Source organism: Rathayibacter agropyri, from assembly GCF_013249015.1.
Lineage (GTDB): Bacteria > Actinomycetota > Actinomycetes > Actinomycetales > Microbacteriaceae > Rathayibacter > Rathayibacter agropyri.
Map to the genome: position 1 here is coordinate 1 of NZ_JABRPL010000003.1, position 55490 is coordinate 55490.

The window sequence follows — 55490 nt, forward strand, 5'->3', positions numbered from 1 at the left end:
GTTGAGTTCTCAAGAATCGGACACACCCCGCCTCCACACCACAAAGGCACTTCACAACGAGAGTGATCGAAAAATATATTGCCTGTCTCAAGTATTGCTACTTGCGACTTATTTAGTAAGTCGGCGATACTAGAGAAGTTCTTCTCTGTATCACCGTGGCAACTTGTGCCGTGGCAACTTGTATAACCTAGCACATCCGCAGACCGTGTCAAATCCGGCCTCTTCGCGATGCCGTCACGCTCGTAAGCGCTCCGGCGTTTCCCGCATCAGGACCGTGGTCCTGCGCCGGGCGGCGAAGATGCTGGATCTGAGGGATCCTGCGAAGGCTTTACATCCGTGCGGTAAACCGACCCCGAAGGCCTGTCTTACCGAGTGGATGGTCCCTATTGAGGCCGGGACGTGGGAGCTGCTGCTCTTTCCGTTTCCCTGCGGCCTTTGTGGCGACTCGGGATAAGTTACGCAGCAATGGCGCTGCTGTCAAACGGTGGCCGAAAATGGCGCATCCCGGGCGTGTCGTGACAAGCGTCGGGCCCGGCCCAGGAGTTGCGGCGGCCCAACGAAGCTGGAACGCAAGCGAGGAGCGTGCGGCCCGGATTCGTCGGTACCGCCCGCTCCTCGACGGGGCGACCAGGATCTACACCCCGATGCCCACCTGCTCCGGCGAGACGTCCGCACCCGGTGCGGACGGCTGGAGCGCCTCGGCGACCCGCTGAGCGAGCGAGGTGTCGACGTTCGCCCAGTACTGGAGCACGCGCTCACGCAACTCGGCCCGAGTGACCTTCGACACGTGCCCGGCGATGTTCGAGACGAGGCGGGCCCGCGCATCATCGTCCAGCACCTCGCGGTAGAGGGTTCCCGCCTGGCCGAAGTCGTCGTCCTCCGGGTGCAGGGTTGCCGCGGCGCGCGTCAGCTCGCCGTCGGCCTCCCAGCCGGTTGACTCCGCGGCACGGGCGGGATCGGCGTGAGCCCCACCCTGCGTGTTGGGCGCGTAGACCGGGACTTCCGACTTCTGAAAGTCGAACCGCATCGGGCCGTCCTTCGAGTACGAGTGCACCGCCGATTTCGGAGCGTTGACCGGCAGCTGCGCATGATTCGTCCCCACGCGGTAACGGTGGGCATCGGCATAGCTAAAGATGCGCGCGAGCAGCATCTTGTCGGGGCTGGCCGCGATCCCGGGCACGAAGTTCGACGGGGCGAAGGCCGCCTGCTCGATTTGCGCGAAGTAGTTCTCGGGGTTGCGGTCGAGCCTCATCGTGCCGACCTCGATCAGCGGGTAGTCGGAGTGAGGCCAGACCTTGGTGAGGTCAAACGGGTTGAAGCGGTAGCTCTTCGCGTCGTCGTACGGCATGACCTGCACCGAGAGTGTCCACGACGGGAAGTCGCCGCGATCGATCGCGGAGGACAGGTCGCGGATGTGGAAATCGGCGTCCTCTCCTGCGATCTGGTCGGCCTGCTCCTGGCTCAGGATCTCAATGCCCTGATCGGTCTTGAAGTGGTACTTGACCCAGAAGCGCTCGCCGGCCGCGTTGATCCACTGGTAGGTGTGCGAGCCGAAGCCGTCCATGTGCCGCCAGGAGGCCGGAAGCCCGCGGTCGCCCATCAGCCAGGTGACCTGGTGTGCCGACTCGGGCGAGAGGGTCCAGAAGTCCCACTGCATGTCGTGGTCGCGGAGGTGGCTGCCGGCCAGACGCTTCTGCGAGCGGATGAAGTCGGGGAACTTGATGCCGTCGCGGAGGAAGAACACCGGGGTGTTGTTACCGACGAGGTCGTAATTGCCCTCGCTCGTGTAGAACTTCAGCGCGAATCCGCGAGGGTCGCGCCAGGTGTCGGGCGAACCCTGCTCACCGGCAACGGTTGAGAAGCGCGCGAGCATCTCGGTCTCGACTCCCGGCTGGAAGAGCGCGGCCCGGGTGTAGGCGCTGACGTCGCCGGTGGTGGTGAAGCGGCCGAAGGCTCCGCCGCCCTTGGCGTGGACGACCCGCTCCGGGATGCGCTCACGGTTGAACTGGGCGAGCTTCTCGACGAGGTAGTGGTCGTGGAGCGCGAGGGGCCCGTCGGCTCCGACACTCAGCGAGTGCTCGTCGCTGGCGACCGGTGCTCCGGAGTTCGTGGTGGTAAATCGTTCCTCGGTCATGTTCCTCCTATCGGCGAGCGGCCCGGTGGGCCTCCCGCGTCGGTGTTGAGCGGATATCTGTCAGTGCACCGCAAGAACCTGGCAATCGGGACAGGTGCCCCAGAAAGTGACATCCGCGGTGTCGATGGCGAAGCCGCTCGCCATCGACGGGTGCAGGCACGGGGCCTCACCGACGAGGCAGTCGACGTCGGCGATGGCTCCGCAGCCGCGGCAGACAACATGGTGGTGATTGTCGCCGACCCGCAGCTCGAAGCGTCGGGGGTGACCCTCCGGCTCGATCCGGCGAGCGAGTCCGGCGTCGGTGAAGGCCGCGAGGACCCCATACACCGCCTGCGATGACGAGTCGGGGAGGCTCTCGCGCACCCGGGTGAGGAGCCCCTCGACTCCGGAGTGCGGATGCTCCTCGAGCGCGAGGATCACCGCTCGCCGGGTGGCCGTGGCCTTGAGACCCGACGCCCGGAGCCGATCATCGACTGTGGTCATGAGGGCGACGGTAGCGTCGTTGTCTTGACCAAGTCACAACACACGGCGGTCGACGCGATCTGGCGGGTGAATGGCACGATCCGTGCCCCTCCCGGCGAAGGGAGGCGGATCCCCCGGGTCGTGCGACTGTCACGCGACCGGACCCTCAGCCAGCACGACCGGTGCCGAGTGTGCAGCACCCGAGGCGTCGATCCAGGACACGACCACGGATTCGCCGGGTTCACGCGCGGCGAGCGTCGCGGAGAGAGCGTCGGCGGAGGCGATCGCCGTGCCGTCGACTGCCGTGACGGTGTCGCCAGCAGCGAGTCCCGCCGCCGCGGCCGGACCTTTCGTGACGACTCCCGCGATCAGGGCGCCGGAGGCGGCGACGGCCGCCCGCCCCTGCCGCACCGAGGTATTCGACGACAGGGACACTCCGAGGAAGGCGGGGTAGCCGATCTGCACGGTCGCCGTCTCGGCACCCGCCTCAATGGTGGCGACGATATCGAGCGCGGTTGAAATCGGAATAGCGAAGCCGGTGATGTCGGCCGTGCCACTCGAGGCTGCGGTGTCGATCCCGACCACCCGGCCTGCCGAATCGACCAGCGGGCCACCGGAGTCGCCCGCGACGATATCGGCGTCGATCTGGATCAGGCCGGTGAGAGTCTCGCCCGAGGCCCCCGACTCGGAACTCGTGGTGATCTGCTGGTTGAGAGCGGTCACGGATCCGGCGGCGGCGGTGAGGTTACCGGCTCCCCCAGCGTTGCCCACCGCGGTCACCGCATCCCCCACCGCGGCGCCGTCGGTGTTGAGGCGTGCAGGAGTGAGGTCGGAGGCATTCTCGAGCTGGAGGACGGCGACATCATGCGTTGCATCGGTGCCGACGACGCGGGCGGAGTAGCTGCGCCCGGAGGACTCGACGGTCACCGTGACGGTTGTAGCCCCCGCGACGACGTGGTTGTTCGTGAGGATCATGCCGTCCGAGGTGAGGATCACGCCGGTGCCGGCGGAGCGGGCGTTCTGGTAGGTGAGATCGGAGGTGATCGTCACGACTCCGGCGGTCTGCGCGGTGCTTGCAGGGACGGCCTCCGTCGCGGTGGAGGAGCCGTAGCCACCCGAGTCGTAGCCACCCGAGTGGATCGACCCGCCAGGGTACGGCGAGATCGTGATGTCGCCGCGCGAGCCGCCGGGGTGGACCGTGGCGGTCGTGCTGGAGGAGGCGGAGGCGGCAGGTTCGACGCGACCGGCGTACGAGACGCCGCCCGCTGCGACTCCGATGAGCACCGCGAGGCCCGCGCCGCCTGCGATCAGCGCATGACGGCGACGGCGACGGTCGTCGGCGTGTAACGCCCGGCGCTCCTCGGCGGCGTCTGCCTGCGCCGCAGTGGGGTCGGCGAGTTCGCGCTCGTTGGGTTCGTGTCGCTCGTTCATGATGTCGTCCTCGTGACCGGGGTCGCCCCGGACGGCGACCGGACCCTATTCCACGGCCGCAGTCCCCGCGCAAGCTGGGCGCTGCTTATGTGTCTCCCAAGACCGTCTGCTCGATAGTTGTGGCGACAACTAAAGATGGCTACCGTGAGAGCGTGACCTTTTCCTCCCCCGACCTGCTCGCTCCGGATACCGCAATGGGGGCCGTGACTCTCCGCGTCGCCGACCTTGACGGGCTGATCGCCTACTACCGCGACGCCGTGACACTCGATCTCCTGGCGCACGACGGCTCCGTTGCGGTGCTCGGTCGCGGCGGCGTGCCCATCGTGATCCTCCAGCACGCTCCCGAACTGACGCACGCCTCGCCGCAGAGCGCGGGGCTGTTCCACACGGCGATCCTCTTCGAGTCGGAGGCGGCGCTCGCGGCAGCCGTGCACAGCGTCGCCACCCGCCACCCGGGCTCGTTCACCGGCAGCTCCGACCACCTGGTCAGCAAGGCCTTCTACTTCGACGACCCCGAACACAACGGCGTCGAGCTCTACTGGGACCGCGACCGCACGCAGTGGTCGTGGACGCACGGGCGGATCGAGATGGGCACCCTGTTCCTGGACCCGAACCGGTTCCTGCAGGAGCACCTGACCGAGGAAGCGATGGTGCAGCCCCGGCTGGGCGGCGCCTCCATCGGGCACGTGCACCTGAGCGTCGGCGACGTCGCCACCGCGAAAGAGTTCTACGTCGACCGTCTCGGCTTCGAGACGACAATCGCGTACGGCACGCAGGCGCTGTTCGTCTCGGCGGGCGGGTATCACCACCACATGGCGATGAATACCTGGAACTCGGCCGGGGCCGGGCGGCGAAAGCGCGCTCTCGGGCTTGGGCAGGTGGAAATCGTCGTCCCTGGCGCCGATGACCTCGGGGCACTCGGCGAGCGACTCGCGAGCTCGAGAGTCGCCACCCGCGACGACGGCCGCGCGCTCGCCTTCGAGGACCCGTGGTCGAACACCCTTCGCGTGACGACACCCTGACCCGCTGCTACCGCCACCTCTGCTCCCGCCGCGAAATGTCGCGACATCGGGTCATTCGGACGAGATGCGACGCCTCGGCGGCCGATGTCGTCCGGGCGTGGGGATCTCGCGAGATGCGGCGGGGCAGCGCGGAGTGCCGCGGGTACGATGATCGCGCGGAAGACCGCACTCCCCCGAGACTCCGGAGAACACGGTGCCTACGATCGTCGTTGAAGTCATGCCCAAAGCCGAACTGCTCGATCCGCAGGGGAAGGCAGTGGCCGGTGCGCTCGCGCGGCTGGGCCACTCCGCTCTGCAGGGGGTGCGGGTGGGCAAGCGCTTCGAGATCACGGTCGACGAGGTCACCGACGAGGTGCGCGCCGCGGTGCAGCAGGTCGCCGACGACATGCTGTCGAACTCGGTCATTGAGGACGTCGTTGGCATCCACTACCCGGCACAGGACGCGCGATGAGGATCGGCGTCATCACGTTTCCCGGCTCGCTCGATGATCGCGACGCCCAGCGCGCCGTCCGGTTCGCCGGCGCGGAGCCGGTGGCTCTGTGGCACGGCGACCACGACCTCGACGGTGTCGACGCGATTGTGCTGCCCGGCGGATTCTCGTACGGCGACTACCTGCGCTGCGGCGCCATCGCCTCCCACTCCCCGATCATGCGCGAGGTGATCGACGCGGCGAACGCCGGAACGCCCGTGCTCGGCATCTGCAACGGTTTCCAAATGCTGACCGAGGCGCATCTGCTGCCCGGCGGCCTGATCCGCAACGACGTCGGCTCATTCGTCTGCCACGACCAGCGCCTGCTCGTTGCGAGCACCGCGACCGCCTGGACCAACGGCTTCGAACCCGGCCAGGAAATCACGATCCCGCTGAAGAACGGCGAGGGCGGATACATCGCGTCGGCCGAGACACTGCTCGAGCTCGAGGCGGAGGGACGGGTCGTCGTCCGCTACCTTGGGCAGAATCCCAATGGCTCGATGAATGACATCGCCGGCATCAGCAACGCCCGCGGCAACGTGGTGGGCCTGATGCCGCATCCGGAGCACGCGGTCGAGCCCGGCTTTGGCCCCGACACTACGGCCGCCATGCGCTCAGGAGTCGATGGGCTGGCATTCTTCACCTCCGCGGTGCGCGCGCTGGTCGCCTCCGCCTGACGCAGGACTGCCCGCTGGAGGCGGGTGGAGACGGCCAGGTGGACGGGACTCAGCGGTCGCGGTCCGCGAGGTAGCTTCGCGCCATGGCATGCAGAGCCAGGACGGACGCGGCATGGGCCGCGGGAGTGAAGGAAGTGAAGGCGTTGCGCGCGGCAGCGGCCGCCTCGCGGACCAGGGCGCGGTCGCTGCACAGCCCTTCGAGATAGGTGGCGAAAGCGGCGGGCTCCACCGGCGCGAGAAGTCCCGGGCCGTTGAGTCCCTCCTCAAGGTCGGGGTCGACGTACACGACGCCGCGGCCTTCCCGCAGCGCCTCGACGATGATCATCGGCTGATTGTCGAATCCGAACGAGGTGAGGACGACCAGGTCGGACTCCCGGATGACATTCCCGACCTGGCTGTTCTCGACGAACCCACGAAAGGTGATCGCCGTCGATCCTGCCGCGAGCCGGACGGCGCGTGCGAGCGAGGGTCCGGTCCCGATGACCTCGACCCGGATCGCCTCGCGGTTCCGCTCCAGGATGAGCAGGCACGCCTCGATGAAAGGCAGAAGGCGCTTCTCCGGCGCGCACCGGCCGATCCAGAGCAGGCGCAGCGGGGCCCCGCCTTCTGCACCGGCCTCTGCCTGACTGTGCTCGGGGTCGGCGGCGGCCTGTACCCGAGGCAGCACGGTGTTGGGCAGCACCTCGACCCTCGGCACGCCCGCCCGCCGAAGAGCCTCGGCCTGGTGACGGGAGGGCGAGATCACGAGATCGGCGCGAGCAGCAGTGCTCCGGGTGACGTCCCGCAGAAGGTCGCCGAGGCGGTCGCGTCCGGCCCGCCCTTGTCGCGGTCGGCGACCGGTCACGACGGCGAAGTAGGTCGCTGCGAACGGGGCCAGCAAATGCCCGACAAGGCCGGGCACGCCGCGCCAAAAGAACGTGTGCACCGTGGCGATCGACGGGATCGAGAGTTGTGCGGCGACATCGATCGCGGCGACGGCCAGGCCGAAGTCGGAGTGCACGTGGACCGCGCCGACGCCCTCGTCGCGGAAGAGCGCCTCCAGCATCGAACGAGTGCGCTTGGTGTTGCGAATCACCGGCAGACTGACGATCGGGAGCCTCGGCGCCGGCACCAGGCGCACATCGATGCCGTCGAGCGGAAGCGTCGTAGACGAGTCCGGGACGACCAGCACGACAGAAATGCCCGCCTGCACGAGACTCCTGCACTCCGCGACCATCGCCGTCTGCGCACCGCCTGTGTAGTCGAGTGCATAGTCGCAGACGACCGCGACTGTCGCTCGGGCCACCTGCGATCGGGGTCCCCCATTGGCCGGGTCCGCCCCGTGCACGGCCCTCGCGGCGAGCTGCGACTTTCTCACGACCATCGGGCTGACGCTAGCACGTGCCCTATCGCCTCCTTTCGGGAGGCGCGTCATCCGCCGAGGAGGCGCAAGAGGCGCGGCCGGCAACCGCTGAGCGTGGCGACTCCGAGCAGGTCCACGGTCGCATGTCGATCACCGCCGCGGTCTTGACCCCGAGATGCGGAGGGAATCGGTAGGGGTTACCTCCACTTTGAGGTGGGGCGGAACGCCGACCTCGGGACGAGACCGTTGGATTGTGCACGTGCACGCGAGCGATGGCGCTCAGGCCGCTACGAGCTTCGCCAGGTAGGTCGCGGATGTGAGGGACAGGCGCGGTTCCGCCTGTCGGAAGGCGTAGATGGCGGCGACCTGCTTCCGCGGCTCGATTCCTCGCTGTGCGAGCAGACCGCGGCCCCACTCGACCGCGGAGGCGACGGCCACCGAGGTGGTCACGGCCCCGTCGCCGAAGATGGCCACGAGCCGCTCGGCCGGATCGGTGTGGTCACCCAGGAGAAGCCTGAGGAGAGATGCCATGGTGTGTTTCCTTTCTCTCGTCGTGAGGTGCGTGACCCAGAAGCCTGGGCGCTCTGACATCGTCGCCCATCGATCGCAGAGCCGCCATCGAACGGACGTACCTTCGTCGAGCCGTGGCATGGTCCAGGAGAACGAGAGGGCGCATTGGACGTGCGCGGAGACAACAATCGCGCCTTTCTCAGCTTTGTACAAAGTTCCTGACTAGAGTGACGGCCGACCAGGGGCGTGTTCCGTGCGCTCCGGGTGAGCCCGGGGAGTTGCAGACATGCGAGATGGCATCATCCGGGTGAGAGTAGTCGGTGACGAGATCGTCGTAGCGGGTTTGCAACGCGTGTTCTCCGCCGAGGAGGACCTCGTGCTCGTCGAGCACGCTGGCGGATCATGGGACGTGTGCGACGCAGACGTCGTGGTCGTCTCGATCGACGAACCAAGCGCAGAGCCCGTAGTGCAGAAGCTCGCCGAGAACGAGTCCTGCTCGATCCTCGTCCTCTCCGCACTCGATGACGACGCCTTTGCGGCACAAGTGCTCGCTGCGGGGGCCAGCGGCTACATCCTCCGCGAGTCCGGCGCCACTGCGGTCGTCAACGCCGTGAGGGCGGTCGCGACGGGGAGCGTCCTTGTCTCGCGGCGACTCGCCCGACGGAGCACGTTCGCGATCCCCATCAGCGAGGAGCCCGACGACCGTCCAGTCGCCGGGAGGTTCACAGAGACGTTGGCGGTGCTGAGCGACCGAGAGCGCGACGTCGTCCGCCTCGTAGCGGACGGCCGCTCAAACGGGGAGATCGCTCAGGCGCTGCACCTCTCCGAGTCGACGGTGAAGACGCACCTCTCGAACTCCTCTGCCAAGCTCAAGATCTCCGGCCGCGTCGCCCTTGCCCTGCTGATCAACGACGTGACTCGGGGGCCCCAAGCCGCGGCTAGTCAGTAGCCGCGCTGGGTCCGTCGCTCCTGGATGGCCTCGAGGCGCCGCCCCGACTGGCGACGCGCCATCGCGCCTAGGGCGCGCGGTGCGAGAAGCATTCCGAGCACTCCCCAGGCGAGCGGCACGACGATCGCCAGGGCAAGCTTTCCGCCGTCGATAACGAACGCGGGCAGAAGCACTGCGCGGGCGAGCTCACGGCCCTTTCAGCACCTCGGGCTCGTTAGCCATCGACACCGTCGGGATCGACGCGGTGATGACGGAGCCGTCGGAGCGACGGGTGCCCTCGATATCGGAGGTGGTGGGGGCGCCGTGCAGGCGGCGGCCCTGATGGGTGAGCGGCACACGGACGGGGTTGCCCGCCTCAACGTGCACGCGCTCGTCGCGCACCGTGATCGACGCGGAATCGCCGGTCTCGACGGTCAGCACCACCTCGGTCTGCGCAACCTCGATCCGCAGGCGGGTGCCGTGCAGGGTGATCCTGAAGGTGAGGCGCTCCCAGCCGTCCGGGAGGCGGGGGTCGAGCGTGATCCGTCCGCCGTGATCGCGCATACCGCCGAAGCCGTAGACGAGGGCGCTCCAGACGCCGCCGGTGGAGGCGACGTGGATGCCGTCGGCGGTGTTGCGGTGCAGGTCGGCGAGGTCGACGAACAGGGACGACAGGAAGTAGTGGCGGGCGAGGTCGCTGTAGCCGACCTCGGCAGCGATGATCGACTGCACGACGGCGGAGAGAGTCGAGTCTCCGGTCGTGAGCGCGTCGTAATACTCGAAGTCGGCACGCTTCTGCTCGGCGGTGAACTCGTTGCCCTGCAGCAGGAGCGCGAGCACCACATCCGCCTGCTTGAGCACCTGGAAGCGGTAGATCACCAGCGGATGGAAGTGCAGCAACAGGGGCCGCTTGCTCGCCGGGGTGTTCTCGAGGTCCCACAGCTCCTTCTCGAGAAAGGCCGCGTCCTGCGGGTGAATGCCCGCGCGGGAGTCGAAGGGAATGTGCATCCGGTCGGCAGCACGAGCCCACTCGATCACCTCGCCCTCGTCGAGCGCGAGGCGGTTGGCCATCCGCTCGTAGGCTGCGGGCTCGACCGCCTTAAGCAGCTCGACCGCGCGGGCCGCCGAGCGCAGGTTCGCCCGAGCCATCACGTTCGTATACAGGTTGTCGTTCACGACGGTGGTGTACTCATCCGGCCCGGTGACGCCGTGGATGTGGAAGTGGTCATCGCCGTTGCTGCGCCAAAAGCCCAGGTCGGCCCACATCCGCGCGGTTTCAACGAGGATGTCGATCGCTCCGCGGGCGAGGAAGTCGTCGTCACCGGTGGCTCCCACGTACTGCATGAGCGCGTAGGAGATATCCGCGTCGATGTGGTACTGCGCGGTTCCGGCGGCGTAGTAGGCAGATGACTCCTGGCCATTGATGGTGCGCCAGGGGAAGAGCGCGCCACGCTGGTTGAGTTCGGCAGCGCGGGCGCGGGCCGGCTCGAGCATGTTCTGGCGGAAGCGCAGGGTGTTGCGGGCGACGAGCGGCGCGGTGTAGCTCAGGAACGGGAGGACATAGACCTCGGTGTCCCAGAAATAGTGGCCGCCGTAGCCGGAGCCGGAGACGCCCTTGGCCGCGACTCCGCCGCCGTCGGTGCGCGCCGTGGACTGCGCGAGCTGGAAGAGGTTCCACCGGATCGCCTGCTGGATGGCGGGCTGCGCGTCGAGCTGCACGTCGGAGCGGGCCCAGTAGTCGTCGAGCCACTCGCGCTGCTTCGTGAACTGCTCCTCGGCGGAGGTCTCCCGCGCGCGGTCGAGCGTGCGATCGCAGCGGTCGGCGAGCTCGCGAACGGGCACCCCGCGCGACGTGTGGTACGTGAGGGTCTTGATCAGGCGGACCGGGCGGCCGACCTTGGCCTGCACGCGGTAGACGTGCTTGGCGAGGTCGTCGTCGATCTGGGAGGTCTGGTCCCACTCGTTCTCGGTCTCGAGCTGGTGCTCGGCGCCGCACGCGATCGTCATCTCGGAGTTGGTGGTGCGGTAGCCGAGGAGGTACCGGGTGCCGATGACGCGCTTGAGGCGCGGCTGGAGCACGCGATCCTCGAACGACTCCGCCTTCCGCGGGTCGAATCCGGCCGCCTCGCTGCCCGACGGGGCGTGATATTCGTCGACGCCGTCCTGACGGTTGAGGATCTGGCTCGAAATGAGCAGCGAGGCGTCGGCATCGAGCATCTCGACCTCGTAATCGAGGATCGCGAGGTGGCGATCGGTGAAGGAGACGAGGCGGCGCGAGCGGATGAGCACGCGCTTGCCGGAGGGGGTGCGCCACTCCAATTCGCGGATCAGCACGCCGTTCGCGAAGTCAAGGCGGCGGGAGTAGGCGAGGACATCGGCCTCACTCAGGACGAAGGGCTCGTCATCGACGTAGAGGCGGATGATCTTGGCGTCGGGCACGTTGACGATCGTCTGGCCGACGCGGGCGAAGCCGAACGCCTCCTCCGCGTGCCGGATGGCCCAGGTCTCGTGGAAGCCGTTGATGAAGGTGCCGTACGCGTAGCCGTCACGGCCCTCCTCCACATTGCCGCGCAGGCCGAGGTAGCCGTTACCGACCGCGAAGAGCGTCTCGGTGCGGCCCTGTAGCTCTGAGGCGAACTCGGTCTCGACGAGGGCCCACTCGTCGATCGGGAAACGATTGCGGTCGAGTGGGTCGGAGGTGATGGGGTTCATGCTGCGTCCTCGGGAGCGGGAGCGGTGGGGAGAAAGGGGAGGAGCTCGGCCAGGTCATCGACGACCACGTCCGCTCCGTGCTCGAGGAGAGTGTCGGCGCCGACTCCGCGGTCAACCCCGACGACGAGGCCGAAGCCGCCCGCACGGCCGGCGGCGACTCCAGAGTGCGCGTCCTCGAGGACCGCGCAGGCCGACGCCTCGAGCCCGAGAAGCTCGGCGGCGTAGAGGTAGGTGTCGGGCGCGGGCTTGCCGGCGATCGAGCGCTCGGCGGCGAGGAGTCCGTCGACCACGACCTCAAAGCGGTCGCGCAGGCCAGCGGCGTCGAGCACAGGCACGCCGTTGCGGGAGGAGGTGACCACCGCGACCTGCACACCGGCGGCGATGGCGGCATCGACGAAGCGGAGCGACCCCGGGTACGGGGCGACGCCGGTCTCGGCGAGTGTGCTGGTGAAGGCGGCGTTCTTGCGGTTGCCGAGGCCGCAGACGGTCTCGAGCGACGGATCGTCGGCGGGGGTGCCCTCGGGGAGGGTGATGCCGCGGGAGTCGAGGAACGCCCGGACCCCGTCATAGCGCGGGCGACCGTCGATGTAGCGGAAGTAGTCGGCGTCGGTGTAGCCCTCGGCGATGCCGCGCGAGGAGAGGTAGTCGGTGAACAGCCGCGACCAGGCCTGCATGTGTACGTCGGCGGTCGGAGTCAACACGCCGTCGAGGTCGAAGAGGAGGGCGCGGATCCCGCCGAGCGCGGAGGCATCGGGGAGCGTCGGGGATGCAGTCACGGCGGGAGGACCTCTGATCGGGGGCAGGCGTTCGGCGGTTCCGCCGATGACGGTCATCCGCCGCTGACTTGCAGTATCGTATACGCCCCTCGGTCGCGGTGTGGAACCGTTTACACGTCTGTCATCCTCGCGCCGTCGGCGGTGTCGATCCGCGCCTGACGGAGACGCTGCGCCAGCGCAACCGAGGGATCGTCCGGGAGCGCCCCGTGTGCTCGTCGCGCGTTCGCAACCGAGGTCAGGATTCGCGAGAGGCCCTCCAGGAGGAGGTTCAGCGCGTCTGGACCTCGATAACGAACACGAGGCCGTCCGAGCGGGTCAGGCCCTCGCGAGTTTCTCAACGGTGCGGAGGTTTCGCGTCGTGGTGGACGAGCGATAGGCCGCGCGGGCAAGGACCTTCGCGGCGGGAGTGTCGGTAGAGGAACCGCGCGGGCAGCGCCAGTAGAGAACGCCGACACCGCGCACGAGAAGCTCGACCGCCGGATCGGGCACGCCGATCGCGGCCTGCGCCGCATCGAGGGCCTGCTCGTCGGAGCCGAAGACGACATACGGGTGCGCCTCGTCGTCGGTCCGGGGGAACGGGTAGGCGGCGGCGACCGCGGCGAGCGCTTCCTGCGTGACGAGGACGATCCACGCGTCGTAGCCGAACCGCTCGGCGAGGGCCGCCTCCAGCGCGGGCTTGAGCTCAATGACGGGGCGGTCGGAGTCGAATGCCGCGTTGCCGCTCGCGAGGACCGTCCGCACCCGCTCCACTCCGATCCCGGCAACCGCATCGGCGAGGTCGGCACTGCGCACGGTGCGGCCGTTGACGTTCACTCCGCGGAGGAGGGCGAGGTACCGGGTCATGCGGCCGACGGTAGCGTGACGGGATGGCGCGCGGAAGCGGACGACGACGGCCCAGACCCACCCTCGAGGAGGCACTCCTCCTCTCGAGCGAGCGCGGCCCGGGCGCGAGGACACGGGCGGAGGTGGTCCCTCCCTCCGGACGTCACCTCGTGCTACCCAGCGAGTCGGGGACGGTGCTCGATGTGGACGTCGAGGCGCTGGTGACGCTCGCCGCCCGCGAGGACCTGCTGATCGCGCTGGAGCGACGGGTGGGCGAGTACGCCGTGGCCGCAACTCCGGTGCTCTCGTGGTGGTCGGCGACTGCGTCGGTGCCCGGCGAGGAGGAGGAGCGGCGGCTCGACGCGCTCGCCCTGGAGGCGGTCTCGCTCGGGCAGGGGCCGGCGGCGGATGTGGACTCGACGCTGCGCGAGCTGGCACGCACCGACGATCTGGAGGCGCTCGGCTCGGCGCTCGCGCTGCTGGCGCGGCTCCCGGATCCGCCGGCGGCGTTCGAGGACGCGGACGGGTTCCTGCGGGTGATTGCGCCGGAGTCGCCGTTCGAACGTCGGCTTCAGGTGCTCCGTGAGACCGGGGCGAGCGCGGGGCGGCTGCTCGTGCTGCTGCGGGACTGCGCTTTCACGGCAACCCTGCCGCGGCGGCGGGCGGCGATCGCCGCGATGAGCACGCGAGTGCAGGGCGAGGCGGTAGGCGTGGACGCGCTCGCAGAGGCGGTGGACGCGGCGCTGGAGAAACGGTGGACGGTGCTGTAACAGCGCCGGTCAGCACGCACGACTGGAGCAACCACGCTCCCAGCGCCCGGCTTCCGATGGTGAATAGACACGCTCGTAGCGCCCGGCGTCCGCCGGAATAGGCTGAACAGATGTCACTCACCGGGCTCGACCTCCGCCGCTTCCCCGCCGCTCTGACCGCTGACGGCGGCCCCGACTCCGCCACTGCTGCGTGGGCCACCGCGATCAACGCGGCCTTTCACGAGAAGGAGTTCACCCCCGAGAAGCTACTGGACTGGACCGAGCACATGGTCGCCGACGAGCGCGTGCTGACCGCGGTGCTCGACTCCGCCTCACCAGAGGGGCTGGACGGCGCAAGCGTGCCCGTCGGCACATACGCCGCGTTCCCCGGGTCTCTCCAGGTGGGGCGGGGTCGTGAGCTCGACGCGCACCTGGTCTCGCAGGTCACCGTGCGGCCGACCCACCGGCGCCGCGGCATCCTGCGCGCCATGATGACGGAGGACCTGCGCCTGGCGTGCGAGGCGGGCATCCCGGTAGCCGTTCTGACGGCCACCGAGGCATCGATTTACCGCCGGTTCGGCTTCGGCCGCTCGGCCTTCACGCGCTCCATCCGCGTCGACACCGGGCCGCGCTTTGGACTGTGGTCAGAGCCGACGGGGCGCGTCGAGGTCGTCGCAACGAGCTGGCTGCAGCCGCGCATCCCGGCGGTGTTCTCGGCGTTCCAGGCGTCGACACCCGGATCGGTGACCCGCCAGTCCCGTTACGAGGCCGACTCCGTGGGCACCGCCTCCGGCGAGAACACCCCGGGTTTGGACGTCCGCTCCGCCGTGCACCTCGATGACGACGGCACGATCGACGGATTCGTCACGTATCGGGCGGTCGGGGACGAGTTCGACCGCACGCTGGAGGTAGTCGACCTCGTCGCTCCCTCCCCCGACGCCTACCTCGCGCTCTGGGGCTATCTGGGCGCCGTCGACCTCGCGTCGACAGTGACCTGGGACATGGCGCCGGTTGACGACCCACTGACCTGGGCACTGCGCGATGCGCGTGTGGTGCAGGTGCGGCACGTGGGCGACCTGATCTGGTTGCGGATCCTCGACGTCGCTGCCGCGTTCTCGGCACGGCCGTGGACCGCCGAGGACTCGATCGTGGTGGACGTGGCCGACGGGTTGGGACTCGTGGACGGGCGGTACCGGATCACCGCGACCGACGGCTCCGGCCGGGTGGAGCGCACGGAGGACGACGCCGATCTGGCGCTGGACGTCGCGGACCTGGGCTCGCTGCTGCTGGGCTCGGTGCGGCCGTCGATCCTGGCACGCGCCGGATCGGTGCGGATCGTGGGCGGGCAGGAGCGGGTGGACCGGTTCTTCGCGCCGGTGGCGACGCCGTACTGCATCTCGTTCTTCTAGGCCGCGCCCTTGGGGACGGGGGCGTGCGATCTGCAGGACCGACGTGCCATCTGCAGGAACGGCGTGCCCAGTGCAGGAGATCCGCGCATCCCGCCGCGCAACATCCTGGCTGAGGCCCGGATCCCCTGCACATCGCACGTCGGGCGGAGCGACTGCCAGGCTCCTCCGGGCGTCCGCGCATCCCGCGTCGGTCATGCTGGAGGCCCCGACACCGCCAGGAGGCCCACGTGGGTGCATCCGTGATCATCGACGTCATCGTCGTGCTGAGCCTGGTCGGCGCGCTCATCGACGGCCTGTGCCGTGGTTTCCTCCGCACCGTCGGCGGACTCGCCGGGATCGTCGCGGGCGCGATCGCCGCCTCCTTCGCGGTGCCCGCCGTCTCAGCCTGGGCGGCCGGAAGCGAGTGGCGCCTGCTCGCCGTGGTCGGCACCGCGGTGCTGCTGCTCGGCGTCGGCTACGCCATCGGAGCGTCGCTCGGCGCAGTCATCGGCCGCGGTGCCGACCGGGTCAAGCTCGGTGTCCTCGACCGCCTCGCAGGAGGAGTCGCGGGAGTCGCGATCAGCGGCCTGGTCTGGATCGCGGTCACCTCGGCCGTCTCGCTCCTCGGCGTCCCGCTCCTCACCACGTCGATCGCAGAATCCAGCGTCGTCCGCGCCATCGGCGACCTCACCCCGTCGCCAGTCCGCACCTTCCTCGCGCAGGTGCAGTCCGCCGTCGTCGGCGAGGGCACGTCCTGGGTGGTCGAGGCCCTCGACGCTCCGACCGTGCCGCCGACCATCCCCGCCGTCGCGACAAACGACTCGGAGGTGGCCGCCGCCGCCCGCTCGGTCGTGCGCGTTTCGGGCACGGCCTGGGCCTGCGACGTCGGAGTGACTGGCAGCGGCTTCGTCGCCTCCGATGACCGAGTCATCACCAACGCGCACGTCGTGGCCGGAGTCGCGCAGCCGGTGGTGGAGGCCACCGGCGAGGCTCCGCGCACGGGTCGCGTGGTGTACATCGATACGGCGGCCGATCTCGCGGTGGTCGCGGTCGACGGCCTCGACGCGGCTCCCCTCGCGCTCGACGACGCGGTCGCCGCCGGCGACGACGCGGTCGTGGCGGGTTATCCGTTCGGCGGGCCGCTCACGCTCGGGGCGGCGCAGGTCTCGTCCGACTCGACGGTCTCGCTGATGGTCGACGGCGCGCCCACCTCCCGCGAGGTGCTGACGCTAGCGGCCGTCGTCAACCAGGGCAACTCCGGAGGGCCGCTGCTCTCGCTGGACGGCACTGTCTCCGGTGTCGTCTTCGGCAAGGCGGCATCGGTCGGCAACGTGGGTTACGCGATCCCCCTCTCGGTGCTCTCGCCGGTCGTGGCGCAGGCGCCGTCGCTGACGGACAGCGTGGATGCGGGAGTCTGCCGCTCGAGGTGAGGCGCGAGGCGCAGCGAGCGTCAGAGTAGTGGGCCCCTGACAGGCACGAGGGTGAGGTCGTCGACCTGGACGGTGTTGCGCGGCGCCGAGGCGAGGTAGTCGGCGACCCGCGGATCGAAGGAGTAGCGCCTCGATCGCGACGGCGACGATGCCGGCCGAAGACGGATCGGTCGTGACCCGGTCGCCGATGGAAGGGACATCGACGCCGGAGGACATGCCCTGGGCCAGAACGAGGCCGCCGTCGATCCCGCGCTCGTTCGGCACTGCCCGATTCTCGGTGCCCCCTCCCTCCCCCGAGCCGGGATCGGGCGGCCGGTAGGATCGACGCGCATCCCGTCCCCCTCCCCTGGAGCCTCCAGCACATGGCAGACAGCCGCACCGCCGTTCCCGACACCACTGCGAACGCGGAGGCGACGCCCGAGCGGGAGCAGCCGTACGCGGCCCTCGGGCTCAAGCCCGACGAGTACGCCCGCATCCGCGAGATCCTCGGCCGGCGCCCGACCAGCGGCGAACTGGCCATGTACTCGGTGATGTGGAGCGAGCACTGCTCCTACAAGTCGTCGAAGATGTACCTCCGCCAGTTCGGGCAGAAAGTCTCGCCCGCCATGAAGAAGAACCTTATGGTCGGCATGGGTGAGAACGCCGGAGTGGTCGACATCGGCGAGGGCTGGGCGGTCACCTTCAAGATCGAGAGCCACAACCACCCGAGCTACATCGAGCCGTTCCAGGGCGCGGCAACCGGAGTGGGCGGCATCGTCCGCGACATCATCTCGATGGGGGCGCGCCCCGTCGCGATCATGGACGCGCTGCGCTTCGGACGCGTAGACGACCCCGACACCGCCCGCGTTGTGCACGGCGTGGTCGCCGGCATCTCCTTCTACGGCAACTGCCTCGGCCTGCCGAACATCGGCGGTGAAACGTACTTCGACTCCGTGTACCAGGGCAACCCGCTCGTCAACGCACTCGCGGTCGGAGTGCTGCGGCACGAGGACCTGCACCTCGCGAACGCCCGCGGCGTGGGCAACAAGGTCGTGCTCTTCGGGGCGCGCACGGGAGGCGACGGCATCGGCGGCGCGTCGATCCTCGCCTCCGACACCTTCGACGCCGAAGGACCGACCAAGCGCCCCGCGGTGCAGGTCGGCGACCCATTCGCCGAGAAGGTACTCATCGAGTGCTGTCTCGAACTGTTCCGCAAGGACCTCGTCGAGGGCATCCAGGACCTCGGCGCCGCGGGCATCTCGTGCGCCACGTCCGAGCTGGCGTCCAACGGCGATGGGGGCATGTTCATCTCGCTCGACTCCGTGCTGCTGCGTGATCCCTCGCTCACGGCGGAGGAGATCCTGATGTCGGAGTCGCAGGAGCGGATGATGGCCGTCGTGCGGCCAGACAAGCTCGACGCCTTCCTCGAGGTCGTCGGCAAATGGGATGTTGAGACCAGCGTGCTGGGCGAGGTTACCGACTCCGGCCGTCTCATCATCGACTGGCACGGCGAGGAGATCGTCAACGTCGATCCGCGCACGGTCGCCGTGGACGGGCCGGTCTATGAGCGACCGATCGCCTACCCCGCGTGGCTTGACGCACTGCAGGCGGACTCCTCCTCCCGCCTGCCACGCTCGACCGGCGGCGACGCCCTCCGCGCCGAGACCCTCGCCCTGCTCGGCTCCGCGAACCTGGCCGACAAGGGGTGGATCACCTCGCAGTACGACCGGTACGTGCTGGGCAACACGGCGCTCAGCTACCCCGACGACGGGGGCATGGTCCGCGTCGACGAGGAGTCGGGGCTGGGCTTCGCGGTCGCGACCGACGCCAACGGCCGCTGGTGCCAGCTCGACCCGGCGCAGGGCGCTCGCCTCGCGCTGGCGGAGGCGTTCCGCAACGTCGCCGTTACCGGAGCGACGCCGGTCGCCGTCTCGGACTGCCTCAACTTCGGCAGCCCGGAGAATCCCGAGGTGATGTGGCAGTTCCGCGAGGCCGTCGGCGCGCTCGCGGACGCGTGCCTCGAGCTGGAGATCCCGGTCACCGGCGGCAATGTCTCGTTCTACAACCAGACCGGCGACGTGCCGATCTTCCCGACCCCGGTGGTGGGCGTGCTCGGCGTGATCGACGACGTCGCCCGCCGCATCCCCTCCGGCTGGCAGGACGAGGGCGACAACCTCTACCTCCTCGGCACGACCCGCGACGAGCTCGACGGCTCCGCGTGGGCGGGCACGGTGCACCAGCACCTGGGCGGGTTGCCCCCGCAGCTCGACCTCGCGGCAGAGCGCTCACTGGCCGAATTGATCGCAGCGGGCGCGAAGGAGTCGCTGATCGCCTCCGCTCACGACCTCGCCGACGGCGGCCTTGTGGTGGCGCTGGCCGAGTCGGCTCTGCGCTTCGGCGTGGGCGCGCGCATGTGGCTCGACGAGCTGATGGAGCGTGACGGCGTCGATGCGACCGCCGCGCTGTTCTCGGAGTCGACAGGCCGCGTGCTGGTGTCGGTGCCGCGCGAGGACGACGTGAAATTCCGCGGGCTGTGCGAGGGCCGGGGCTACCCCGTGCTGCGGATCGGCGTGACCGACGCGGCGACCCCGGCGGTCGAGGTGCAGGGGCTGTTCACGCTGCCGCTCGAGGAACTTCGCGCCGTGAACGGCGCCGTGCTGCCGCGCCACTTCGGCTGAACGCTCTCTCGGGCGCGCGCCCGGCCCACGCTCCCGCCACTATCCAAAAGTTGTCGCACTCGACGCCGAGTGCGACAACTATTGCGCTCTCGCGACGTCGTCCCGCGCTCGCGACGTCCGGGCGTCCGCGAGAATCCAGAAGTTGTCGCACTCGGCAGCCAGTGCGACAACTATTGCGTTCTGGCGTGAGGCGGTCTCGGCCGTGCTCCTCGCCGTGGTCGGCTGGCGCGGCGCCGCGTGCCGTCAGCGGGTCTGCGCGGGCAGGTCGTCCGGCTCCGCGTTGTCGAGCACGCGGCCGTTCTGATCGCCCACGCTCAGCACCGTCGACGGGCTCAGGTTCAGGGTGTCGCCGCCGAAAAGGCTGGTGATGCTCACCCCGTCGCGGCGCACCGAGTTCAGGGCGTCGAGGTAGTCCGAACTCACGCAGAAACGGTCGGCGATCCGCTGGCTGATATCGCCCGCGGCCACGACGTACGCGGCGGGGGTTCCGTCGGAGGCAGTCCGCACCGTTCCGGTCGCGCCCACCCGAGACCCGCGATCGCGCACCACCTCGAGGGCCACTCCGTCGAGGGTGTCCTCACCGAGGGTCCTGATCGCGCACTCGCCCGTGTCGCTCGCAACGGGCGCAGGAGTAATCGAGACGCTCGGCACGGGCCGAGGCGACCCGGCGCCCCCAGCGGTCGTTGCGCCGGATGCTCCTCCCGCTGGCCCCGCGGCGGGACCGTCCGATGGGGCGATCGCCTCCGCTCCCCCGGGCGCGGGGGCCGTGCAACCTGCGAGCAGGAGCGCCGCGGAGAGGGCGATCACGAGGCGCTGCGTCGTCCGGACCATGCCGCGACTCTAGCCGGGGACGCGATCCCCGGGCGCACGGCACCCCGGTTGATCGCCGCCGTCGAGCGTTCGCGAGACTCCAAAAGTTGTCGCACTCGGCGCCGAGTGCGACAACTTTTGGAGTGTCGCCGGCGGGCACGAAGAACCAGAGACAGGCCTCAGGCGTCGGCGACTGAAATCGCCAGCACGATCGCCGTCAGCGTCGTCCGCAGCCGCTCGAGCGCCGCCGACTCCGACTCGTCCTCGAGCATCGACTGCTTCACCGCGTCGTCGTAGCTCGCGACCAGCAGCCGCACTGCCGTCGTCGGCTCGAGCGAGAACTCCCGCCGCACCTGCCGCAGCGCCCCGTGCACGATCTGCACGAGGGAGGCGTCGAAGCCGGCCCGGAAGTCGCGGTACTGCGGCGCGATGCGCGGGTCGCGCAGGGCCAGCAGCTCGAACTCCGACTCCACCACGCACCACCGGCGGCTGTCGGTCACCGGTCCCTGGAGGAAGTCGAGGATGACCACCGCGAGGGTCTCGGCGCTGAGCGGTTCATCCGACTCGACTACCCGCGGGATGGTACGACCCATCTGCTCGACGAGGCCGGTGATCCTGGCACCGTTCTCCCGCTCCATCAGGGCGAAGAACAGCTCCTCCTTCGAGGAGAAGTTGGAGTAGAAGGCGCCGCGCGAGAAGCCCGCGCGCTCGCAGATCTGCTCGACGGAGGCGGAGTGCACACCGGTCTCGGCGAAGACGTCGTACGCGGCGTCGAGCAGGCGCTCGCGCGTGCGCCCGCGTCGGGAGGTGTCGGGAGCAGTGGCGTCACTCGCAGTCATCGTGTACACCTCCTGGATTGTCAACGCCCTCAACGACCATCACTGTACGCGATACGTTCCTGTATCGAATACGGTGTCGTATCGGATACGCTCGTGTATCGAAGCCAGAACCATCGTGGCACCCCAGGTACAGAGACGTATCGCTTCCCACCCACCGTCAGGAGACCGCGTGTCGTCGCTGCTCTACCGTCTCGGTCGTCGCGTGTACCGCGCCCACCGCCTCGTCGCCGTCCTCTGGCTGCTCATCGTCGTGGCCGGCGGAGGAGGAGCGCTGCTGCTCAACCAGGGCACCGACAACACGTTCTCGATCCCGGGCACGCAGTCGCAGACCGCGCTCGATCAGCTCGAGCGCACATTCCCGCAGGTGAGCGGCACGTCGGCCCGCTATGTGGTCATCGCCCCCGACGGAGGCAGCGTGCAGGACGCCGACGTGAAAGGGCCCGTCAGCGAGGCGGTCACCGCGCTCAGCGACGTCAACGAGGTCGCCGCGGTGACCGATCCCTACTCCAACAGCGTCTCGGGCACGATCTCTGAGGCGGGCAACGCTCTGGTCATCACCACCCAAATGGACGGTTCGGCCACGACGACGAGCACCGCCAGCCGCGATGCTCTCACAGCCGAGGCGACGACCCTCCAGGACGCCCTGCCCGCCGGCTCGATGGTCTCGCTCGGCGGCGACCTCTTCGCGCAGAACCTCCCCGGCGTCACGATCACCGAGGCGATCGGTCTCGTCGTGGCCCTGGTGGTTCTCGTGCTCACCTTCGGCTCGTTCGCCGCCGCGGGCATGCCGCTGATGACCGCGCTGCTCGGCGTCGCGCTCTCGATGTCGGCAATCTTCATCGCCACCCGCTTCGCCTCGATCTCGTCGACCACGCCCCTCCTGGCGCTAATGCTGGGACTTGCGGTGGGGATCGACTACGCCCTGTTCATCATCAGCCGCCACCAGGACCAGCTGCGGCAGGGCATGGACCCGGAGGAGTCGACCGCACGCGCGACGGCGACCGCCGGCTCCGCGGTGGTCTTCGCCGGCCTGACCGTCATCATCGCCCTCGTCGGCCTGTCGGTCGCGGGCATCCCGTTCCTGACAACGATGGGCATCGCGGCGGCGGGCGGAGTCGCCATCGCCGTCATCATCGCTCTCACGCTCACCCCCGCGCTGCTGGGCTTCGCGGGCGGGCGCCTCCGGCCGAAGGATCGCCGCGCGAAGAAGCGGGCAGCGAAGGCCGCTCACATCGACCCGAAGGCGCCCGAAGACACGGCAGCACCCTCCCTCGGCGGCCACGCCGACGTTCCCCACGGCTTCTTCCGCAGCTGGGTCCGGGTCGTCACCCGCTTCCCGATCGTCACGATCATCGCGGTGATCGGCGTGCTCGGCGTCGCCAGCATCCCCGCGCTCAGCCTGCGGCTCGCCCTGCCCGACGCCGGCTACCAGGCCGAGGGCACACCCGCGCGCACCACCTACGACCTCCTCGCCGAGAATTTCGGAGCCGGCTACAACGGCCCGCTCATCGTCACCGGCACGATCATCGGCTCAACCGATCCGCTCGGCCTCATGAACGACCTCAAGGGCGAAATCGAGAAGCTCGACGGAGTCGCCTCGGTGCCGCTCGCGACACCCAACGAGACCGCGGATACCGGCATCATCCAGGTGATCCCCGAGGGCGGCCCTGACTCCGAGGCGACCAAGGCGCTGGTCGCCGAGATCCGCGACAAGCACGACGACTTCCAGCGCCAGTACGGCGTCGACCTCGCCGTGACCGGCCAAACCGCGGTCGGCATCGACATCTCGGACACGCTCGCCAAGGCGCTCCTGCCGTTCGGCCTGCTGGTCGTCGGCCTGTCGCTGGTGCTGCTGACAATGGTGTTCCGCTCCCTCTGGGTGCCGATTAAGGCGACGCTCGGCTACCTGCTCTCGGTCGGCGCCTCCTTCGGCGCCGTGGCAGCGGTGTTCGAATGGGGCTGGTTCTCCCACGCGCTGCACGTGGATAAGACCGGCCCGATCATCAGCTTCATGCCGATCATCCTGATGGGCGTGCTCTTCGGCCTGGCGATGGACTACGAGGTGTTCTTGGTCTCGCGGATGCGCGAGGACTACGTGCACGGTCGGCCCGCGCGGGCCGCCGTCGAGTCGGGCTTCGTCGGCTCGGCCAAGGTCGTGACGGCCGCGGCGATCATCATGTTCTCCGTCTTCGCCGCCTTCGTGCCGGAGGGGGACACCAACATCAAGCCGATCGCGCTCGGCCTGGCCGTCGGCGTCTTCGTCGACGCATTCATCGTGCGGATGACGCTGGTGCCGGCCGTGCTGCACCTGCTCGGCGACCGCGCGTGGCACATGCCGCGCTGGCTCGACCGCATCCTCCCCTCCTTCGACGTGGAGGGCGAGGGGCTGACGAAAGAGCTCGCGCTTGCCGACTGGCCGGAGCCGGGGGCGACGGATGCGATCGCCGCCGAGGGCCTGTGCCTCGACGGCCCCGACGGACCCGTCTACCGCGACGTGTCGCTGCGGGTCGCGGCCGGATCCTCCCTCGTCGTGCACGGCCCGCACCGCTCGGGCCGCACCGCGCTGCTCCTGAGCATCGCCGGCCGCCTCGCCCCCGACTCCGGGCGCCTGAAGGTCGCGGGCCTGGTGGTGCCGATCCGCTCGGCCGCCGTGCGAGGCAAGGTCGGGCTGGTGCGCCTAGCCGGAGTCGCCGACCCGGTCGCCGAGGTGCGTTCGGCCCTCGAGTCAGCCCCGCCGATCCTGGTGCTCGATGACCTCGACACGGTCACCGACCCGCTGCTGCGCGAGGCGATCCGGGCCGAGCTCGACGCCGCCCGTGCCGCCGACGACGCCTTCACCGTGGTCGCCTCCTCCGTCGACGCGGCTGCGCTCGATGACGTCCTCCCCACCGACCGCGGCACGCTCGCGGTCTCCCCCGCGGCCGAGCGCCGCGCGATCGCAAAGGTCCTCTGACAGATGGCTCGCTTCTCCCTCGAACGCCCACGCGGAGTCACGAAGGTGTCCTGGGTGACCCTTCTCGGGATCGTCCTCGTCCCCCTCGTGATCGGCGGCCTCCTCGTCTGGGCGCTGTGGAACCCGACCGAGCGCCTCAACCGAATCACGGCCGCCGTGGTCAACGAGGACACACCCGTCGAGATCAACGGGCAGACCGTTCCGCTCGGGCGCCAGCTCGCCTCCGGTCTCGTTACGGGCGGCACCAACTCGGCGACCGACTCCTCGGCCGCGACGCCCACTCCCGGCACCACGCCGGCGCCGAACGTCTCTGGCTCGGACTCGTCCAGCAACTTCACCTGGGTCCTCACCGACAAGGACGACGCTGCAAAGGGCCTGGCCGACGGCAGCTATGCGACCGTCGTGACCATCCCCTCCTCCTTCTCCGCCGCCGCCACCTCGTACTCGGGCGACGCCGCGAAAGCGACGAAGGCGACCATCGATATCGCCACCAGCGAGAAGGCCAAGCTCGTCGACGACGCGATCTCGGCAACCGTCACCAGCACCGCCACCTCACTGCTGAACACCCAGCTCACCACCGCGTATCTCGAGAACGTCTACGTCGGCTTCACCACCCTGCACGACCAGATCGGCCAGGCGGCGGAGGGCGCCGGGACCCTCGCCGACGGCGCAGACCAGCTCAGCACAGGAGCCTCCTCCCTCGCCGACGGCACGGGCAGCCTCGCGACCGGCGTCGGCGAACTCGCGACAGGTGCCTTGTCGCTGTCGAACGGAGTCGCACAGCTCGGCACCGGCGCCTCCTCCCTCGCCGACGGCGTCGGGAAGCTGGGTACTGGCGCCTCCGACCTCTCGGGCGCAGTCGCGCAACTCGCGACGGGCGCCCGCAATTCCGCGACCGGAGCGGCGACACTGCAGGGCGGCGCGTCCTCCCTGGCCGACGGCCTCGACCGGCTACGGGGCGGAGTGGAGAAGACCGGCGAGGGGACACAGCAGGTCGCGGCTCTGAGCGCGAGTGCCGCCACCGCCACCGCGCAGACGCTGGCCGGCCTTTCGACTGTGCTCGAGTCGTGCACCACCGAGCAGTGCATCGCGGCCAAGGCCGTCCTCGCTTCGGCGAGCGGACCTACTGGCGCGGTCACCCTCACCCAGGAGACAGCGGGCGCGGTGGCCGGGATCGACGTGGGCATCCGCACCGGTGGCGGCGGGCAACCCTCGCTGATCGACGCCGTCGGGCAGTCCGCCACAGGTGCCCGCTCCCTCGCCGACGGTATCGGCCAGCTCTCCGGCGGTCTGACGCAGCTGGCCGGCGGGGCCGACGCGGCTGCCGGCGGCGCCGCTCAGCTCGCCACCGGAGCGACCAGCGCGGCGCAGGGAGCCCGCGACCTCGCGACCGGCGCGACCACGGCGGCGGGCGGGGCGGCCCAGCTCGCGACGGGCGCCTCCTCCGCTGCCGACGGAGCCACCCAGCTTGCAGACGGCGCTACCGGTGTCTCCGACGGCGCCGTGCAGCTCACCGACGGCACTCGCTCGCTCGCCACCGGACTCGACGCGGCCGTCGCCCAGCTGCCGACCTACACCGACTCCGAGTCGACGAACCTCGCCGACGTCGTCGCGGACCCGGTGGAGAACGCGAGCAGTACGAATGACCTCTTTGGAGCCGCCAGTGTTCCGTTCTTCGCGACCATCGCCCTCTGGCTCGGTGCCCTCGCGACGTTCCTCGTGCTCGCTGCGTTCTCGCACCGCGCGCTCTCCTCGACCCGCTCCTCCGCGGCGCTGGCCCTCTCCTCCTCCGTGCCCGCTCTCGTGATCGGAGTCGTGCAGGGCCTCGCGGTCGCGATCGTGATGAGCAACGTCGCAGGTCTAGAGCCCGGCCGCTGGGTCGGCTTCGCCCTGCTCTCGATGCTGGCGGGCGCCTCGTTCGCCGCCGTCAACCAGGGCCTCGTGGCGCTGCTCGGAGGCGTAGGCCGGTTCCTCTCGATGGTCGCCGCGGTGATCGCGCTCGGCGCGGGCATCATCTCGACCGTGCCGGGTCTGTTTACCGACGTGCTCGGCTTCCTGCCGCTGTCCGCCGCGCAGAACGCCCTCTCGGGAGTAGTCGAAGGTACGGAGGGAACGGCCGGCGCGGTCGTCGGACTCGTGGTCTGGCTGCTGTTCGGCCTGCTGCTGACCGTCGTCGCCATTGCTCGGCGGCGGGTCACCTCCGTCCGCGCCCTGCGACGCACCGCCGAGGCGTAGGTCGCTCGGGTGACGGCTCGAGGGCCGTCACCCGGCATCTGTCGGATGGATTCTCACAAAAGTCCCCCGAGCTAGGGACGGATCGTGCGAGGATCGCGCCGCCTCTGCGCCTGCCGGCCTACCCCCGCACGGCGGGGGATAGCCTGACGCGGTGCAGTCGGAACCAGTGGTGATCCGGACCGGGCGTGTGTACGGCCCTTCGGTCCTTCTCCGGCTGCGCGCGCTCCTGTTTCGGCTGGTCGGAGCCGGCCTCGCCGCCGTGCTCATCCCCTTCGCGATTCTCGCCGATCAACGCGGCGTCCTCGACGAATCGATCCTCGCCCTGATCTTCCTCGCCGTGACCGCGGCGGTCGGCCTCGCCTCGGCCGTGTCGCTCTTCGTCCTCACACCGACCCGCGTGGTGACCACCGAGACTCAGGTCGTTCTGATGCGCGGACACCGGCGGCGCGAGCAGTGGCCCCGCCGGTCGGTCCGCTTCATGGAATCACGTGACGGAGACGGCTTCGTCGCTTGGTGCCGCGGCGACGGGGTCGACGTCCGCTGTGCGCACTACCGCCCGAGGGATTTGGCCACCCTGCTCGCCGACCTCGGTGCTGTCGCCCGCATCCGCGACGCCGTCGCCCCCGCTGACGCGACAGGCGCGCACGCGGTGCTCTTCCGCCCGCTTCTCGCTCCGCTGCGCCGGCGGGCTCTCGTGCTTGTCATCGTCGCCACCGAGGCGTTCGCCGCGGGAATCCTGGCGGTTGCCCTCGCCGACGCTCCCTCTGGCGAGAGACACCAGATCGTCGCGGGTTCCGTGGTCGCAGCCCTCTCACTGCCGCTCGGTCTGATCGCTGCGCGCCTGGCGCTTCGACCCGGACTCCCGAGGACGATCATCGTCTCCGAGTCGGCGATCCAGATCGATGGCCTGGTCTTCCCGCTCGACGCACTGCGCTCTGTGGTCGCGAGCAGTCCGACCGCGCGGAGCGGTCTGCGTCTGACACTCACCGAGATGAGCGGCCGAGTCACCCGGGTGCCGCTCGGGCTACGCCTGCCCGTGCTACGGCCGGATGAGTTCTTTCCCGAGTATCCCCTGCTGCTCGGCGTGCTCCGCGAGCGCACCGCGCTGCTGCCAGGGCTGCTCCGCATCGAGGGCTGAGCGGCGCCAGGAAGTCTTCGACGGGATGTGCAGACCTTCCGCGATGTGCAGACCTTCCTCTCTGGCAACCTCGACGATCCTTGGCGGTGAGGCCCACCAATGACGATATCGAGCACACCACCTTTAGAGACCGCAGACGGCAAGACCGTCTTCGTCGTGTATCTGTCGGCGAGGCTCATCTCGATCGCGGGGGCGGCAGCGACCACCGTTGTCGTCCCCGTCCTCGTGTACGCCTCTACAGGCTCAGCAGTTCTGACTGGACTCACCTCGGGCATTGGTGGTGCCAGCTACTTCGCTTTCGGAATACCGGTCGGTCACTTCGTGGATCGATGGCCTCGGGGGCCGGTGCTCGTCCTGTGCACCCTCCTGCGTGGTCTTGCTCTAGGAGGCATGGCCGCTAGCGCGCTCCTTGGCGGCTTCACCCTGCCCGTCCTCCTGACGGTCCTCGCAGTAACGAATGTCTTGTTCGTCGCAACCGATGCGGCACATGCGGGTGCGCTACGGGCGCTCGTGGGAGCGGACAGTCTTCAGCGCGCGAATGCGTCCGTCGCGGGGTCGTCCGCAATAGTGGAAATAGCGGCACCTCTTGCCGCTGGCGTCGTCCTCCATGCGACGAGTGCGACACATGTTTTCTTCGTCGAAGCCGTCGCGCTACTGTTTTCGGCGATTCTCCTCAGGGCCATTTGCCGCCGCCTCGATGCGGCCGACGTGGTATCGAGGTCGAAGCCGACCTGGTCAGCGGCCCTGTCGGGCTTCGTTTTTATCTGGCGATCTCTCCCGGTCAGACGCATCACTACCGCGGCTTTCTTCTTCGCCCTCACCGAGGGCCTTGTTCTCGGGCAACTCGTCGTGCTGTTCACTAGTCGCTACGGAGAAGAAGAAAGCACGGCCCTCGTGGCCCAGGCGTACGCGGCGATCGCCATCGGATCCGCGGTCGGGTCCTGGCTCCTCACGAGAATTCCGTTTGCGAGGCGCCCTCTTCTCGTGACGTCGGCCAGCTTCCTCTGTGCCGCGATAGCACTAGCGGGAATGCTTCGCGCTCAGTCGCCCACGGTAACACTGGCGGTCGTGGGGCTCTGGGCTGTCCCCTTCATCGTGGTCTTCGTCGGCTCCGCAGCCCTGCGTCAAAGCATTGCGGCCGACAACATTCAGGGCCGGGTCGCTGTTGCAGGAAGACTTCTCACGCTGGGGGCAGGAATTCCCCTCGGAAATGCGCTAGGCGGACTGATCTCCGAGGTCACCTCCGTCGACACGACCTACCTGGCCGCCGCCCTCCTGTCGCTGTGTGTCAGCGCTGCATTCGGCCTATCGAGCGCAAGGAACTCCCTCGTCAGGAGCGTCGGCACCGACTAAGGTTCCGCGCGAGATCTCTGCACCGCCACCGTGGGGCTAGGGAGCACCGCCGCGATCCTCTCGCCCACCACACTTTCGTGACGCTAAAGACACGAGAGCACACAGGTGGCCGCGGGTCAGTCCTCGATACCGCTCGCGATGCGCTCGTGATGGTGGATGACCTCGGCAACGATGAACCCCAGGAACTTCTCGGCGAAGGCGGGATCGAGGTGCGACTCCTCGGCGAGCGCCCGGAGTCGCGCAATCTGGCGCGCCTCGCGATCCAGGTCGGCGGCAGGCAACCCGTGAGCTGCCTTGAGCCGTCCGACCTTCTGGGTGAACTTGAAGCGCTCTGCAAGCAGGTGGATCAGCGCAGCGTCAATGTTGTCGATACTTTGGCGAATCTGCACCAGTTCGGCTTGTACCAGGGTCTCTTCTTGCGACGGGTCCTCATTCATGGTGCGACCCTAACGGAGCGTGGTTTGTCCGTCACTGAGGAGATGCCGGACGACGGCCCCCACCCGGTCTCGGGGAGGGGCCGTCGTCCGGCATCTGGTCAGTCGACCAGGTTGATCTGCACGGGAATGTTGCCCCGCGTGGCGTTCGAGTAGGGGCAGAGTTGGTGCGCCGCGTCGGCGACGTTCTGCGCCTCCTCGGCGCTCGCCTTCGGCACGTAGACGTCGAGCTCGACCGAGAGGCCGAACCCGCCGGAGTCGTTCTTGCCGATCGAGACACTGGCCGAGACGGCCGCATCGGTCGTGTCGATCTTCAGCTGCCTGCCGGCTCCATGCAGCGCGCTGAGGAAGCAGGCCGAGTAGCCGGCAGCGAAGAGCTGCTCGGGGTTGGTCCCCTCCCCGGAGCCGCCGAGTTCTTCGGGGGCGCGGGTATCGAGGTCGAGACGGTCGTCCTCCGTGCGGACGTGGCCGTCGCGTCCTCCACCGGAGGCGTGGGCGATGGCGGTGTAGAGAGCATCCATCCGTCCATCCCATCACTCCGCCGCCGTGAGCGAGGTGAACGCCGCATGCTCGCATGGTGCCGGACCGAAGATCCGCTGCGAAGCGGGGGCGGAGGAGCGTCAAGCCCCTCCCCTCCCGTGCTGCGCGGGTGTGCGCTGGAGGCAAACCCCGGCGTGAGCCGGAGAACGGAGACACACATGCGAGCACTTACCTGGCAGGGCATCGAGAAGGTCTCGGTCGAGACCGTCCCCGACCCCCGCATCCAGCAGCCGACCGATGCGATCATCCGGATCACCTCGACGGCGATCTGCGGCTCCGATCTGCACCTGTACCGACTCCTCGGCCCATACCTCGACAAGGGCGACGTGCTGGGGCACGAGCCAATGGGCATCGTGGAGGAGGTCGGCGCAGGCGTCACGACGCTCCGGGTCGGTGACCGAGTCGTCGTTCCCTTCACCATTGCGTGCGGTGAGTGCTTCATGTGCCGCCGTGGCCTGCAGTCGCAGTGCGAGACGACGCAGGTGACCGAGTACGGGTCAGGAGCCGCGCTGTTCGGCTACACCAAGATGTACGGTCAGGTCCCCGGCGGACAGGCCGAGTTCCTGCGGGTCCCGCTAGCCGACTACAACACGGTCGTCGTTGGATCCGACCTGCCCGATGAGCGCTACCTGTTCCTCAGCGACATCGTGCCGACCGCGTGGCAGGGCGTGGACTACGCGGAAGTGCCCGACGGCGGCTCGCTCGTCGTCTTCGGACTCGGCCCGGTCGGCCAGTTCGCCACGCGTATCGGCGTGCACAAGGGCTACCGCGTGCTCGCGGTCGACCCGGTCGCCGAGCGCCGCGAGATGGCGGCCCGGCACGGCGTCGAGACGTTCGATCTCTCGGACGACATCGCCGATCAGCTGCGTGATCTCACCGAAGGGCGCGGACCCGACTCCGTCATCGATGCGGTCGGCATGGAGGCCCACGGATCCCCGATGGGCTCCTTTGCGCAGACGATGGCCGGGCTGCTCCCCGATCCGATCGCCCGCAAAGCAATGGATACGGTGGGCGTCGACCGGCTCGCTGCGGTCACGGCCTCGCTGGATCTCGTGCGCCGCGGGGGGACTGTCTCGCTCAGCGGCGTTTACGGCGGTGAGGCCGACCCGCTGCCACTGAAGTCGATGTTCGACAAGCAGGTCACTGTGAAGATGGGGCAGTGCAACGTGAAGCGCTGGATCGATGAGCTGCTGCCGCTTGTCGAGGATCCGGCCGACCCGCTGGGAGTGCTGGACCTCACCACGCACCGCGCTCCTCTCGAGGACGCTCCCGGCCTCTACGAGACCTTCCAGAAAAAGGAGGACGGCTGCATCAAGGTCGTGCTGCACCCGTAGACGCGAAGGCGGTCTTTCTCCGCTTCGCCCACCGATGACGAAGGCGGCGCCCCCCAGGGGAGCGCCGCCTTCGCGGTAGTGGCGTGACCTACTTGAAGACGTCCTTGACGTCTTCGCCGACCTTCTTGGTCGAGGCCGCAGCCTGGTCCTTCTGGCCTTCGGCCTTCAGGCTGTCATCGTTCTTGTGGTCGCCTAGGGCTTCCTTCGCCTTGCCGGCGATGTCCTGAGCGGCGTTCTTGATCTTGTCATCGAGCCCCATGGTGGTGCCTCCTTTACTGATCGTTCTACGACGGTAGGACCGCAGACTGCCCGTCCGCTGAGTACGCGAGGGGGCTTGTCCAGGGCCCAGGTAGCCTGCCAATATTCGCACTCGCACTGCACCGGCCGGCCCTGGGGTGCCGCCGCGGAGCGATTAGGTTGCGGGAGTCGCGGTGTCGGACGGGAGCGTCTGCGTCGGCTGCATCGTGGGCGTCGGGGTTGACCCGTCGTCGGCGCTGGTGGGCACAGCGCTGCCCGATTGGTTCGGCGTTTGAGCATCACCCGTGCAGCCAGCCAGCAGCCCGATCGTGAGGACGGAGGCGCCCAGGGCCCCGAGGAGACGTGCCGCGCTCACTTGCCCGTCACCGCATCCTTCACGGCCCCTACTGCCTTCTCGACAATGTTCGGCTTTGGGTCGGTCCCGTAGAAGCGCTCGTCTGGCTGAGTGGGCGGCGGCATCGTGACTCCGGCGCCCGGCTCGGCGACGCGGTAGCTGAACTCGCCCTTGCCGTCGGGGGTCGGGCCGGACGCCCAGGTCCCCTCAGACGCGGCTGCGCCGTCCGAGAAGTTGATGTACTCGTACGACACCGAGCGTTCCTCCTTCGAGAGAGGAAAGTTCGAGGGCACGGGCAGATCCTCTTTGCCCTCGGCGCGCAGCTCGGCGGCTGCCGCGATCCACTGGTTCTGGTGCATAGTGTCGCGGGCCAGGAGGAACGACAGCAGGTCGCGCACTCCGTGGTCATCAGTCATGTGATAAAGCCGCGCGACCTGAAGACGGCCCTGCATCTCGGCGTTGGCGTTCGCCGTGAAGTCAGCGAGCAAGTTTCCACTGGCGGTGATGTAGGAGCCCTGCCACGGGTTGCCCATGCTGTCGACAGGTCGGACACCAGCGCCGGCGACGATCGCGGCCTGCACATCCATGCCTCCGACCACGGCCGCGAGGACCGGATCCTTGGTAATGGCGGCCTCGGACTGCTCGACCGGGGCCTTTTCTAGCAGTTGGGCAATCATCACGGCAATCATCTCCACATGGCCGAATTCCTCGGCACCAATGCCGAACAGCAGGTCTCGATACTTGCCCGGGTCGTGAGCATTCCAAGCCTGGAAGCCGTATTGCATCGCCACAGTGATCTCGCCGTACTGGCCGCCGAGCACCTCCTGGAACCGGCGCGCGAAGACGGCATCAGGCTTCGAGGGAGTGGCCGTGAACTGCAGTTCCTGACGGTGGAAGAACATGACTGGTTGTGCCTTTCCGGTAATCGAGTGGTTCCGGTGGATCGGACGTCCGATGTCTGTTCTGTGACGGTAAGCAGCGCTGTCGGAGGGCCAGAAGGGGCTTGACGGCCGTCTCGGGACGATGCCCTGGCCGCTCCCAGGCTCGGCAGCCCTGACCCTCTCGCGGGCGCGGATCGTATCCTCCCTGCGGAGTCGACCGCTACTCCCTTCCCGAGGCTCCGACGCCGCGCCCAGACTGGGCGGCGCCGGCACGCTATCCACACCACACGACCCTGGAAGGGACAGACGATGTCGAACATCGATCCCGCTTCACCTCCGTTCGGAGACGGCGCCGCGAACTTCGGCGCGACCGACACCTCCACCTACACCGGGGCGCACGCCGCCTCCGGCTCCAGTGGCGCAGTCGACTCCGCGAAGGAGACGGCAAGCACCGCGAAGGAGCAGGCTGGCGCAGTAGCCGGCGACGCCAAGCAGGCCGCGAGCGACGTGCTCTCGACCGGCAAGGACGAGGCCGCCAACGTGGTCCAGGAGGCCAAGGTCCAGGTCAAAGACCTCTACGACCAGAGCCGTACGCAGTTCACCGAGCAGGCGCACGCGCAGAAGGAGAACGCCGCCAAGGGTGTCCGCGCCTTCAGCGACGACCTCACCGCACTCGCGAACGGCGAGGGCGGCAGCGGCAACGCAGCCGCGAACCTCGTCTCGCAGGCCGCGACCCGTGCCCAGGGCGTGGCCCAGTGGCTCGAGAACCGCGACCCCTCCGAGCTGCTCGACGACGTCCGCTCGTTCGCGCGCCGTCGTCCGGGAGCCTTCATTGTGATCGCCGCCGCCGCCGGCCTGGTCGGCGGGCGCCTCATCCGCGCGCTGACCGCCGAGGCGAAGGACGAGAAGGAGGCAACCACGGCCCGTACCGACGGACCCGAGTTCGACGCTCCCGCGCCCTCCGCCTACGGAACCGTGGGATCGAGCTCTCTTGAGCGCGACTACCTGCCGACCGAGCCGATTGCCGACCCGCTGAGCACCCCGCCCACCGCGACCGGCTACGACTCCTTCCCCGGCGGGACTCGGCTGTGAGCGACCTGTCGGGCGCGCATCGCGCAGGCTCTTCGGAGCCGACCGCCGACGAGCGGGCCGGCTCGACATCGCTGGGCGATCTGCTCGGCGAGGTCTCACGCGACCTGTCAACCCTGATCCGTCAGGAGATGGCACTCGCTAAGGCCGAGCTGAAGGAGTCAGCCGGCAAAGCGGGCAAGGGCGCCGGTCTGCTCGGTGGTGCGGGCTACGCCGCACTGATGGCCGTGCTGTTCCTCTCGATCGCCCTCTGGTGGGGCCTTGGCACGCTGATCGGCAACGGCTGGTCGGGCGTCGTCGTGGCAGTGATCTGGGGCGTGATCGCCGCGATCCTCTACGCCGTCGGGCGCAAGAGCCTCCAGCAGATCGACGGTGCCCCAGAAACGGTCGACTCCCTCAAAAAGATTCCCGAAACACTCAAGCCGAACGGGGCAGGACGATGACGTACAACACAGAGAACACAACCCCGAATGTGCCGTGGGGCGCTGATTCGTCGACGAGCCCTGATTCTTCGAAGAGCGCTGATTCTTCGAAGAGCGCCGAGGAGATTCGCGCGGACATCGAGCGCACTCGCTATGAACTCGGCGGCGACGTCGATGCTCTCGCCGAGAAGGTCAGCCCGAGCGCCATTGCGCAGCGGCAGACCGACAAGGTGAAGTCGGCCATGGGCTCGGTCCGCGACCGCGTGATGGGTTCGGCGCACGACGCCTCGGATTCGCTCTCGAGCGGAGCCGGCGCGGCCAAGGCGAAGGCCGAGGGCAACCCGTTCGCGGTCGGTTTGATCGCCTTCGGGGCAGGCCTGCTGGTCGCCTCGCTGATCCCGGCGTCAAGTCAGGAGAAGGAAGCGGCGAGCCGCGTCAAGGAGCAGGCGCAGCCGGTCGTCGACTCGGTGACGGACGCCGCGAAGGAGGCTGCCGACGAGCTCCGAGAGCCCGCGCAGCAAGCGTTCTCCGCGGTCAAGGACACCGCAGCGGACGCCGCGCAGAATGTCAAGGAAGCCGGCAGTTCGGCTGCCGACGACGTGTCGGACTCGGCTCGCGAAGCCAAGCACGCCGTCCAGGAGGACGCACAGTCCTGATCGGATGCTACGCAGAAGGGCGGTGGACTTTCGGGTCCGCCGCCCTTCTGGGTATCACTGACGGCCCAGCGGACGGATCGGGTTGTCCCAGCGTGGAAAGGGCACATACACGCCGGGAAGCGACTCGTCCGGATGCTCTTTCTCCCTCCTCGACGCAACCGCGACGAACAATGCATGCGCGTCGTTCGTCCAAAACAGTTCGCTGTACACCTGGATTGAATACTGGCCACTCGCCTGAATGAAATAGTTAATCCGATAGCCGTCGCCCATTATCCCCCACAAATCCGCACTCGCCGACTTCTCCCTGACGAAGCACTCCCACCCCTGCTCCTCAAAATAGGCCACCATCGGATCCAGATCCGCCCTGGCCCCCTGAGCCCCCGGAGGCTTGATGATCCGAGTACACGTAACGTAATAACTGTTCTTACCCGTCCCACCCGGAAGACCCCCACCCACGCCACCATTGAACCCCTCCTCGGGCAGCGTCTCACCACCATTCCACATCCAGACGCCGTCACTAATCCGCAACTGCGCATCCCGCAACAACTCCTCCGCGTGCACATAATGCTGCGCATTCAGCTCGAACTCCTGCTCCAAAGACAACTCCGCCACCTCCGCCCGAGTCATCCCCGCCGCATCCCGCCGCTCCGCCACCGGAATCGACGAACATGCCGACACGACGAGGGAAGTACCGAGGACCAGCACCGAAAGCCGACGTTTGCGAATCCGGGTCACTGCCGCCCACGCGGGTGAATCGGAGCATCCCAACGCGGGAACGGGGCGTAAAAACCAGGGAGAGACTCGTCCGGGAATTCAGGAATGTCTCGCGACGCGACCGCATCGAACAACGCATGCGCATCATTCGTCCAAAACAGTTCGCTATACACCTGGATCGAATACACGCCACTCGCCTGAATGAAGTACTTCACCCGATAGCCATCACCCGTGATACCCCACAATTCGGCGTTGGTCGTATACTCCCGCGTGAAATACTGCCACCCCTGCTCCTCAAAATACTTCCGCATCGGGTCTAAGTCCGAGAGGGAACCATTCGCCCCCTCCGGGGTGATAATTCGGCCCCCTCTCACGTAGTAGCTGTTCTCGCCCGTCCCGCCCGGAAGACCACCCCCTACCCCACCACTGAACCCTTCCTCGGGCAACGTCTCCCCACCGTTCCACCTCCACACACCGCCACTGATCCGCAACTGCGCATCCCGCAACAACTCGTTCATATGCACATAATGCTGCGCATTCAACTCGAACTCCTCCTCCAAAGACAACTTCGCCACCTCCGCCTGCGTCATCCCCGCCGCATCCCGCCGCTCCGCCATCGGAATCGACGAACACGCCGACACCACAAGAAAGACCGCGAGAACCCCCGCGATCCTCGCCGCCATCCTCAAAGCAGTCACTGACGGCCCAGCGGACGGATCGGAGCATCCCATCGAGGAAAGGGGACATACACGCCGGGAAGCGACTCCTCCGGGAACGGGTCGTAATCCCGGGACGCGACCGCTTCGAATAATGCATGAGCATCGTTCGTCCAAAATAATTCGCTATACACCTGAATCGAATACACTCCACTCGCCTGAATATAATAGTTAATCCTATAGCCGTCACCGGTAATACCCCACAGATCGGCGTCCGTTGTGTGCTCCCGTGTGAAATACTGCCACCCCTGCTCCTCAAAATACTTCCGCATCGGGTCCAGGTCCGAGAGGGAACCGTTCGCCCCCTCTGGGGTCAGAATTCTGCCTCCTTGCACGTAGTAGCTGTTCTTGCCCGTCGCACCCGGAAGACCCCCACCCACACCACCATTGAAACCCTCCTCGGGCAACGTCTCCCCACCGTTCCACCTCCACACACCGTCACTAATCCGCAACTGCGCATCCCGCAACAACTCGTTCATGTGCACGTAATGCTGCGCATTTAGCTCGAACTCCTGCTCCAAAGACAACTTCGCCACCTCCGCCTGAGTCATCCCCGCCGCATCCCGCCGCTCCGTCATCGTGCTCCTTTCTCCACCCGCTCCGCATCCGCAGAGCAGCGTCACCAGTAGTGCCGTCGCCAGCATTGCACGGACAGTCCGCCGCGAATTCTTCCTCGCTCTCACTGAGCCACGTCCCCCGTCGCCATAATCTTGACTACGGACTTGAAGGAGGTCGCATCCGGTGAAAGGTAGCCAACATCCCCGTTCGACTCGTCTGGCGACATATCATGTCCGGTCACAGCCTTTGTCCCGTCCCCTTCCTCGGCGGAGAAGATGATCGCGCCATCGAGGGTCCGGGGGTCGACGCGCGGACCCAGACCCCAGAGACGGCCGATATCTGCCGTCCCGTCGGCATCGGCCTCGGTCGCGAACACCTTGTCGACATTTAGGTCTTTCAGGTCGATATCTGGGTCGACCCCGGCGGAGCCATAGGAGACGAGCGCGTCGATGCGGTGCCGAATGTCCCGACAGGCATCGACCGCCGTCGGCGAGCCGTAGGAGTGATTCAGGAGGGAAATGTTCTCGGGCGGAAGATCCGCTCGCGCATCGAGGAAACCATCGATGAAGCCGCTCAGACGGGGAGACCCGGAGTCAGCCCGCGCATCGATCAAGGCCTCAGGTCCCGCGGGAGTGTGGTAGCCAATCCATGAGACGACAGCGAAGGAGGTACCAGGATGGATGAATACAGCACCCTCGAATAGATCATTCGCCACGCGGACGTTCTGCTCCATGCTCCCAACTGTCGTGAGCGCTCCCGGAACATTGACGGTCACCCGTTCCGCCGTATCAAGATTCCCCAGCGAGATGGCCCCGACCAGCGCCCCGTCGTCCACGCTGAGCCCGACGAGCTGAGCGACCTGCCCCGCAGGCGGACCCGCTAGCTTCCTCGCCTTCTCGTCCGCATCCCTCACCGCCTCCCGAAGCGCACTCATCTGCTCCGTGAACTCTGCTAGCCCTATGCCCTCCCCACTCCCCAGCCCGAGGTCCAGATAGACCCCCATCGGGTCGCGCTCCGCCGCATCGAGCACGGCCCGCGACGCGGCATCGCGAGCGGCAGCTGGCAGCCCGTCGAGATCGGCGAAGGCGATCTGCGTCGCGAGGGGAAGGCCGGCAACGTCGGAGGGCCTCAGCCCCGAGTCTCGCCACGCCGCGAGCACGTCCGGCGACGTGAGACTCCGATCGAGGAGATGTCGCAGCGGAGCCGGTTGACGCCCGATCGCGCAGGTGCCGATCGCGACGTCCGAGAGCGTGCCGCCCCCGGCACGCTCGAACGCCTCTGCGACGCGCTCGAGCCAGTTCGCGTCGTCTGCGTTCTCGTTGAGGAGACCCATTAGACCGCCCAGCGCGTCCATTCGCTCAATCGGCGCCCAGGAACAGCTGTCGCGGAATTCGGTCCAGTCGCCACTGAGCCGATTGACGAGGTCGCCCGCTTCCCGATCGAGCGCCCGAGCGACTCCCAGGAAGCTGCGCAGGCGCATCGGATCGGCCGAGCTCCTCCCCGACGTCGGAGCGCCCTCGGTCGAGTGGTATCGCGCCCGCACTCCGAAGGACACGCACAGCGGACGAGGACGGATCGGCTCGGTGGAGGGCCGCGGATCGAGGTCCCGCGCGACCTCGTCCTTCAGCGCCTGCAACGGGTCCCCTGGAATTTGATTGTGCAGACGTACCCTCTCCCGCTCATACCAGGAGTCGAGGGCGTCGCGGCGCTCCTGCTCCGCCGCCGCCTGCTCAGCCACCGCGTCAACCTGGTCGGCGACCATCGAGAAGACGTCGATGAGCGCCATCCGATCGTTGAGAGCAGGCCTGCACGCCCGCTCGAACAGCACCTGCGCAACCCCCGAGAAGTCGATCTGCACGTCAAGCACCGCGGCTTCCCGCTCCTGACTCTGGCGCGAGAGTTCCACCGCCGCACTCCGCAATCGTGACGAGAGAAGACTCGCCGCCTCCGCATCAAACCGTACTCGCACGGATCCCCCTGCCTTCCGCGCCCCCCACGAGACGCATTTGAGTGGTCGTCATGATAGGCACCATCCACAACCTTGCTCCAGTTGGCGCCGAAGAACGGGAGGGCGAAAAACCGCTCCGCTACCCGAAAGAGCACCTCGGGCAGCGCACGTACGGCCGGGAATACCTCGCGCGATCCGCGCCTTGCCGTCGGTATGCGATCGATCGTCTACTCACACACCGGTGACTCCTCCGTCCTCTCCCTCGTCGACCGGGAGACGCGGACCCCCGGGCCCGGTGAGGTCCGCGTCCAGGTGCTCGTCTCAGGAGTGAATCCGACCGACTGGAAGGCACGCGCCGACGGCGAGCTCGCCTTCGACGAGGTCGTCCCGAACCAGGACGGCGCGGGCGTCGTGTCTGCGGTCGGCGACGGCGTCGAGGGCCTGAGCGTCGGCGACCGGGTCTGGATGTACCTCTCGGCCCACCAGCGCCCCACCGGCACCGCGCAGGAGTCGGCAGTGCTGCTCGCCGAGCATGTTGTGCGCCTCCCCGACGGGATCGGGACCGACGTCGCCGCCAGCCTCGGCGTCCCCGCGATGACCGCCCACCGTGCCCTCACCGTGCACGAACACGGCCCCTCCCGCCTCGTTCCCGGTGCCCTCGCGGGCCGCACCGTCCTGGTCCAGGGCGGCGTCGGCGCGGTCGGACATGCGGCCATCCAGCTCGCCGTCTGGGCGGGCGCCACGGTCATCGCAACGGTGAGCAGCGACTCCAAGGAGCGGCTCGCCCGCGCGGCAGGCGCGCAGCACGTGCTGCACTACCCGGACGACACGCTGGCTGACCGCATCCGCGAGCTCGCACCCGACGGTATTCAGCACGTTGTCGAGGTCGCGCCCGCGCAGAACGCCGCCCTCGACGTGGCGGTGCTGGCCAACCACGGCAGCATCGCCTACTACGCGAACACCAACGGCAACGAGTTCACGGCGCCAATCGTCGCCAGCTTCGCGAAGAACGCGCGCTGGCAGGGTCTCCTTCTGTACACGGTCGGCGAGGAGGCCCTGCAGGCCGTCGCGGAGGACATCACCGCCGCCCTCACCGACGGCGCACTGCCGGTGGGCGAGGCGGCGGGCCTGCCGCTGACCTGGTTCCCGCTCGAGGAGACTGCCGCCGCGCACGACGCGGTCGAGCAGGGAGCCACCGGCAAGGTCCTCATCCGGGTGACGGACGAGCAGGGCTGACGCCTCCGGCCAGGTCTCGCTGAGTAGCGGACCCTCCCGCGGCTCGCCTATCCCCGTAGCGGAGGAGATCCCGCGATGGTCGACCGGTCGCCCAGACCCTCGACCAGCTCGGCGAGCGCCTCCTCGGCCGTGAACCTCGGCGTCCAGCCCAGCTCGGCGCGCGCCCGCTCGGTCGACATCACCGGGACGTTGCCCGCGATATCGAGCCAGCCCGCGTCCGTCCGCTGTAGCCGTAGGTGCCACGTCGCGGTGACGATCGAGCGGAGGAGGCCGAAGGGCACCGTCACCAGCCGGGCGCCGACCGCGCGGGCCAGGAGCTGCGGAGTGAGGACAGGCTCGGCAGCGACGTTAAAGGCGCCACCCGCTCGCCTGTCGAGTGCGCGCCAGAACGCGTCGGCCACATCGTCGGCGTGCACGCCCTGGACGATCAGGGTCCGCGGCAGTGGCAGGACAGGGATACGGACCGCCTTCAGCCACCGGGTGGGAGAGTGCGGTCCCGCGAAAAGTCCGGCGATCTCGGTCGCCGCGCCGCGCTGAAACACGAGCCCAGGGCGCAGCCGGGTGACCACCACCTCCGGGTGCTCGGCCTCGAACACATCCATCGCCCGCTCGTTCGCTGCTTTATGTCGGCTGTACGTCGATGTGTGCAGACCACCGGTCGGCCAGTTCTCGTCGACCCGGGTCGACTTGGGAGCCGCACTGTACGCACCGACGGACGACGCGACCACGACCTGGCCAACTCCGGCGGCAGCGACCGCCGCGAGCACTGCCGCGGTCCCCCCGACGTCGACCAGCCGCTGGAACTGCTCATCGTGGCTCGGCTGCAGTGCCCACGCGAGGTGCACGACCGCGTCGATCCCGGCGAAGGCGTCGCGAAGCAGGCGCGGCGCCTCCCTCGACGCGATGTCGACCTCGACCCAGCGCACACCCCGGTACTCCTCGGAGTCGAGCCCGGGGGCCCGCCGCGCGACTCCGACGATCTCGTCCACCCCGGCCTCGCCGTCCAGGCGTCGCAGGAGTGCCGTACCCAGATTGCCCGTCGCCCCGACAATCGCGATCCGCATGTCGTCATCCCTCCGCGGGCGGCATCCGTCGCCCTCGCTCGAGGGTAGGCAGCACGGCTGCCGCAGCGGAGGCGCTTGACAGCTCCGCCCGCCGGGCGCTCCTCCACAGGGGCCGGACGCCTAGACCACAGCCGCCGCGCGCGCATCCCCAAGCGCTGTCCGCGCCGAGTACCTAGCCTGGGACGATGCTGCTGACATCACCCCGACGCGTGACCTCTGTGCGACACGACGTCGAGGGGGTCGAGTTGCGCACCCTCGCCGGTGGACGCGCCGACGCCCAGCGCACGTTCGTCCTGATCCACGGCATCGGGATGTCGCACCACACCTTTTCCCCCCTCGCGGCGGCGCTGGGCCGGCACAGCCGGGTGATCGGAGTCGACCTCGCCGGTTTCGGGGCGAACCGCCGGCCACAGCAGCGGGTCGGGATCGAGGATCATGCCCGGCAGGTCGAGCAAGCGCTGATCGAGCGTGGCGTCACCCGGGCGGTCGTGGTAGGGCACTCGATGGGGACGCAGGTGGCCGTCGAGCTCGCCCTGCGCGCTCCGAATCTCATCGACGGAGCGGTCCTGATCGGGCCCGTCGTCGACCCATTGAGGCCCGGCTCCCTGCGCCAAGGGCTCGCTCTCCTGCGCGACTGCCTCGGCGAGCCGGTCGGCGTCGATGCGATCGTGCTCGCCGACTACCTGCGCGGCGGACTGCGCTGGTACCTCCGTCAGCTGCCCGAGATGCTGCACTACCCGATCCAACTGCGGCTCGCCGCTCTCGCCCAGCCGGTCCTGATCGTGCGCGGGCGCGACGACCCGATTGCGACCCGAGACTGGTGCGAGAGCCTCCTCGCCGACGCCGAGCGGGGGCGCCTCGTCGAGTTGGCGGCGTCCCGCCACGTAGTGCCGCGCACCGAGCCCGAAGCTCTGGCACACGAGATCCTCCGCTTCGCCGCCGCGCTCGGCGAGGCGCCCACTCCGCTGCCTGCACCCCGCCAGGCGGAGTCAGCCGCATGAAGCGGCTCCGAAGCCTGCTGCGCACTGCCACCTGGTGGTCTCAGGACTACGCCTACGCCGTCGCCTGGCAGATGCGCGGCGTCCTCTCCCGCCGGGCGCCGGACGACTACCTCGACGGCGACCGTCGGCCGGTCGTCGTCCTGCCCGGCATCTGGGAGACGTGGTCGTTCCTGCGTCCGATCATCGATCCGCTGCACGCGCGCGGCCACCCGCTGCACGTTCTCACGAGCCTTGGCCGCAACGGTCGGCCCGTCGCCCGCACCGCGGAGGATGTGGCCGCCTACCTCGCTGAGCATGATCTCCGCGAGGTGGTGATCGTTGCGCACAGCAAGGGCGGCCTGATCGGCAAATACGTGATGACCGAACTCGACCCCGACAGCCGCGTCGATCGGATGGTCGCCGTGTCGACGCCGTTCGGCGGCTCCCGCTACGCGCCCTACCTGGTCCTGCGGAGCCTCCGGGCCTTTTCCCCTCGGGATGCGACGACGCTGCTGCTCACCGGCCGCGCGGGCGCAAACGCCCGCATCACCTCGGTATTCGGGCTCTTCGATCCGCACATCCCCGACGGCAGCATGCTCGAGGGCGCGGTCAATGTGCGGATCGAGACCGGCGGCCACTTCCGAATACTCGGCAATCCCGAGACCCGGGCCGCAGTAGAGGACGCGGTCACGGCCGAGGAGCACCCGCCCCCCGTCCGCGAGGACCGCACCATCCTGTAGCAACCCGCCGCACGGACACGCAAACCCCTGGCGCTGGGCGGCGCGGAGGTCGAGCGTGGGGGAATGGCCTCCTCCCGCACGACCGGACCAACCGAACTCCTCCTGGTGCGCCACGGCGAGAGTCGGGCCAACATTGCGGCGAGCGCCGCCGAGGCGGAGGGAGCCCACGAGATCGTGGTCGATCGGCGCGACGCCGACGTCGACCTCTCTCCCGCGGGCGAGGAGCAGGCCCGGGCCCTCGGCCACTGGCTGGCAGGCGAGGCGAGGCCCGCCTCAGCCTGGACCTCGCCCTTCCGCCGCGCCTCCTCGACCGCGCGTCTCGCCTTCGCGGAGGCCGGGATCGACCTGCCGCTGCACAGCGACGAGCGCCTGCGCGATCGCGACCTCGGCGTCACCGATCGCCTTACCTCCGCGGGCCTGCGCGCCCGCCTACCCGACGAGGCGGCTCGTCGCGAGTGGCTCGGGAAGTTCTACTACCGGCCGCCGGGCGGCGAGGCGTGGACGGATCTTGCGCTGCGGGTCCGCTCGTTCCTGGACCATCTCGACGCCGCCGCGCCTCACGGTCCAGCCGTGCTGTTCTGTCACGACGCGGTCGTGCTCATCATCCGCTACGTCTGCGAGAGGCTCTCGGAGCACGAGCTGCTCGACATCGGCGCTTCGACCCCGGTCGCGAATGCGTCCATCACCCGCCTCGTCCGCGAGGGTGATGGCTGGAGCCTCGCGCTGTTCAACCACACCGCGCACCTCGAGCGCTCCGGCGCTCCCGTCACCCGGCACGATAACCGCGACGCCGGAGAAGGAGATCCCTATGAGTGAGGTCATCGATCGCGCCCTGCTCGACCGGCGCTGGCCCCTGCCCGCACCCGGCGGCTCGAAGCATGCCCGCGGCGACGTCGTCGTCATCGGAGGCGCTCGTAAGACTCCAGGAGCCGCGATCCTCGCGGGGGTCGCCGCCCTGCGCACCGGGGCTGGTCGCATCACGCTCTGCGTCGCAGAGTCGGTCGCCCCGGCCGCGGCCGTCGCTCTGCCGGAGTGCGGCGTCGTGCCGCTCCCTGAGACCCGCGGCGGCTCAATCTCGGGCCGCGGACTGGAGGCGCTGGCCGGCGAACTCGCCTCGGCCGATGTCGCGCTCGTCGGTCCGGGCCTGGATGATCCGCGAGCGACCGCCGCGACCCTGCGGGCGCTCGCCCCCCTCCTTGACGACGTGCCAGCGGTGCACCTCGACGCCTTCCCACTCGGCGTACTCCCTGGGCAGCGCCGGGTAGCCCGACGTCTGGCTGGGCGGCTCCTCCTCACGCCGAACACGGAGGAGGCGGCTCGGCTGCTTGGCGCGGAGGTCGACGATGTAAAGCGCGCCGCGCTGGCGATCGCCGCACGCTACGACGCGATAGTGAGCCTGTTCAACACGATCGCCTCGCCGGACGGCGACGTCGTACGAGTCGAGGGCGAGCATCCGGGGCTGGCGACCGCGGGCAGCGGAGATGTTTTGGCGGGAGCGACGGCTGGCCTTCGTGGCCGCGGTGTCGACCCGATGGGTGCCGCTGCCTGGGGCGCCTACCTGCACACGGAGGCTGACACCGTCCTCACAGGACGGCTCGGCCCGGCGGGCTATCTTGCCCGCGAGATCGCCGGCGAGTTCCCGGCCGTGCTCGCGCGGTGAGCGCCGGATCAGCTCCGGGAGCGATCCCCGGGCGCCGCGGTGTCAGTGCACCACGTCGGCGACCGAGAACGCGACGCCCGGGGTGATGAGGATCGACGTCTCGTACGGCTCACCCTCGCCCTGGTTGACCGTGATCCAGCGCGGTGCGGAGCCATCGAGCGCGCGATCGATGCTCGCACGCACCTCCGCAGCGGTCGTCTCGCTAAGGCTGAACGCCACCCCGCCGTAGGTTATCTCGACGCGCTTCATAGGGTTCCCTCGTCGGTGTGGCGGACGGCGCCGTGCGGCTCCTCGCTGATCCGCAGACCGTGAGCGGTGTGCGAATCGGCCAGCAGTTGGCGGATCCAGTCGGGGTTGATGACCGGAGCCCTGCCGCCGTGGTACTTGAACCGCAGCGGGATCGCGGGGTGCAGCCAGATCGAGGTCCGTCCATCCCCCACCGCCTGCGAGTCCTTCCAGGAGAAGTAGAACGACTCGTTGCGCGCGAGCTTGGACCCGATCACGATCTGCAGGTGCGCCAGCAGCCGGTCGTCGAAGTCCGCCTCGAGGGTCGAGTCGTAGATCAGTCGCCCCATGAGTCCGTTCTCCGTTCGGGAAGTCGCGTGATCACCGGGGGATCCGCGGGCTCGTCGGTATCGATCTTACCGAGGCCTGTCCCAGGTACGGTGGCGTCCGCTCATCCCGTGCTTGCGGCGGCCTGGCCGCCCGATCCGGACGTGGAAAAGAGCTCCTGCTCGCTGTCAGCGGGCGGGAGCTCTTCTCACCGGCGTTCTCGGTCGTGTGAGCGGGGCCTCACGGCGACTCAAGCGACGGCGAGCGCCGCGACCGGTGAGACCGTCGTCGCCCGACGCGCAGGCACCACAGCCGAGACGATCGTGATCACCGTGCTGACCAGGAGCACGCCGACCAAGATCGGCACGGGGATCGTCGGCGGCACCAAACCGGCACCGGGAATCGACGCGAAGAGCGAGACCGCCCCGCACCAGCCATACGCGATGCCCAGCACCACGCCGAGCACTATCGCCGCGACGATCATCTGAGCCGCCTCAAGCACCACCATCGCGCGCACCTGCGAGCCGGTGAACCCGAGAGCGCGGAGGAGCCCCAACTCGCGGCGGCGCTGCAGCACGCTCAGCGAGAGCGTGTTGACGATACCTACTGCGGCGAGGAGGACCGAGAATCCGAGCAGGACGGTCATTATCGCCGTGGTCACCGAGATGATCTGCTCGAACGCGGCGAACTGCTCCGGGCTCATTGCGTCGACGCGCTGCATGATCGAGCTGAACGTCGCGGTGCCGACCGCGAACATCGTGACCAGGGCCACTCCGATCACCAGGCCCACGACGGCGCGGGCGCTCCGGGCGGGATTGCGGATCGCGTTGGCGGAGGCGAGCCTCGCCACCGGACCACCGCCGAAGACACGACCGACCAGCGCCGTCAGCGGCGGGAGCAGCACGGGCGCCCCGAGGATGACTCCGGTGAACGAGACCATGCCGCCGAGCAGACCCAGCAGGACACCACTCGGAGCATGCAGGCCCACGACCACTCCGCCGGCGAGCAGGAGCCCGCCGATCACGACGAGCACGATCGCGAACACGTTGCGGACGGTGCGGCCACGCAGCTCCTCGTAACGCGGCTCGGCCGAGGAGCCAGCGGCCTCGGCAGGAGCCACGACGAGGACGCGGCGCGAGCCGGCCCACGACGCGATCACCGTCGAGGCGATTACCGCCAACAGAGGCACCACGAGGCCGGGCGTCACGAGCGGGTACTCGAAGCGGCTCATCATGCCGTTATTCATCGCCAACTCCGTACCGAGCGCGACCAGGGCGATACCGACCACCAGCCCGATCGCCGCACCCAGCAGACCCTGACGGAACCCGGTGCGCACGACCTCGCCGCGCAACGACCGGCCCGAGGCGCCGAGCAGTCGCAACAGCGCGATTTCACGGGTGCGTCCGGCGATCACCGTCGAGACGGCGTTGGCCGTGACGATCCCGCCCACGTACACCGCGATACCAAAGAAGAGGGCCCCGACCATCGACAGCGTCATCGAGACCGTACCGACATTTTCGAGTCCGCTCGCCGCGATCGCCGCGGACATCACGGCGACGACCTGCACCAGCAGGGTGCCGAACATGGCTGAGAGCGCGGCGAGGGTGACGATCGCGCCGCCACCCTGGCTCGAGCCGGTGTTCACGCGGCTCATGCCACTCCCTCCATCGCAAGCATGGCGCGCGAGATCTCCTCGGCGCTCATTCCACGGCGGTCATCGACGAGAGCCCCGTCGCGGAGGAACAGGATGCGGTCGGCGTACGCCGCGGCAATCGGGTCGTGGGTCACCATTGCGATCGACTGCCCGTACTCGCGGGTGGAGGCGCGCAGCAGAGCAAGCACCTCCCGACCAGTGCGGGAGTCGAGGTTGCCTGTCGGCTCGTCGGCGAAGATGAGCTGCGGGCGGGTGGCGAGCGCTCGAGCGATCGCGACCCGCTGCTGCTGTCCGCCCGAGAGCTCGTACGGACGGTGGGTGAGACGTTCGCGGAGGCCGAGGGAGTCGATCAGGCGGGCGATCCACTCCTCCTCCTCGGCGGTGACGGCGCGGCCGTCGAGCTGGAAGGGGAGACGGATGTTCCCGCGGACATCGAGCGTGGGAACCAGGTTGAAGGCCTGAAAGACGAAGCCGACGCTGCGCCGACGGAGCACGGTAAGTTCGGCGTCACTCATCGCAGTGATCTCGGCGTCGCCGAGGAACACGCGCCCGGCTGAGGCGGTGTCGAGCCCCGCCAGCACGTGCATGAGGGTGGACTTGCCGGATCCGCTCGGACCCATGACCGCGGTGAACTCACCGCGCGCGATCGAAAGCGTGATGTCGTCGAGGGCGACGACGGGCGGAGTGCTGCCGTAGAGCTTGCGCACGCCCTCGACGCGCGCGACGACGGAGGAGGTCTGGTTCTGCATGTCCTTGACGCTACGGAGCCCGTCGTGTCGCCGTCGTCGTCCGCGGGTGGCGTGAGTGTCATCCCTCCGAAGGACACTGCGTCGTCCGCGCAGCATCAGATCAGCGCGGTCGGAGGCCTGCCCGACGGAGGGTGAGAGCTGCAAGGGCCGCGGTCGCCGCGGGATCACCGCGACGCCAGGCGGGAACCGCGTCAGGATGCGCAGCCAAGATCTCGCGCGGCGTCGCCTGGGTGAGCGCGCGGAGGGCCAGCAGCTCGGAGCCGGTGACGGTCGACCCCAGCGTTCGGAGTTCGGCGGTGCGCCGGGCGAAACGCAGCCGAGGTCGCAGCCAGAGGACGGCGAGCAGTAGGAGCGGCAGCCCCGCCACGGAGACTCCGGCGACCACCGCCAGGGCGCCGGCGAGCTGCTGCTGGTCGCGGCCCGCGGCCGCCAGCATCGAACCGGCACCACTCGCCTCATCGAAGGGGGCGCGCACCGCGTCGCCGAGGAGCGGGATGCCACCGAGCGTGGTGCCGGCGTCGCTCATTGTCGAACCGAAGCCGCTACCGGCGCTCTCGAGTCGCCGCCCGATCTCGGCGAGGCCGGCGATCAGCGAGCCGACAGCGAGCCCGGCGGCGATCGCCACCACGGCGACTCCGATCGAGAGGGCATCCGCCACGATCTGCCGCGCACGGACGGCCGGAAGGTCGGCGTAGATCTGCATGCGCCGATTATCCGGCGCCCAAGACGGCATTGCTGTTCATAACTCAGGAAAAAGTCGATTTAGCGCCGCGGGACCCGCATGATTGCGTGCGCGCAACGTCGTTCATCCTGAATTGTGAACTCCACCGACCGCCCCGCGGGTCGGACGTCCCTCCACAGGGTCGCCGAGCGGTCCGATTGCTCCGTTCCTGGCCGTCTCCCACTCCTCGCACCGCCGCCGGCGGCCACGCTCGCAGGATGGATTTCGGAACTGAGCTGGCTCGCCGCGGCGGCACCGTCTCGCGCTCGACGCTGATCGCGGCGGGCGCGACCGGCCGCGACCTGACTCGCGCGGTCCAGGACGGTCGGCTCGTCCGCGGCCGCCGCGGCTGGTACGCCTCCCCGAACCTCCCGCCCGAGGTCCTCACCGCCTTCCGCATCGGCGGACGCCTCGCCGCGACCGACGCCGCCCGCTCCCACGGCCTTTGGGTCTTGCGCTCACCGCAGCTTCACGTGCACGTCGATCCCCACGCTGCCCGCATGGCCGTCCCCCGCGGCGTCCGCCTGCACTGGGATGCCACGCACCCGAGCGACGAACCCCTGCGCGTCTCCCCCACCCACGCGCTGCTCCAGCTCGGTCGCGTCGTCGGCGACGAGGACCTGCTCGTCGCCCTCGAGTCCGCCCTTGAGAAGCGGATCCTCGGCCCCGACGACCTCGCCGATCTGCGCTCCGCCTGCCCGCAGCGGCTGCACGCGCTCTTCGCCTTCGCCCGAGACGACTCCCAGAGCGGAGTCGAGACCCTGACCCGTTGGCGCCTGCATCTCATCGGCATCGTCGCCCTCGCCCAGGTTCACCTGCCCGGGGTGGGCCGGGTCGACCTGCTGATCGGCCGGAGCCTGGTGATCGAGCTCGACGGTCGGTCCACGCACGAGTTTGAGAATGATCGCCGCCGTGACCTGCACGCCACCGCGGACGGCTACGTGACCCTCCGTTTCTCAGCGACGCAGATACTCACCCGCTGGCCGGACGTGGAGCGCGCGATTCGCGCCGCGATCGCCCGCGGCCTGCACCTGCTGTGAGGGCCTCAGAGCAGGTCGTGCAGCACGACGACCTGCTCGCGCTCGGGCCCGACACCGATCGCCGAGAACCGCGCGCCGCTCATCGCCTCGAGCGCGCGGACGTAGTCCTGCGCCGTCTGCGGCAGGTCCGAGAATTCGCGGCACCCCGAGATGTCTTCCTGCCAGCCGGGGAACTCCTCGTAGATCGGCTTCGCGTGGTGGAAGTCACTCTGCGAGACCGGGACCTCATCGTGGCGCACGCCATCGACGTCGTAGGCGACGCAGACGGGGATCGTCTCAAGGCCCGAGAGCACGTCGAGCTTGGTGAGCACGAAGTCGGTGACCCCGTTGATCCGGGCGGAGTAGCGGGCGATGGGTGCGTCGTACCAGCCGCAGCGCCGCGGGCGGCCGGTGGTGGTGCCGAATTCGAAACCTTGCTTGCGGAGGTACTCGCCCCACTCGTCAAAGAGCTCGGTGGGGAACGGGCCGGCGCCGACGCGCGTCGTGTAGGCCTTGATGACGGCGATGACCCGGTCGATGCGGTTCGGTGCGACTCCGGAGCCGGTGGCCGCGCCGCCGGAGGTGGCGTTGGAGGAGGTGACGAACGGGTAGGTGCCGTGGTCGACGTCGAGCATCGTGGCCTGGCCCGCCTCGAAGAGCACGGTCTTGCCGGCGTCGAGGGCCTGCGCAAGGACGAGCGAGGTGTCCGCGACCATCGGGCGCAGGCGCTCGGTGTACTGCAACAGGTCTTCGAGCACCTGCTCGACCAGGATCGCGCGGCGGTTGTAGACCTTCACCAGCAGGTGGTTCTTCTGGTCGAGCGCGCCCTCGACCTTCTGGCGAAGGATGTTCTCGTCGAACAGGTCCTGGATGCGGATGCCGACGCGGTTGATCTTGTCTGCGTAAGCCGGGCCGATCCCGCGGCCGGTCGTGCCGATCTGCCGCTTGCCGAGGAAGCGCTCCGTCACCTTGTCGAGGGTGCGGTGGTAGCTGGTGATGACGTGCGCGTTGGCACTGACGAGCAGCTTCGACACATCGACGCCGCGGGCGCTCAGCGCCTCGAGTTCGTGGAACAGCACCTCGATGTCAACGACGACACCGTTCGCAATAACGGGCACGACGCCGGGGGTGAGGATTCCCGAGGGGAGCAGGTGCAGGGCGTACTTCTCGTCGCCGACGACGACGGTGTGCCCGGCGTTGTTGCCGCCGTTGAACTTGACGACGTAGTCGACGCGGCTGCCGAGGAGGTCGGTCGCGCGTCCCTTGCCCTCGTCGCCCCACTGGGCGCCGGTGATGACGATTGCTGGCATGGCGTGTCCTTCTCGACGGGGAGGGGGCGTACGGCTCGGAGCAGACTCCGCCGGGCTGCGGCGATTCGGCGCGACAGTCGGTGCCGCATCCGCGCGTTCAGCCGCTCGATTCTAGCGGAGGGGCGCGACGGCCGCCCGGGTTTGAGCGACCACCGCAACCGCATCGCCGAGCGATGCTCTCCATCCCGACACACGCAATTCACACACGCCGCATAGATTCGAAGTCGCTCACAAACCGCTCATCATGCGAACAGGACAACGATGCGCACACTCCGCGCTGCACGCCTCCTCGCCGTCGTCGCGCTCGGGGCCGCCACCGCCGCTCCCGTCGCGTCGGCCGCGACCCTCGACGACGGCGTCGAGCTCACCCTGGTGTCGACGACCGACACGCACGGGCACGTCTACGACTGGGACTACTTCGCAAACGCGCCCTACCCGGCCGCCGGCACGCTGGGGCTCACTCGCGTCGCGACCGAAGTCGACCGTCTCCGCGCCGAGAAGGGCGAGGAGTCCGTGCTCGTCATGGACAACGGCGACGCGATCCAGGGCACGCCGCTCACCTACTACTACGGCCTCGGCGACGGCGCCGCGGGCGTCCTCTCCGGCGAGACGACGCATCCGATGGCCACCGCCTTCAACACCATCGGCTACGACGCGCAGGTCGTCGGCAACCACGAATACAACTACGGGCTCGACATGCTCGGCGCCTACGAGGGTGATCTGAACGCCCCGCTACTCGGCGCGAACGTGATAAACGTCGCCACGGGCGAGCCTTACCACGACCCCTACACGCTGATCGAGCGCGAAATCGACGGCACGACGGTCACCGTCGGCGTGCTCGGCCTCGTGACCCCCGGCGTGCGCGTCTGGGACAAGCAGTACGTCGACGGCGTCCTGGAGTTCCAGGACATGGTCGCCGCCGCGAAGCAGTGGGTCCCGATTGTCCAGGAGCAGGCCGACGTGGTCGTCGTCCTCGCGCACACCGGCCAGGGCACAGTCCCTGACGCGGAGTACGACCCGGCCGATCTCAACGAGGACGTCGTGAACAACATCGCGACGCAGGTCCCCGGGATCGACGTGGTCGTCGCAGGCCACAGCCATAAGGACGTCCCCGAGACGCTCTTCACCAACGTCGTCGGCGAGCAGGTGCTCGTCACCCAGCCGAAGTTCTGGGCGCAGGGCCTCACCGAGGTCACTCTGAACGTGGTTCCGGATGCCGCGGGCGGCCTCAACGTCGACTGGTCCGCCGGCAACGCCCCGGTCGCGAAGCCCGTCTACGCGACGGACATCGCCGACGAGTCGACCGCGATGGTCGACGCTCTCGCCGAGCAGCACGCCACCACGATCGACTACGTGAACACCCCCGTCGCGGAGTCGGTGGAGGAGCTCTCGGCCGAGACATCGCGCTACGAGGACACCCCGGTTATCGACTTCATCAACACCGTGCAGGCCGAGACCGTCGAGACGGCGCTCGAGGGCACGGAGTGGGCCGACCTCCCGGTGATCTCGCAGGCCTCTCCGTTCTCACGCACCGCCGTGTTCCCGAAGGGGCAGGTCACCATCCGCGACATCGCCGGCCTGTACATCTACGAGAACACCCTGCGCGGAGTCGAACTGACCGGGGCCGAGGTGCGCGAGTACCTCGAGTTCTCGGCGCGCTACTTCACGCAGACCGCCGAGGGCGCCGTGTTCGACCCCGCGACGGGCACCAACGCGAGAACCCAGGACCGCCCAGACGGCATCCCGGACTACAACTACGACGCGATCTCGGGCCTGGACTACGTGATCGACGTCTCGCAGCCCGCCGGCTCGCGCATCCGCGGCCTCTCGCACTCCGATGGCACCCCGGTCGCCGACGACGAGCGCTTCGTAATGGCGGTCAACAACTACCGTCAGAGCGGAGGAGGCGCCTACCCGGCCGTCGCGCAGGCCCCCCTCGTCTACGACGAGCGCCTCGAGATTCGCCAGTTGCTGATCGACTGGTCGAGCGCCCGCGGAGTCATCGACCAGGCCGACTTCTTCGACCCGAACTGGACGCTGACGACGGAGCCCGCCGCGGACACTCCGGCGCCGACCGAGCCCGTCACCCCGACCGAGCAGCCCACCGTCGCTCCGTCGCCGCAGCTCACCGCCGCGGCGGTTCCCGTCGCCGGCGGCGCCGGTCCGCGCTCGCTCGCGAACACCGGCTCCGACGCGGCCGGCCTCGTGGGCGGCGCGCTGGTGTTGCTGCTCTCGGGCCTCGCACTGGTGATCATGCGACGGCGCCGCACGGCGTAGCAGGACAGTGGTCGACGGGGTTCCCGCCGGCCGCCGTCCTGCATCCAGGGCGAGGACGGATCAGGCCCGGCGCGCCCGAGCCCGGCGCCGTGCCCGCCACGCCGAGAACGCCCCCGTCGACCACAGCGCCCAGACGACGAGAAGAGGCTGGAAGACGAGCCGCACCGCGCGCGCGGCGTCCGTCTCGAGGCCGAAAGCCGGAGTGCGGGTGACGAGCTGCGAGATGTTCCCCGGGAACACCGCGACGAAGAACGCCGCCACCACGACTCCGAGCACCACCCGCCACCGTGTGAGCAGCGCGAGCGCGAGCCCCAGCACGATCTCGACCACCCCCGACGCGACGACCACGAGGTCGGGGTCGAACGGGAGCCACGGGGGCACCTGCGCCTGGAAGGTCTGCCGCGCGACCGCGAGGTGGCCGATCCCGGCCGTCAGGAGCACGAGGCCCAGGAGGATCCGGGCGAGGGTTCGCGGGAGGCAGCGGCGTCCTCCTCCGGCGAGCGGCGCAGGAGCGGTCATTCCTCCAGTCTGCCCTCGCTGGCGCTGGTCGGACGTGCGTCCCGGCGCCGCACCGTATCCTCGATACCGCCCCGTCCGCAGACCGTGAAACGAGACCCATGAGCACCCTGCCCCGCCTGATGGCCTTCGACCTCGACGACACCCTCGCCGCCTCGAAGTCCCCCGTCGACCCGGCGATGGCCGACCTCTTCGTGAAGCTGCTCCAGGCCACCGAGGTGTGCATCATCTCGGGCGGTCAGATTGGTCAGTTCCGGATGCAGGTACTCGACCGCCTCGAGGGCGCCGACCCCGAGGTCCTCGCGAAGCTGCACCTCATGCCCACCTGCGGCACGCAGTACTACCGCTACGAGAACGGCGACTGGGCGCAGATCTACGCCGAGAACCTCACCGAGGACGAGAAGTCGCGCGCCCTCGCCGCCGTCGAGGAGAAGGCGAAGGAGCTCGGCTACTGGGAGTCCGAGACCTGGGGTCCGATCCTCGAGGACCGCGACTCGCAGATCACCTTTTCGGCCCTCGGCCAGGCCGCGCCCGTCGAGGCGAAGCAGGCGTGGGACCCGGACGGCGAGAAAAAGAACATCCTGCGCGAAGCCGTCCAGGCCGTCCTGCCCGACCTCGAGGTCCGCTCGGGCGGCTCCACCTCGGTCGATATCACCCGCAAGGGCATCGACAAGGCGTACGGGATGAACAAGCTCACCGAGCTGACCGGCATCCCTCTCGAGGACATGATCTTCGTCGGCGACCGACTTGACCCCGACGGCAACGACTACCCCGTCAAGGCGATGGGTGTCGAGTGCTTCGCGGTCGAGGGCTGGCACGACACCGCCGCGTATCTCCGCTCCTACGGCCTATAGCCGCGCCCGCCCTTCTCGCGAAATGTCGCGAGATCGGTCGGGGCGGACGAGATCCCCTGCCGCGGCGGGGGATCTCGTCCGTTTTCCGCCATCTGGCGGGAGGGTTGCCGCGAAAAAGACGGTCAGCGGTCCTTATCCAGTGATCCCGAGGCGGTTCCGTCGAGGGCGAGGCGGAGGCGGCGCGGCAGCTTCGCGACGATGATCGCGTGCGATTCCGCGATCAGTTCGAGCACCAGTCCCGGCTCGACGATCCCACCCGTGTCGACCGTGACCCAGTGCCGCTTGTTCAGGTGGTACCCGGGCTCGACGCCATCGACTCCGGCAACGAGGTGCACCACGTTCTCCGGCAGCGCCTTAACGCTGACGACAGGCCGCCCGAACCGCACCCCCTCCAACGCGAACACCTTCCCGCCGACTTTCCACACGCGGGTCCCCTCCCCGAACGGAAACCCCGCCTCCGCCCCCGGAAGCTCTTCGAGGAACCCCTCGACCACCCCGTCGCCCATCCCCCCATCCTGCCGCACCGGCCCACCCCACCACGGCCCCACAGGCTCGCCCCGCAGCACGGCCCCACCCTCGCCCTGCTCGTGCGCCCAACGCACGGCCCCTGCTCGTGCGCCCAGCGCACGGCCCCACCTCCCTCTCCCACAGGGTGGACTGATCGTCGTCCGGGTGCGGTGATCGCAAGGCGGAGGAGGGAGTCGTAGCGGCGCTACGACGACCGACGACAACGCCGCGAGCACCGTACCCGGGCGACGATCAGTCGGCGCCGAGGATGACTATGGAGGCGGTCGGGGGCAACGCGTCTTCGTGGTATCGCTCGATCTGTTCGATGGCGGCGGGGTCGGCCTGCTCGAGGAATTGGGTGAGGCGGGTGACTTCCTCCGTCTCACCGATGGAGTCAGCGGCGCGTCGGAGGGCGTAGAGCGAGAGGAGGAAGCCGCGGTTGGGGCCGTGGCGCCAGGGGATGGGGCCTTGGCCGCGCCAGCCGGCGGCGCGGAGCATGTCGAGGCCTCGGTGGTAGCCGACGCGCGCGTAGGCGTAGGAGGGGAGGGCCGCGTCGATCCCCCAGACGCTGTCGGCGAGGAGCGCCCAGGCCAGCGGTGAGCGCGGGTGGGCGGCGGCGAGGGCGGCGAACTCGACGGCTCCCGGGTTCGCGTGCTTCGCGAGGGCAGCGGTGACCGCGGGCTCGTCCGGGAGGAGGGTCGGTTCGGGGCCTAGCAGGTTCTCGCCAGTCATGATCCCCAGGCTATCCCGCTCCTGCCCGTCCATGTCTGGAAGCGTGCACCTGGGTGCGCGGCACTCGCTCCTCCACAGGTGGCCTCGTGGACCGTTCCGGGGGTTGCACCGCGACTTCCCGCGCCACGGCGGGGGCCCGCCGATAGCATCGACCCATGGCGACTAACCGCAGTGACGTCGAGGCTTGGCTCACGGATA

55 protein-coding genes (1 of these 55 running past the window's edge) are annotated in these 55490 nt (G+C 68.9%); 25 read left to right on the forward strand and 30 right to left on the reverse strand.

Annotated elements, in window-relative coordinates; genetic code table 11:
* Positions 1–634: 634 nt before the first annotated feature.
* The 3 genes from HRF29_RS08715 to HRF29_RS08725 all read right to left on the reverse strand — a co-directional run bounded on the left by HRF29_RS08715 (position 635) and on the right by HRF29_RS08725 (position 4027).
* Entirely contained in the window at positions 635–2134 is a 1500-nt protein-coding gene (locus HRF29_RS08715; RefSeq protein WP_173247809.1) for a catalase, read from the reverse strand.
* A gap of 60 nt (positions 2135–2194) precedes the next feature.
* The gene (locus HRF29_RS08720) at positions 2195–2617 is read right to left on the reverse strand and encodes a Fur family transcriptional regulator (protein ID WP_173247851.1); all 423 of its coding nucleotides are present in this window, start codon (positions 2615–2617) and stop codon (positions 2195–2197) included.
* A gap of 129 nt (positions 2618–2746) precedes the next feature.
* A complete protein-coding gene (locus tag HRF29_RS08725) occupies positions 2747–4027 on the reverse strand; it encodes a S1C family serine protease (protein ID WP_173247853.1) in 1281 nt (426 codons plus the stop codon).
* Between the two features lie 194 nt (positions 4028–4221).
* On the opposite strand from HRF29_RS08725, the gene HRF29_RS08730 reads away from it, so the two are divergent.
* The 3 genes from HRF29_RS08730 to purQ all read left to right on the forward strand — a co-directional run bounded on the left by HRF29_RS08730 (position 4222) and on the right by purQ (position 6195).
* On the forward strand, positions 4222–5049 hold the full coding sequence (locus HRF29_RS08730; RefSeq protein ID WP_173248664.1) for a VOC family protein: 828 nt from the start codon (positions 4222–4224) through the stop codon (positions 5047–5049).
* Positions 5050–5242: 193 nt separating this feature from the next.
* Positions 5243–5500 carry a phosphoribosylformylglycinamidine synthase subunit PurS gene (purS, locus tag HRF29_RS08735; RefSeq protein ID WP_173247856.1) on the forward strand — a complete coding sequence of 86 codons (258 nt, stop codon included), beginning with the start codon at positions 5243–5245 and terminating at the stop codon, positions 5498–5500.
* Entirely contained in the window at positions 5497–6195 is a 699-nt protein-coding gene (gene purQ / locus HRF29_RS08740) for a phosphoribosylformylglycinamidine synthase subunit PurQ (RefSeq protein WP_173247860.1), read from the forward strand. Before purS ends, purQ begins: the two co-directional genes overlap by 4 nt.
* Positions 6196–6244: 49 nt before the next feature.
* Here the strand turns inward: purQ and HRF29_RS08745 are convergent, their stop codons facing one another.
* Together HRF29_RS08745 and HRF29_RS08750 are read right to left on the reverse strand one after the other, a co-directional pair.
* Positions 6245–7558, reverse strand: a complete 1314-nt coding sequence (locus HRF29_RS08745) for a glycosyltransferase family 4 protein (RefSeq protein WP_173247863.1) — start codon at positions 7556–7558, stop codon at positions 6245–6247.
* A 258-nt stretch (positions 7559–7816) separates the two neighbouring features.
* Positions 7817–8068 (reverse strand): hypothetical protein, encoded by a 252-nt coding sequence (locus HRF29_RS08750; protein ID WP_173247866.1) that lies wholly within the window; start codon positions 8066–8068, stop codon positions 7817–7819.
* Positions 8069–8333: 265 nt separating this feature from the next.
* On the opposite strand from HRF29_RS08750, the gene HRF29_RS08755 reads away from it, so the two are divergent.
* On the forward strand, positions 8334–8996 hold the full coding sequence (locus tag HRF29_RS08755) for a response regulator transcription factor (protein WP_173247869.1): 663 nt from the start codon (positions 8334–8336) through the stop codon (positions 8994–8996).
* On the opposite strand, the gene HRF29_RS08760 is transcribed toward HRF29_RS08755, so the two are convergent.
* The 4 genes from HRF29_RS08760 to HRF29_RS08775 all read right to left on the reverse strand — a co-directional run bounded on the left by HRF29_RS08760 (position 8990) and on the right by HRF29_RS08775 (position 13306).
* The gene (locus tag HRF29_RS08760) at positions 8990–9169 is read right to left on the reverse strand and encodes a hypothetical protein (protein WP_173247872.1); all 180 of its coding nucleotides are present in this window, start codon (positions 9167–9169) and stop codon (positions 8990–8992) included. The genes HRF29_RS08755 and HRF29_RS08760 overlap by 7 nt on opposite strands.
* A 13-nt stretch (positions 9170–9182) precedes the next feature.
* Positions 9183–11687 (reverse strand): glycoside hydrolase family 65 protein, encoded by a 2505-nt coding sequence (locus HRF29_RS08765; protein ID WP_173247875.1) that lies wholly within the window; start codon positions 11685–11687, stop codon positions 9183–9185.
* On the reverse strand, positions 11684–12463 hold the full coding sequence (locus tag HRF29_RS08770) for an HAD family hydrolase (protein WP_343043703.1): 780 nt from the start codon (positions 12461–12463) through the stop codon (positions 11684–11686). Before HRF29_RS08770 ends, HRF29_RS08765 begins: the two co-directional genes overlap by 4 nt.
* A 315-nt stretch (positions 12464–12778) precedes the next feature.
* Positions 12779–13306, reverse strand: coding sequence for a DUF1697 domain-containing protein (locus HRF29_RS08775; protein ID WP_173247880.1), 528 nt, complete (start codon positions 13304–13306; stop codon positions 12779–12781).
* A 23-nt stretch (positions 13307–13329) separates the two neighbouring features.
* On the opposite strand from HRF29_RS08775, the gene HRF29_RS08780 reads away from it, so the two are divergent.
* The 4 genes from HRF29_RS08780 (at position 13330) to purL (ending at position 19509) form a co-directional block, all read left to right on the forward strand.
* Entirely contained in the window at positions 13330–14055 is a 726-nt protein-coding gene (locus tag HRF29_RS08780; RefSeq protein WP_173247883.1) for a DUF2254 family protein, read from the forward strand.
* 110 nt (positions 14056–14165) lie between these two features.
* A complete protein-coding gene (locus tag HRF29_RS08785) occupies positions 14166–15443 on the forward strand; it encodes a GNAT family N-acetyltransferase (RefSeq protein ID WP_173247886.1) in 1278 nt (425 codons plus the stop codon).
* A 227-nt stretch (positions 15444–15670) separates the two neighbouring features.
* The gene (locus HRF29_RS08790) at positions 15671–16852 is read left to right on the forward strand and encodes a MarP family serine protease (RefSeq protein WP_173247889.1); all 1182 of its coding nucleotides are present in this window, start codon (positions 15671–15673) and stop codon (positions 16850–16852) included.
* A 362-nt stretch (positions 16853–17214) separates the two neighbouring features.
* A complete protein-coding gene (gene purL / locus HRF29_RS08795) occupies positions 17215–19509 on the forward strand; it encodes a phosphoribosylformylglycinamidine synthase subunit PurL (RefSeq protein WP_173247892.1) in 2295 nt (764 codons plus the stop codon).
* A 243-nt stretch (positions 19510–19752) separates the two neighbouring features.
* Here purL and HRF29_RS08800 read toward each other — a convergent pair whose 3' ends face one another.
* Both HRF29_RS08800 and HRF29_RS08805 read right to left on the reverse strand, forming a co-directional pair.
* Complete coding sequence (locus HRF29_RS08800; RefSeq protein ID WP_173247895.1) at positions 19753–20340, reverse strand: hypothetical protein; 588 nt, start codon at positions 20338–20340, stop codon at positions 19753–19755.
* Between the two features lie 158 nt (positions 20341–20498).
* Positions 20499–21158 (reverse strand): TetR/AcrR family transcriptional regulator, encoded by a 660-nt coding sequence (locus tag HRF29_RS08805; protein WP_173247898.1) that lies wholly within the window; start codon positions 21156–21158, stop codon positions 20499–20501.
* Between the two features lie 169 nt (positions 21159–21327).
* Between HRF29_RS08805 and HRF29_RS08810 the strand changes: the two genes are divergently transcribed.
* The 4 genes from HRF29_RS08810 to HRF29_RS08825 all read left to right on the forward strand — a co-directional run bounded on the left by HRF29_RS08810 (position 21328) and on the right by HRF29_RS08825 (position 28837).
* Positions 21328–24111, forward strand: coding sequence for an MMPL family transporter (locus HRF29_RS08810; RefSeq protein WP_173247900.1), 2784 nt, complete (start codon positions 21328–21330; stop codon positions 24109–24111).
* 54 nt (positions 24112–24165) lie between these two features.
* Positions 24166–26346, forward strand: coding sequence for a YhgE/Pip domain-containing protein (locus HRF29_RS08815; protein WP_343043704.1), 2181 nt, complete (start codon positions 24166–24168; stop codon positions 26344–26346).
* Positions 26347–26497: 151 nt separating this feature from the next.
* Positions 26498–27484, forward strand: coding sequence for a hypothetical protein (locus tag HRF29_RS08820; protein WP_173247906.1), 987 nt, complete (start codon positions 26498–26500; stop codon positions 27482–27484).
* Between the two features lie 99 nt (positions 27485–27583).
* Positions 27584–28837 (forward strand): MFS transporter, encoded by a 1254-nt coding sequence (locus HRF29_RS08825; protein WP_173247909.1) that lies wholly within the window; start codon positions 27584–27586, stop codon positions 28835–28837.
* 116 nt (positions 28838–28953) lie between these two features.
* Here HRF29_RS08825 and HRF29_RS08830 read toward each other — a convergent pair whose 3' ends face one another.
* Positions 28954–29274 carry a chorismate mutase gene (locus HRF29_RS08830; RefSeq protein ID WP_173247911.1) on the reverse strand — a complete coding sequence of 107 codons (321 nt, stop codon included), beginning with the start codon at positions 29272–29274 and terminating at the stop codon, positions 28954–28956.
* A 98-nt stretch (positions 29275–29372) separates the two neighbouring features.
* Positions 29373–29792, reverse strand: coding sequence for an organic hydroperoxide resistance protein (locus HRF29_RS08835; RefSeq protein WP_104265946.1), 420 nt, complete (start codon positions 29790–29792; stop codon positions 29373–29375).
* 177 nt (positions 29793–29969) lie between these two features.
* Between HRF29_RS08835 and HRF29_RS08840 the strand changes: the two genes are divergently transcribed.
* A complete protein-coding gene (locus tag HRF29_RS08840) occupies positions 29970–31145 on the forward strand; it encodes a zinc-dependent alcohol dehydrogenase (RefSeq protein WP_173247914.1) in 1176 nt (391 codons plus the stop codon).
* Between the two features lie 88 nt (positions 31146–31233).
* Here the strand turns inward: HRF29_RS08840 and HRF29_RS08845 are convergent, their stop codons facing one another.
* The 3 genes from HRF29_RS08845 to HRF29_RS08855 form a co-directional block, all read right to left on the reverse strand.
* Complete coding sequence (locus tag HRF29_RS08845) at positions 31234–31404, reverse strand: CsbD family protein (protein ID WP_085477811.1); 171 nt, start codon at positions 31402–31404, stop codon at positions 31234–31236.
* A 153-nt stretch (positions 31405–31557) separates the two neighbouring features.
* Positions 31558–31758, reverse strand: coding sequence for a hypothetical protein (locus HRF29_RS08850; RefSeq protein WP_173247917.1), 201 nt, complete (start codon positions 31756–31758; stop codon positions 31558–31560).
* Entirely contained in the window at positions 31755–32639 is an 885-nt protein-coding gene (locus HRF29_RS08855; RefSeq protein ID WP_173247920.1) for a manganese catalase, read from the reverse strand. The genes HRF29_RS08850 and HRF29_RS08855 overlap by 4 nt, the downstream gene beginning before the upstream one ends.
* Positions 32640–32927: 288 nt before the next feature.
* Here HRF29_RS08855 and HRF29_RS08860 point away from each other — a divergent pair, with 288 nt between their 5' ends.
* Genes HRF29_RS08860 through HRF29_RS08870 form a run of 3 tightly spaced genes read left to right on the forward strand, consistent with a single transcriptional unit; the run spans position 32928 to position 34785 of the window.
* A complete protein-coding gene (locus tag HRF29_RS08860; protein ID WP_173247923.1) occupies positions 32928–33710 on the forward strand; it encodes an ATP synthase subunit B family protein in 783 nt (260 codons plus the stop codon).
* A 5-nt stretch (positions 33711–33715) separates the two neighbouring features.
* The gene (locus HRF29_RS08865) at positions 33716–34150 is read left to right on the forward strand and encodes a phage holin family protein (protein WP_173248666.1); all 435 of its coding nucleotides are present in this window, start codon (positions 33716–33718) and stop codon (positions 34148–34150) included.
* Positions 34147–34785, forward strand: coding sequence for a DUF3618 domain-containing protein (locus tag HRF29_RS08870; RefSeq protein WP_173247926.1), 639 nt, complete (start codon positions 34147–34149; stop codon positions 34783–34785). Before HRF29_RS08865 ends, HRF29_RS08870 begins: the two co-directional genes overlap by 4 nt.
* 54 nt (positions 34786–34839) lie before the next feature.
* Here the strand turns inward: HRF29_RS08870 and HRF29_RS08875 are convergent, their stop codons facing one another.
* The 4 genes from HRF29_RS08875 to HRF29_RS15340 form a co-directional block, all read right to left on the reverse strand.
* Entirely contained in the window at positions 34840–35520 is a 681-nt protein-coding gene (locus tag HRF29_RS08875; protein ID WP_173247929.1) for a hypothetical protein, read from the reverse strand.
* A complete protein-coding gene (locus tag HRF29_RS15160; protein ID WP_173247932.1) occupies positions 35517–36182 on the reverse strand; it encodes a hypothetical protein in 666 nt (221 codons plus the stop codon). The genes HRF29_RS08875 and HRF29_RS15160 overlap by 4 nt, the downstream gene beginning before the upstream one ends.
* A gap of 11 nt (positions 36183–36193) precedes the next feature.
* Positions 36194–36793: a hypothetical protein gene (locus tag HRF29_RS08885; RefSeq protein WP_173247935.1), complete on the reverse strand. Its 600-nt coding sequence runs from the start codon at positions 36791–36793 to the stop codon at positions 36194–36196.
* Between the two features lie 101 nt (positions 36794–36894).
* The gene (locus HRF29_RS15340) at positions 36895–38679 is read right to left on the reverse strand and encodes an alpha/beta hydrolase (protein WP_173247939.1); all 1785 of its coding nucleotides are present in this window, start codon (positions 38677–38679) and stop codon (positions 36895–36897) included.
* Positions 38680–38934: 255 nt separating this feature from the next.
* Here HRF29_RS15340 and HRF29_RS08895 point away from each other — a divergent pair, with 255 nt between their 5' ends.
* Positions 38935–39957 carry an NADPH:quinone reductase gene (locus HRF29_RS08895; RefSeq protein WP_173247942.1) on the forward strand — a complete coding sequence of 341 codons (1023 nt, stop codon included), beginning with the start codon at positions 38935–38937 and terminating at the stop codon, positions 39955–39957.
* A gap of 47 nt (positions 39958–40004) precedes the next feature.
* On the opposite strand, the gene HRF29_RS08900 is transcribed toward HRF29_RS08895, so the two are convergent.
* Positions 40005–41021 (reverse strand): NAD-dependent epimerase/dehydratase family protein, encoded by a 1017-nt coding sequence (locus HRF29_RS08900; protein ID WP_173247945.1) that lies wholly within the window; start codon positions 41019–41021, stop codon positions 40005–40007.
* 185 nt (positions 41022–41206) lie between these two features.
* Between HRF29_RS08900 and HRF29_RS08905 the strand changes: the two genes are divergently transcribed.
* The 4 genes from HRF29_RS08905 to HRF29_RS08920 all read left to right on the forward strand — a co-directional run bounded on the left by HRF29_RS08905 (position 41207) and on the right by HRF29_RS08920 (position 44401).
* Positions 41207–42022 (forward strand): alpha/beta fold hydrolase, encoded by an 816-nt coding sequence (locus HRF29_RS08905; protein WP_173247948.1) that lies wholly within the window; start codon positions 41207–41209, stop codon positions 42020–42022.
* The gene (locus HRF29_RS08910) at positions 42019–42741 is read left to right on the forward strand and encodes an esterase/lipase family protein (protein ID WP_246226909.1); all 723 of its coding nucleotides are present in this window, start codon (positions 42019–42021) and stop codon (positions 42739–42741) included. Before HRF29_RS08905 ends, HRF29_RS08910 begins: the two co-directional genes overlap by 4 nt.
* Positions 42742–42804: 63 nt before the next feature.
* Positions 42805–43557: a histidine phosphatase family protein gene (locus tag HRF29_RS08915; RefSeq protein ID WP_173247950.1), complete on the forward strand. Its 753-nt coding sequence runs from the start codon at positions 42805–42807 to the stop codon at positions 43555–43557.
* The gene (locus HRF29_RS08920; protein WP_173247953.1) at positions 43550–44401 is read left to right on the forward strand and encodes an ADP-dependent NAD(P)H-hydrate dehydratase; all 852 of its coding nucleotides are present in this window, start codon (positions 43550–43552) and stop codon (positions 44399–44401) included. Before HRF29_RS08915 ends, HRF29_RS08920 begins: the two co-directional genes overlap by 8 nt.
* A 42-nt stretch (positions 44402–44443) precedes the next feature.
* Here HRF29_RS08920 and HRF29_RS08925 read toward each other — a convergent pair whose 3' ends face one another.
* The 5 genes from HRF29_RS08925 to HRF29_RS08945 all read right to left on the reverse strand — a co-directional run bounded on the left by HRF29_RS08925 (position 44444) and on the right by HRF29_RS08945 (position 48059).
* A complete protein-coding gene (locus HRF29_RS08925) occupies positions 44444–44650 on the reverse strand; it encodes a hypothetical protein (RefSeq protein ID WP_173247956.1) in 207 nt (68 codons plus the stop codon).
* Complete coding sequence (locus HRF29_RS08930; protein WP_173247959.1) at positions 44647–44976, reverse strand: DUF7882 family protein; 330 nt, start codon at positions 44974–44976, stop codon at positions 44647–44649. Before HRF29_RS08930 ends, HRF29_RS08925 begins: the two co-directional genes overlap by 4 nt.
* Positions 44977–45203: 227 nt before the next feature.
* Complete coding sequence (locus HRF29_RS08935) at positions 45204–46607, reverse strand: ABC transporter permease (protein ID WP_173247967.1); 1404 nt, start codon at positions 46605–46607, stop codon at positions 45204–45206.
* The gene (locus HRF29_RS08940; RefSeq protein ID WP_173247969.1) at positions 46604–47356 is read right to left on the reverse strand and encodes an ABC transporter ATP-binding protein; all 753 of its coding nucleotides are present in this window, start codon (positions 47354–47356) and stop codon (positions 46604–46606) included. Before HRF29_RS08940 ends, HRF29_RS08935 begins: the two co-directional genes overlap by 4 nt.
* Positions 47357–47456: 100 nt before the next feature.
* On the reverse strand, positions 47457–48059 hold the full coding sequence (locus HRF29_RS08945) for a hypothetical protein (RefSeq protein ID WP_173247970.1): 603 nt from the start codon (positions 48057–48059) through the stop codon (positions 47457–47459).
* 236 nt (positions 48060–48295) lie between these two features.
* Between HRF29_RS08945 and HRF29_RS08950 the strand changes: the two genes are divergently transcribed.
* Positions 48296–49117: a type IV toxin-antitoxin system AbiEi family antitoxin domain-containing protein gene (locus HRF29_RS08950; protein WP_173247972.1), complete on the forward strand. Its 822-nt coding sequence runs from the start codon at positions 48296–48298 to the stop codon at positions 49115–49117.
* A gap of 5 nt (positions 49118–49122) precedes the next feature.
* Here the strand turns inward: HRF29_RS08950 and HRF29_RS08955 are convergent, their stop codons facing one another.
* A complete protein-coding gene (locus HRF29_RS08955) occupies positions 49123–50406 on the reverse strand; it encodes an adenylosuccinate synthase (protein ID WP_173247974.1) in 1284 nt (427 codons plus the stop codon).
* A gap of 261 nt (positions 50407–50667) precedes the next feature.
* Between HRF29_RS08955 and HRF29_RS08960 the strand changes: the two genes are divergently transcribed.
* The gene (locus tag HRF29_RS08960; protein ID WP_173247976.1) at positions 50668–52683 is read left to right on the forward strand and encodes a bifunctional metallophosphatase/5'-nucleotidase; all 2016 of its coding nucleotides are present in this window, start codon (positions 50668–50670) and stop codon (positions 52681–52683) included.
* A gap of 60 nt (positions 52684–52743) precedes the next feature.
* Here HRF29_RS08960 and HRF29_RS08965 read toward each other — a convergent pair whose 3' ends face one another.
* Positions 52744–53202: a DoxX family protein gene (locus tag HRF29_RS08965; protein WP_173247978.1), complete on the reverse strand. Its 459-nt coding sequence runs from the start codon at positions 53200–53202 to the stop codon at positions 52744–52746.
* A gap of 98 nt (positions 53203–53300) precedes the next feature.
* Here HRF29_RS08965 and HRF29_RS08970 point away from each other — a divergent pair, with 98 nt between their 5' ends.
* Positions 53301–54053: an HAD-IIB family hydrolase gene (locus tag HRF29_RS08970; protein WP_173247980.1), complete on the forward strand. Its 753-nt coding sequence runs from the start codon at positions 53301–53303 to the stop codon at positions 54051–54053.
* Between the two features lie 122 nt (positions 54054–54175).
* On the opposite strand, the gene HRF29_RS08975 is transcribed toward HRF29_RS08970, so the two are convergent.
* Positions 54176–54655, reverse strand: coding sequence for an MmcQ/YjbR family DNA-binding protein (locus tag HRF29_RS08975; protein ID WP_222929629.1), 480 nt, complete (start codon positions 54653–54655; stop codon positions 54176–54178).
* A gap of 157 nt (positions 54656–54812) precedes the next feature.
* Entirely contained in the window at positions 54813–55292 is a 480-nt protein-coding gene (locus HRF29_RS08980; protein ID WP_173247982.1) for a DUF3151 domain-containing protein, read from the reverse strand.
* 155 nt (positions 55293–55447) lie between these two features.
* On the opposite strand from HRF29_RS08980, the gene HRF29_RS08985 reads away from it, so the two are divergent.
* Positions 55448–55490 carry the 5' portion of an HAD-IIA family hydrolase gene (locus tag HRF29_RS08985; RefSeq protein ID WP_173247984.1) on the forward strand. Its footprint extends 776 nt past the window's final position, so 43 of the gene's 819 nt are visible here — the first part of the coding sequence; the start codon lies at positions 55448–55450; the stop codon falls past the right edge of the window.

Excerpts from the sequence above, each read along its gene's own strand:
- HRF29_RS08715 (WP_173247809.1), bottom strand. The coding sequence starts at position 2,134 with ATGACCGAGGAACGATTTACCACCACGAACTCCGGAGCACCGGTCGCC.
- purQ (WP_173247860.1), top strand. The coding sequence starts at position 5,497 with ATGAGGATCGGCGTCATCACGTTTCCCGGCTCGCTCGATGATCGCGAC.
- HRF29_RS08870 (WP_173247926.1), top strand. The coding sequence starts at position 34,147 with ATGACGTACAACACAGAGAACACAACCCCGAATGTGCCGTGGGGCGCT.
- HRF29_RS08720 (WP_173247851.1), bottom strand. The coding sequence starts at position 2,617 with ATGACCACAGTCGATGATCGGCTCCGGGCGTCGGGTCTCAAGGCCACG.
- HRF29_RS08860 (WP_173247923.1), top strand. The coding sequence starts at position 32,928 with ATGTCGAACATCGATCCCGCTTCACCTCCGTTCGGAGACGGCGCCGCG.
- HRF29_RS08900 (WP_173247945.1), bottom strand. The coding sequence starts at position 41,021 with ATGCGGATCGCGATTGTCGGGGCGACGGGCAATCTGGGTACGGCACTC.
- HRF29_RS08920 (WP_173247953.1), top strand. The coding sequence starts at position 43,550 with ATGAGTGAGGTCATCGATCGCGCCCTGCTCGACCGGCGCTGGCCCCTG.
- HRF29_RS08730 (WP_173248664.1), top strand. The coding sequence starts at position 4,222 with ATGGGGGCCGTGACTCTCCGCGTCGCCGACCTTGACGGGCTGATCGCC.
- HRF29_RS08745 (WP_173247863.1), bottom strand. The coding sequence starts at position 7,558 with ATGGTCGTGAGAAAGTCGCAGCTCGCCGCGAGGGCCGTGCACGGGGCG.
- HRF29_RS08725 (WP_173247853.1), bottom strand. The coding sequence starts at position 4,027 with ATGAACGAGCGACACGAACCCAACGAGCGCGAACTCGCCGACCCCACT.
- HRF29_RS08970 (WP_173247980.1), top strand. The coding sequence starts at position 53,301 with ATGAGCACCCTGCCCCGCCTGATGGCCTTCGACCTCGACGACACCCTC.
- HRF29_RS08755 (WP_173247869.1), top strand. The coding sequence starts at position 8,334 with ATGCGAGATGGCATCATCCGGGTGAGAGTAGTCGGTGACGAGATCGTC.
- HRF29_RS08825 (WP_173247909.1), top strand. The coding sequence starts at position 27,584 with ATGACGATATCGAGCACACCACCTTTAGAGACCGCAGACGGCAAGACC.
- HRF29_RS08895 (WP_173247942.1), top strand. The coding sequence starts at position 38,935 with ATGCGATCGATCGTCTACTCACACACCGGTGACTCCTCCGTCCTCTCC.
- HRF29_RS15160 (WP_173247932.1), bottom strand. The coding sequence starts at position 36,182 with ATGGCGGCGAGGATCGCGGGGGTTCTCGCGGTCTTTCTTGTGGTGTCG.
- HRF29_RS08980 (WP_173247982.1), bottom strand. The coding sequence starts at position 55,292 with ATGACTGGCGAGAACCTGCTAGGCCCCGAACCGACCCTCCTCCCGGAC.
- HRF29_RS08960 (WP_173247976.1), top strand. The coding sequence starts at position 50,668 with ATGCGCACACTCCGCGCTGCACGCCTCCTCGCCGTCGTCGCGCTCGGG.
- HRF29_RS08945 (WP_173247970.1), bottom strand. The coding sequence starts at position 48,059 with ATGCAGATCTACGCCGACCTTCCGGCCGTCCGTGCGCGGCAGATCGTG.
- HRF29_RS08940 (WP_173247969.1), bottom strand. The coding sequence starts at position 47,356 with ATGCAGAACCAGACCTCCTCCGTCGTCGCGCGCGTCGAGGGCGTGCGC.
- HRF29_RS08955 (WP_173247974.1), bottom strand. The coding sequence starts at position 50,406 with ATGCCAGCAATCGTCATCACCGGCGCCCAGTGGGGCGACGAGGGCAAG.
- HRF29_RS08905 (WP_173247948.1), top strand. The coding sequence starts at position 41,207 with ATGCTGCTGACATCACCCCGACGCGTGACCTCTGTGCGACACGACGTC.
- purL (WP_173247892.1), top strand. The coding sequence starts at position 17,215 with ATGGCAGACAGCCGCACCGCCGTTCCCGACACCACTGCGAACGCGGAG.
- HRF29_RS08965 (WP_173247978.1), bottom strand. The coding sequence starts at position 53,202 with ATGACCGCTCCTGCGCCGCTCGCCGGAGGAGGACGCCGCTGCCTCCCG.
- HRF29_RS08910 (WP_246226909.1), top strand. The coding sequence starts at position 42,019 with ATGAAGCGGCTCCGAAGCCTGCTGCGCACTGCCACCTGGTGGTCTCAG.
- HRF29_RS08800 (WP_173247895.1), bottom strand. The coding sequence starts at position 20,340 with ATGGTCCGGACGACGCAGCGCCTCGTGATCGCCCTCTCCGCGGCGCTC.
- HRF29_RS08765 (WP_173247875.1), bottom strand. The coding sequence starts at position 11,687 with ATGAACCCCATCACCTCCGACCCACTCGACCGCAATCGTTTCCCGATC.
- HRF29_RS08775 (WP_173247880.1), bottom strand. The coding sequence starts at position 13,306 with ATGACCCGGTACCTCGCCCTCCTCCGCGGAGTGAACGTCAACGGCCGC.
- HRF29_RS08805 (WP_173247898.1), bottom strand. The coding sequence starts at position 21,158 with ATGACTGCGAGTGACGCCACTGCTCCCGACACCTCCCGACGCGGGCGC.
- HRF29_RS08835 (WP_104265946.1), bottom strand. The coding sequence starts at position 29,792 with ATGGATGCTCTCTACACCGCCATCGCCCACGCCTCCGGTGGAGGACGC.
- HRF29_RS08855 (WP_173247920.1), bottom strand. The coding sequence starts at position 32,639 with ATGTTCTTCCACCGTCAGGAACTGCAGTTCACGGCCACTCCCTCGAAG.
- HRF29_RS08780 (WP_173247883.1), top strand. The coding sequence starts at position 13,330 with ATGGCGCGCGGAAGCGGACGACGACGGCCCAGACCCACCCTCGAGGAG.
- HRF29_RS08785 (WP_173247886.1), top strand. The coding sequence starts at position 14,166 with ATGTCACTCACCGGGCTCGACCTCCGCCGCTTCCCCGCCGCTCTGACC.
- HRF29_RS08750 (WP_173247866.1), bottom strand. The coding sequence starts at position 8,068 with ATGGCATCTCTCCTCAGGCTTCTCCTGGGTGACCACACCGATCCGGCC.
- HRF29_RS08840 (WP_173247914.1), top strand. The coding sequence starts at position 29,970 with ATGCGAGCACTTACCTGGCAGGGCATCGAGAAGGTCTCGGTCGAGACC.
- HRF29_RS08950 (WP_173247972.1), top strand. The coding sequence starts at position 48,296 with ATGGATTTCGGAACTGAGCTGGCTCGCCGCGGCGGCACCGTCTCGCGC.
- HRF29_RS08915 (WP_173247950.1), top strand. The coding sequence starts at position 42,805 with ATGGCCTCCTCCCGCACGACCGGACCAACCGAACTCCTCCTGGTGCGC.
- HRF29_RS08885 (WP_173247935.1), bottom strand. The coding sequence starts at position 36,793 with ATGACGGAGCGGCGGGATGCGGCGGGGATGACTCAGGCGGAGGTGGCG.
- HRF29_RS08930 (WP_173247959.1), bottom strand. The coding sequence starts at position 44,976 with ATGGGGCGACTGATCTACGACTCGACCCTCGAGGCGGACTTCGACGAC.
- HRF29_RS08925 (WP_173247956.1), bottom strand. The coding sequence starts at position 44,650 with ATGAAGCGCGTCGAGATAACCTACGGCGGGGTGGCGTTCAGCCTTAGC.
- HRF29_RS08830 (WP_173247911.1), bottom strand. The coding sequence starts at position 29,274 with ATGAATGAGGACCCGTCGCAAGAAGAGACCCTGGTACAAGCCGAACTG.
- HRF29_RS08935 (WP_173247967.1), bottom strand. The coding sequence starts at position 46,607 with ATGAGCCGCGTGAACACCGGCTCGAGCCAGGGTGGCGGCGCGATCGTC.
- HRF29_RS08845 (WP_085477811.1), bottom strand. The coding sequence starts at position 31,404 with ATGGGGCTCGATGACAAGATCAAGAACGCCGCTCAGGACATCGCCGGC.